At 57.0% G+C, this 57,671-nt stretch carries 47 protein-coding genes (1 of these 47 only partly in view); 19 read left to right on the plus strand and 28 right to left on the minus strand.

The window, feature by feature from the left end:
* The first annotated feature begins 20 nt into the window (after positions 1-20).
* A complete protein-coding gene (locus NB063_RS07850; RefSeq protein ID WP_250928208.1) occupies positions 21-1,172 on the plus strand; it encodes a sialidase family protein in 1,152 nt (383 codons plus the stop codon).
* Positions 1,173-1,314: 142 nt separating this feature from the next.
* On the opposite strand, the gene NB063_RS07855 is transcribed toward NB063_RS07850, so the two are convergent.
* The 3 genes from NB063_RS07855 to NB063_RS07865 all read right to left on the minus strand — a co-directional run bounded on the left by NB063_RS07855 (position 1,315) and on the right by NB063_RS07865 (position 4,902).
* The gene (locus NB063_RS07855) at positions 1,315-2,655 is read right to left on the minus strand and encodes a DUF11 domain-containing protein (RefSeq protein WP_250928209.1); all 1,341 of its coding nucleotides are present in this window, start codon (positions 2,653-2,655) and stop codon (positions 1,315-1,317) included.
* Positions 2,652-3,344: a hypothetical protein gene (locus NB063_RS07860; protein ID WP_250928210.1), complete on the minus strand. Its 693-nt coding sequence runs from the start codon at positions 3,342-3,344 to the stop codon at positions 2,652-2,654. Before NB063_RS07860 ends, NB063_RS07855 begins: the two co-directional genes overlap by 4 nt.
* Before the next feature lie 172 nt (positions 3,345-3,516).
* Positions 3,517-4,902, minus strand: coding sequence for a hypothetical protein (locus NB063_RS07865; protein WP_250928211.1), 1,386 nt, complete (start codon positions 4,900-4,902; stop codon positions 3,517-3,519).
* A gap of 250 nt (positions 4,903-5,152) precedes the next feature.
* Between NB063_RS07865 and NB063_RS07870 the strand changes: the two genes are divergently transcribed.
* Positions 5,153-6,361 (plus strand): hypothetical protein, encoded by a 1,209-nt coding sequence (locus tag NB063_RS07870; RefSeq protein ID WP_250928212.1) that lies wholly within the window; start codon positions 5,153-5,155, stop codon positions 6,359-6,361.
* Positions 6,358-7,437 carry a UbiA family prenyltransferase gene (locus NB063_RS07875; RefSeq protein WP_250928213.1) on the plus strand — a complete coding sequence of 360 codons (1,080 nt, stop codon included), beginning with the start codon at positions 6,358-6,360 and terminating at the stop codon, positions 7,435-7,437. Before NB063_RS07870 ends, NB063_RS07875 begins: the two co-directional genes overlap by 4 nt.
* Before the next feature lie 189 nt (positions 7,438-7,626).
* On the opposite strand, the gene NB063_RS07880 is transcribed toward NB063_RS07875, so the two are convergent.
* The 4 genes from NB063_RS07880 to rpmG all read right to left on the minus strand — a co-directional run bounded on the left by NB063_RS07880 (position 7,627) and on the right by rpmG (position 14,333).
* On the minus strand, positions 7,627-8,310 hold the full coding sequence (locus NB063_RS07880) for a PspA/IM30 family protein (RefSeq protein WP_250928214.1): 684 nt from the start codon (positions 8,308-8,310) through the stop codon (positions 7,627-7,629).
* Positions 8,311-8,354: 44 nt separating this feature from the next.
* Positions 8,355-12,002: a hypothetical protein gene (locus NB063_RS07885; protein ID WP_250928215.1), complete on the minus strand. Its 3,648-nt coding sequence runs from the start codon at positions 12,000-12,002 to the stop codon at positions 8,355-8,357.
* A gap of 258 nt (positions 12,003-12,260) precedes the next feature.
* Positions 12,261-14,027 (minus strand): single-stranded-DNA-specific exonuclease RecJ, encoded by a 1,767-nt coding sequence (gene recJ, locus NB063_RS07890; protein WP_250928216.1) that lies wholly within the window; start codon positions 14,025-14,027, stop codon positions 12,261-12,263.
* A gap of 141 nt (positions 14,028-14,168) precedes the next feature.
* Positions 14,169-14,333, minus strand: a complete 165-nt coding sequence (gene rpmG, locus NB063_RS07895; RefSeq protein WP_044255296.1) for a 50S ribosomal protein L33 — start codon at positions 14,331-14,333, stop codon at positions 14,169-14,171.
* Between the two features lie 453 nt (positions 14,334-14,786).
* Here rpmG and priA point away from each other — a divergent pair, with 453 nt between their 5' ends.
* Entirely contained in the window at positions 14,787-17,099 is a 2,313-nt protein-coding gene (gene priA / locus NB063_RS07900; RefSeq protein ID WP_250928269.1) for a replication restart helicase PriA, read from the plus strand.
* A gap of 138 nt (positions 17,100-17,237) precedes the next feature.
* On the plus strand, positions 17,238-18,554 hold the full coding sequence (locus NB063_RS07905; protein WP_250928217.1) for a PGAP1-like alpha/beta domain-containing protein: 1,317 nt from the start codon (positions 17,238-17,240) through the stop codon (positions 18,552-18,554).
* Positions 18,555-18,663: 109 nt separating this feature from the next.
* Here NB063_RS07905 and NB063_RS07910 read toward each other — a convergent pair whose 3' ends face one another.
* Entirely contained in the window at positions 18,664-18,903 is a 240-nt protein-coding gene (locus NB063_RS07910; protein WP_250928218.1) for a response regulator, read from the minus strand.
* A 239-nt stretch (positions 18,904-19,142) separates the two neighbouring features.
* Between NB063_RS07910 and NB063_RS07915 the strand changes: the two genes are divergently transcribed.
* From NB063_RS07915 to NB063_RS07945, 7 genes are all read left to right on the plus strand, one after another.
* Complete coding sequence (locus tag NB063_RS07915; RefSeq protein ID WP_261367260.1) at positions 19,143-19,628, plus strand: low molecular weight protein-tyrosine-phosphatase; 486 nt, start codon at positions 19,143-19,145, stop codon at positions 19,626-19,628.
* Between the two features lie 28 nt (positions 19,629-19,656).
* Positions 19,657-20,898 carry a glycosyl hydrolase family 98 gene (locus NB063_RS07920; RefSeq protein ID WP_250928220.1) on the plus strand — a complete coding sequence of 414 codons (1,242 nt, stop codon included), beginning with the start codon at positions 19,657-19,659 and terminating at the stop codon, positions 20,896-20,898.
* Positions 20,899-20,906: 8 nt separating this feature from the next.
* Positions 20,907-22,919 (plus strand): S1C family serine protease, encoded by a 2,013-nt coding sequence (locus tag NB063_RS07925; RefSeq protein WP_250928221.1) that lies wholly within the window; start codon positions 20,907-20,909, stop codon positions 22,917-22,919.
* Positions 22,900-23,955: a S1C family serine protease gene (locus NB063_RS07930; protein ID WP_250928222.1), complete on the plus strand. Its 1,056-nt coding sequence runs from the start codon at positions 22,900-22,902 to the stop codon at positions 23,953-23,955. Before NB063_RS07925 ends, NB063_RS07930 begins: the two co-directional genes overlap by 20 nt.
* Positions 23,952-25,982: a S1C family serine protease gene (locus NB063_RS07935; RefSeq protein ID WP_250928223.1), complete on the plus strand. Its 2,031-nt coding sequence runs from the start codon at positions 23,952-23,954 to the stop codon at positions 25,980-25,982. Before NB063_RS07930 ends, NB063_RS07935 begins: the two co-directional genes overlap by 4 nt.
* A gap of 122 nt (positions 25,983-26,104) precedes the next feature.
* Complete coding sequence (locus tag NB063_RS07940) at positions 26,105-27,109, plus strand: SPFH domain-containing protein (RefSeq protein ID WP_250928224.1); 1,005 nt, start codon at positions 26,105-26,107, stop codon at positions 27,107-27,109.
* 11 nt (positions 27,110-27,120) lie between these two features.
* A complete protein-coding gene (locus NB063_RS07945; protein ID WP_250928270.1) occupies positions 27,121-28,098 on the plus strand; it encodes an NAD(+)/NADH kinase in 978 nt (325 codons plus the stop codon).
* A gap of 13 nt (positions 28,099-28,111) precedes the next feature.
* Here the strand turns inward: NB063_RS07945 and NB063_RS07950 are convergent, their stop codons facing one another.
* The 9 genes from NB063_RS07950 to NB063_RS07990 form a co-directional block, all read right to left on the minus strand.
* Positions 28,112-29,650: a zinc ribbon domain-containing protein gene (locus NB063_RS07950; RefSeq protein WP_250928271.1), complete on the minus strand. Its 1,539-nt coding sequence runs from the start codon at positions 29,648-29,650 to the stop codon at positions 28,112-28,114.
* 14 nt (positions 29,651-29,664) lie between these two features.
* Positions 29,665-30,225 (minus strand): ribosome recycling factor, encoded by a 561-nt coding sequence (gene frr / locus NB063_RS07955; protein ID WP_250928225.1) that lies wholly within the window; start codon positions 30,223-30,225, stop codon positions 29,665-29,667.
* Between the two features lie 32 nt (positions 30,226-30,257).
* Entirely contained in the window at positions 30,258-31,010 is a 753-nt protein-coding gene (gene pyrH, locus NB063_RS07960; RefSeq protein WP_250928226.1) for a UMP kinase, read from the minus strand.
* 126 nt (positions 31,011-31,136) lie between these two features.
* The gene (locus NB063_RS07965) at positions 31,137-32,165 is read right to left on the minus strand and encodes a beta-ribofuranosylaminobenzene 5'-phosphate synthase (RefSeq protein WP_250928227.1); all 1,029 of its coding nucleotides are present in this window, start codon (positions 32,163-32,165) and stop codon (positions 31,137-31,139) included.
* Positions 32,162-32,767, minus strand: a complete 606-nt coding sequence (locus tag NB063_RS07970; protein ID WP_250928228.1) for a DUF447 domain-containing protein — start codon at positions 32,765-32,767, stop codon at positions 32,162-32,164. Before NB063_RS07970 ends, NB063_RS07965 begins: the two co-directional genes overlap by 4 nt.
* The gene (locus NB063_RS07975; protein ID WP_250928229.1) at positions 32,764-33,639 is read right to left on the minus strand and encodes an anthranilate synthase component II; all 876 of its coding nucleotides are present in this window, start codon (positions 33,637-33,639) and stop codon (positions 32,764-32,766) included. The genes NB063_RS07970 and NB063_RS07975 overlap by 4 nt, the downstream gene beginning before the upstream one ends.
* A 7-nt stretch (positions 33,640-33,646) precedes the next feature.
* The gene (locus NB063_RS07980; protein ID WP_250928230.1) at positions 33,647-34,138 is read right to left on the minus strand and encodes an ExbD/TolR family protein; all 492 of its coding nucleotides are present in this window, start codon (positions 34,136-34,138) and stop codon (positions 33,647-33,649) included.
* Positions 34,135-34,572 (minus strand): ExbD/TolR family protein, encoded by a 438-nt coding sequence (locus NB063_RS07985; protein WP_250928231.1) that lies wholly within the window; start codon positions 34,570-34,572, stop codon positions 34,135-34,137. The genes NB063_RS07980 and NB063_RS07985 overlap by 4 nt, the downstream gene beginning before the upstream one ends.
* Positions 34,573-34,574: 2 nt before the next feature.
* Positions 34,575-35,453: a MotA/TolQ/ExbB proton channel family protein gene (locus tag NB063_RS07990; protein ID WP_407652568.1), complete on the minus strand. Its 879-nt coding sequence runs from the start codon at positions 35,451-35,453 to the stop codon at positions 34,575-34,577.
* 214 nt (positions 35,454-35,667) lie between these two features.
* Here NB063_RS07990 and NB063_RS07995 point away from each other — a divergent pair, with 214 nt between their 5' ends.
* On the plus strand, positions 35,668-35,856 hold the full coding sequence (locus tag NB063_RS07995; RefSeq protein WP_250928232.1) for a hypothetical protein: 189 nt from the start codon (positions 35,668-35,670) through the stop codon (positions 35,854-35,856).
* Between the two features lie 129 nt (positions 35,857-35,985).
* Here NB063_RS07995 and NB063_RS08000 read toward each other — a convergent pair whose 3' ends face one another.
* From NB063_RS08000 to NB063_RS08035, 8 genes are all read right to left on the minus strand, one after another.
* The gene (locus NB063_RS08000; RefSeq protein ID WP_250928233.1) at positions 35,986-38,487 is read right to left on the minus strand and encodes a DUF5060 domain-containing protein; all 2,502 of its coding nucleotides are present in this window, start codon (positions 38,485-38,487) and stop codon (positions 35,986-35,988) included.
* A 71-nt stretch (positions 38,488-38,558) separates the two neighbouring features.
* A complete protein-coding gene (locus NB063_RS08005) occupies positions 38,559-39,677 on the minus strand; it encodes an isocitrate/isopropylmalate dehydrogenase family protein (RefSeq protein WP_250928234.1) in 1,119 nt (372 codons plus the stop codon).
* Between the two features lie 28 nt (positions 39,678-39,705).
* A complete protein-coding gene (locus NB063_RS08010; protein ID WP_250928235.1) occupies positions 39,706-39,993 on the minus strand; it encodes a putative quinol monooxygenase in 288 nt (95 codons plus the stop codon).
* Between the two features lie 109 nt (positions 39,994-40,102).
* On the minus strand, positions 40,103-40,723 hold the full coding sequence (gene otnC, locus NB063_RS08015; protein ID WP_250928236.1) for a 3-oxo-tetronate 4-phosphate decarboxylase: 621 nt from the start codon (positions 40,721-40,723) through the stop codon (positions 40,103-40,105).
* A complete protein-coding gene (gene otnK, locus NB063_RS08020) occupies positions 40,720-42,024 on the minus strand; it encodes a 3-oxo-tetronate kinase (protein ID WP_250928237.1) in 1,305 nt (434 codons plus the stop codon). Before otnK ends, otnC begins: the two co-directional genes overlap by 4 nt.
* Positions 42,025-42,044: 20 nt before the next feature.
* Positions 42,045-42,674, minus strand: coding sequence for a cyclase family protein (locus NB063_RS08025; protein WP_250928238.1), 630 nt, complete (start codon positions 42,672-42,674; stop codon positions 42,045-42,047).
* Positions 42,671-43,714 carry a Gfo/Idh/MocA family protein gene (locus tag NB063_RS08030; RefSeq protein WP_250928239.1) on the minus strand — a complete coding sequence of 348 codons (1,044 nt, stop codon included), beginning with the start codon at positions 43,712-43,714 and terminating at the stop codon, positions 42,671-42,673. Before NB063_RS08030 ends, NB063_RS08025 begins: the two co-directional genes overlap by 4 nt.
* Positions 43,711-45,225, minus strand: a complete 1,515-nt coding sequence (locus tag NB063_RS08035) for an MFS transporter (protein WP_250928240.1) — start codon at positions 45,223-45,225, stop codon at positions 43,711-43,713. Before NB063_RS08035 ends, NB063_RS08030 begins: the two co-directional genes overlap by 4 nt.
* 164 nt (positions 45,226-45,389) lie before the next feature.
* Between NB063_RS08035 and NB063_RS08040 the strand changes: the two genes are divergently transcribed.
* Entirely contained in the window at positions 45,390-46,322 is a 933-nt protein-coding gene (locus NB063_RS08040; RefSeq protein ID WP_250928241.1) for a LysR family transcriptional regulator, read from the plus strand.
* 6 nt (positions 46,323-46,328) lie between these two features.
* Here the strand turns inward: NB063_RS08040 and NB063_RS08045 are convergent, their stop codons facing one another.
* Entirely contained in the window at positions 46,329-49,868 is a 3,540-nt protein-coding gene (locus tag NB063_RS08045) for a mechanosensitive ion channel domain-containing protein (RefSeq protein WP_250928242.1), read from the minus strand.
* A 214-nt stretch (positions 49,869-50,082) separates the two neighbouring features.
* On the opposite strand from NB063_RS08045, the gene NB063_RS08050 reads away from it, so the two are divergent.
* The 3 genes from NB063_RS08050 (at position 50,083) to NB063_RS08060 (ending at position 52,437) form a co-directional block, all read left to right on the plus strand.
* Positions 50,083-51,369: a hypothetical protein gene (locus NB063_RS08050; RefSeq protein WP_250928243.1), complete on the plus strand. Its 1,287-nt coding sequence runs from the start codon at positions 50,083-50,085 to the stop codon at positions 51,367-51,369.
* A gap of 159 nt (positions 51,370-51,528) precedes the next feature.
* Positions 51,529-51,711: a YqaE/Pmp3 family membrane protein gene (locus NB063_RS08055; protein WP_250928244.1), complete on the plus strand. Its 183-nt coding sequence runs from the start codon at positions 51,529-51,531 to the stop codon at positions 51,709-51,711.
* Between the two features lie 27 nt (positions 51,712-51,738).
* Complete coding sequence (locus tag NB063_RS08060) at positions 51,739-52,437, plus strand: esterase/lipase family protein (RefSeq protein WP_250928245.1); 699 nt, start codon at positions 51,739-51,741, stop codon at positions 52,435-52,437.
* Here the strand turns inward: NB063_RS08060 and NB063_RS08065 are convergent.
* Positions 52,434-53,531 (minus strand): DUF4261 domain-containing protein, encoded by a 1,098-nt coding sequence (locus NB063_RS08065; RefSeq protein ID WP_250928246.1) that lies wholly within the window; start codon positions 53,529-53,531, stop codon positions 52,434-52,436. The genes NB063_RS08060 and NB063_RS08065 overlap by 4 nt on opposite strands.
* 604 nt (positions 53,532-54,135) lie before the next feature.
* On the opposite strand from NB063_RS08065, the gene NB063_RS08070 reads away from it, so the two are divergent.
* Together NB063_RS08070 and NB063_RS08075 are read left to right on the plus strand one after the other, a co-directional pair.
* On the plus strand, positions 54,136-54,768 hold the full coding sequence (locus NB063_RS08070) for a response regulator (protein ID WP_250928247.1): 633 nt from the start codon (positions 54,136-54,138) through the stop codon (positions 54,766-54,768).
* A gap of 272 nt (positions 54,769-55,040) precedes the next feature.
* The gene (locus tag NB063_RS08075) at positions 55,041-56,417 is read left to right on the plus strand and encodes a mandelate racemase/muconate lactonizing enzyme family protein (RefSeq protein ID WP_250928248.1); all 1,377 of its coding nucleotides are present in this window, start codon (positions 55,041-55,043) and stop codon (positions 56,415-56,417) included.
* A 13-nt stretch (positions 56,418-56,430) separates the two neighbouring features.
* On the opposite strand, the gene gltX is transcribed toward NB063_RS08075, so the two are convergent.
* On the minus strand, positions 56,431-57,671 hold the 3' portion of the coding sequence (gene gltX / locus NB063_RS08080) for a glutamate--tRNA ligase (protein ID WP_250928249.1). It continues 313 nt past the right edge of the window; 1,241 of the gene's 1,554 nt are visible here — the last part of the coding sequence; its start codon lies beyond the right edge, outside the window; its stop codon occupies positions 56,431-56,433.

A 57,671-nucleotide genomic window follows, 5' to 3' on the forward strand; every position in this document is an offset into this window, starting at 1 on the left:
TCCTTTTGCGTTCTAAAAACATGAAAACGAAATCACTCGTGTACGCGTCATTCGCTTGCGCTCTTTTGATCGCCTCGTCCGCAACGTTCGTGGCAGCCGACGGGCCGGACTTGCGGACGATTGATCTTTCAGGCGAAACGAATCGTCAAACCGTGATTGCTCGCGGAACACCGCAAATTTATCAAGGACACCCGACGACGCTCAAGCTCCCTGGTACCGACACGATCTTTTGTGTTTGGTGCATTAACCATGGCGGCGCGGCCGGACCGATGGCCAAGAGCGAGGATGGTGGGAAAACTTGGGTGCGGTTGGATGACAGGCTGCCACCCGGATTTTCAACGCATCAAAATTGCCCCAGCATTTACCGCATGATTGATCCGCAGGGCGTTGCCCGATTGTGGGTATTCTCCGCCGCGTTGGGGCATCGCGGCGGTCCCGGAATGCCTAGCATCATGAGTGAGGACGATGGAAACACTTGGAAGGAGATGCCGCCACTCGGTTTTCGATGCGTGATGACGTTCAGCAGCATCGTGCCCCTCAAAGAAGGTCGCTATCTCGGGCTCTATCACAAGGGTCCCGATGGAAAAGACAGGTCACCGTTGAACGTGTTGCAAACGATCACGTCGGACGGAGGACTGACGTGGTCGACGCCAAAGGTCGTCGCCGCGGCGGACGGAAAGAATCCTTGTGAACCCTTTGTGTTTCGTTCACCCGATGGATCCGAATTGTGCTGCCTGATGAGAGAAAACACACACCAAGGTCGGAGCCTCGTGATGTTTTCTCGCGATGAGGGTCAATCGTGGAGCACACCCAACGACACGCCTTGGGGACTCACCGGTGACCGACACATCGGTGTGCAAACACCCGATGGTCGTTGGGTAATCGCGTTTCGCGACCAAGCCCCAGGCAGCAAAACGAAAGGGCATTTCGTCGCGTGGGTCGGGACGTACGCAGACATCAAGAACGGAGATCCGGGGCAATGTCGTGTGAAGCTGTTGCACAGTCACGCGGGCAGTGATTGCGGGTACCCAGGTGTCGAGCAGTTGAGTGATGGCACGATCGTCGCAACCACCTACATCAAATACCGCCCAGGTGCAGACAAGCATTCGATCGTAAGCACCCGGTTCAAACTCTCCGAAATCGACCAGCTTCGCACGCAGCCCGCTCCCTAACAAACAAGCGAGGCCTCTAGCAAACAAGCAAGGCGTACCTGGTTCGTTCACCTCTGGAACAACCGCCGTGGAGTGAGCCGGATTTGCTCACACCGATAACTCCGGCGAAGCGTTCACTTCGCCGGGTTGGAGCAAGCGAGTCTTATCGCACGCGGCACTTGAATTCGATCGTGACGCTGTCACCGACCGCGAGTGTCTCTTTCAATCGCCAAATCAGTTGCGATGATGACGCGTCGTTGACTTTCGTCTCGAAGTCCGCGTCGATGCTCGCCGTTTGGCTGTCGGCAACGTACTCAAGCCTTGTGGTCAAGTTATCCGTCACCACGACACCTGAAACCGCCGAGTCGCCGACGTTTTGCAGTCGCAATGCGAACGTGATCGTGTCGCCGATCGCGGCGTGTTGTTTGTCCGCGATCTTGATCAGGTTAAGCCGACCGTCATCAGGGAACTCATAGACAACAAGTGCGTCCACTTTCTGATCACGCGTCAACACGGGCGGTGCAAGGTCCTGAATTTCAACCTCGACGCTTTCCTCCGTCAACCAAACATTGGCCGCGACAGCATGTTTCTCAAGCATCGCGATGAGGGACTCGTCGAGTTCAGAGATACTGAAATTCTGGATTCCTGCCAGCACGGTGAGCACATCGGACGCGAGATGAAGCTGCTGGACCCGTTCGATCCGAACACCACGATTGCGATCACGCATCGAGTCGATTCGACGGGTGAATTCGGCGTGGTCGACTTCGACCGAATCGCGAACGACCAACCCAGGCAAGTCGTAGTTCACGCCCTGCGGTCCGACCGGCCGGATCACTCCCGAGACACCAATCGCCCCGTCGCCTTGAAGGGCACCGGTAATACGGCGCACGTTGCCGAAGCGGGGTGAGTACACGCATACCCGATTCGACGCGGCAAATTCGATATCACCGCTCTCGGTCGTGTAATGGGTCACGGTGTCTTCGGTTTGCAAACCGATGATCCGATCGTCAATCGTCAGCGCCGCGTCGGGAGATTGATCTCCTCCGTCGCAGAGGAATTCTTGCGGGTCATAGATCCACGGTGGCGGCGTCATAGCCGGCATCGCGTAACCCTGAGGACGTTGATTGCACGTCGCACAGGATTGTCCGCCGCAGTCCCCCACGGCACACGGTCCATAGGAGCAGCCACAATCATCCGTCACGTAGTTGTCGTCACCGACGTGTACGGCCGATCGGCGGAATCCGACTTGGGCGATTTGGTTGATCGGCTGCGGCGGCGTGGGTGCAACTGTCGTCACAGGCCGAGCAGAGGCCGGAGCGGTGGCAGCGGTTTCGGGTACCGGCGGGGACACAGGCGCGACGGCATCGGCTTGCCCGCGTTGACCGTTCAATGGTAATCCGGCGCATCCGCTGGTAACGATAACCAGGCCCATGAGCATCCATGCGCAAACGGTTGGCACGCCCGCCATTCGGACGCGTTGCAAGTTCTCGGCGAGTGCAATCATGGATTTGGCTTGAAAATGGGAGCCCAGGAAGGGTGACCAAAGAAGAACTGAGCCTTCAACACTTCGGCTCGTGGTGGAGCCAACGATCCGACCCGCAGAATCGCAACGGTACGTCCACGCAAGTCGGCGACCTCCAACGGGTCTTGATATTCAGGGACATCAAAAGCAATCGGTCCGTTGGGACCTTCCGCCAACGGCACCGCAGTCTGAGGGTCTTCGAGGTAGATCACGCGTGTGACCAATCGCCCTTCGAGCGCGGCGAGGATGTCATCTTCGTCCAGATTGATCGGGATCGGATAAGTCGTCGCCAATCCCGGTGGTGGATAGGTTCGGTCGACCATCTCGATCGTCGGGTAAAGTTCGGCGCCCTCGGCTCGCGGAAGTCCGGTGACTCGAAAGCGGTAGACTTGGCCGATCATCAGGCCAGCCATCAGATCCGACTCGCCTTCTTCGAACGAACCGTACTGGGCGAGCGAAAACCGCACGCCCGGAGGCCCTTGAAATTTGACGGGTTGGTAATAGACCGGTGGCGGTTGTTGGTGCCCCATCGCTTGGCGAGTCGCTGCGATCGCACCTGCGGGCATGTCCCCGGTGAAGAGCGGGTGCCCTGCACGAGGAGAAAGATAGTCAGACGGGTCGGCGGCCATGGCGATACTCGACACGCAACCCGCGATCAAAAGCAGCAACATGGAGCTTCTTAACGGTGAGCTACTTAACATCGCCTGATCCTTTCCTATCTGACGGGACTCAACGGACATCCTGGTGAAAATGTCGCCGGATATGCATCCGGCGACACGTTTTCGCTAACGCAAGCGAAGCGGACTGAATCAGCCCGCTTCGCTCGGCTGTGATCAGCCTCGATTAATAGACCCGCTCGCTGCCGCGGTCGAAGCCTGGTCGGGCGTTAGGAACACCTGGGTGGATGTTCTGCTCAGTCACTCGGATGCGGCTTACCGGGTTCGGATAGCTCATGCCGGGTTGCTGACGGACGTCGATGCGTACGTCTTGAACCGGTTGTGGCATGTGCATATGAGTGCGGTTGCGGATCGTGTGACTCTGCAAACCAGCCGGTGCACCGAGTGGAATGTGTGGTGGTCCGGGCAATCCGATCGGCGTGCCGGTGTAAGGCATTCCGTACTGCGGAGCGTTCACACCAGCGATCATGCCGGGCAGGCTAGGTGGTGCTCCCACTTTGCCGGCACCCGGGCCGCTAGGTGTTCCACAACCATCGGTCATGGCAGGTGCGAATGGTGAAGGCAAGCCGGTGATCGGTGGTCCCATCATGCCGCCACCGACGAGGCCAGCCATTCCGGCTCCGGCCATCTCGATGTCTTTGTCACCAAGACGGATGATCGCAAGGATGCTACCGCGACGGTCGGCTTCGACGATCGGGTCGATACCTGGATCGAGGCGTGTGCTGACGAGTGTATCGATACCCGCGATTGCTGGGCCTTGGAACTCGGGATCTGGAAGATAGATGACTTTGGTGACGAAGTTACCCGTCAGGACTTGGTCAAAGTCTTCTTCGGTGAACTGCAACGGCACCGAGTTGTGAGCCAGGTAGGCCCCCGTTCGCGGGTTGGCGTATGCAAGTTCAACGGTCGGATAGAGTTCCACGCCGGGTCGGCTTGGGATGTTCGTCAATTTCAGACGATACAGACCGCCTTGTGGGAAGTTCTGCCGAGCAGGAACGACGAGCGGCTCGCTGTCGAACATGCCGGATCCGCTCACATCGTAGCGAACGTGCATCCCGTCAGGGCTGCCGAAGGTAACTTGTGCGGTACTGATCATGCCGGGCATGCCTGACATCATCATCACACCGCCTCCAGGCGGAATGACTTGACCGCCACCTGAGGCTTCGCCGTGACCGCCACAACCGCAATCGGCTGCGTTCGCGCTGCCAATCTTCTGACGGAAGCCCGCGGTTTGAGCTTGGACTTGGTCGTACCCGACTTGTGAAATCTCGGGATTGCTAGTTCCGGTGGCTAGGTCGCTGATTGACGTGCCACCGTTTGCGGTTGCACTGTCATCCATGGTAACACAACCGTTTGCTGCGCCAGCAGGCATGGAACCCATCGCTGGGCGGTATGGCGGCGGTCCGAGGACGCCGGGGCCAGGTCCACCGACGCCAGGTCCGGGCTGCATCATCCGCTGCTCCGGTGGCATGTTATGGCGAACCGGCACACACCCGGTGGCGATCATCGCCATGGTCGCCGTTAGCGCCAAATGAGTGACGATTCGTTTCATCTTTTCCCCCGTCATGGGTCGCTGCGTTTGAGTATCCGGGGAGATTCGCTAGGGAATCACGGGCCGAAAGTCAAACAGGTGGTAATCCGTCTGTCGACGAATCAGGATCGAATGGGATGGACTTCGACGGCCCGAGATCTTTACGATCCGCAAGCCGAAGACGCTCTGAATCCACAAACGGACCCATCGCTACGAGGTTGCATCGGCACGCCGGGCCTCGAATCTTTGATAAAATCGTCACAACCCGCACATGAAGATTGATCCGCACGACTGTATTTGTGCTCGTTGGAGCAGCACGCGGGCCGGCCGCAGACGCTCAATCGGCGTAAATCACGCACTTTTGCTGCCTTTTTGGGCAATGGTGATCGGCGGTTTGCTGTCGGCAGAAATCCCTCACTCATTCGCCCAATCCGCCCTCTCGACGTCGCAAACGCAACCGACCGCCGCGGTGATGACCGATCCCGCGCGTCGATTACTCGCCCGCGTGATCGAACAAATCGCCCTCGGCCCCGCCTTCGACGCCAAATTTCGCCAACGGGTCTGGGTCGGTGGCCGTGAAGTCATCGGCGTCGGTACCTACGAGCAGGCCGGTGACGGCAGCGGTTGGTTCAATATGCAAGTCGCCATGCACGACGGCGACGGCAAACACACCCTGCAACAAATCAGCGACGGGCGACTGGCCTGGACCCGCGAACAAATCGGTGACATCGTTAGACTACAGCGTGTCGACGTGGGCCGACTGGATCAATGGATACACGGCACTGGAAATCACGAGATCACCGCTCCGGTACATCGCGAAGAAACACCTCAGCCGCCGCAACTCGGTAGTCACCTCCCGCCGTCCGTACGCGTTGGAGGCTGGACAGAGATGCTCGAGTCGATCGCCGCTGACCATGATTTGGAAATCGTTTCCGGCCGGCTCGAAGATCGCGACGTCTGGATCGTCCGCGGCAGTTTGCGGGCCAATGTGCGAGAGACGCGTCTGGCCGAATTCGGTACGACAGCATGGCCTGAACTTTGTCCCACGCACGTCGTTGTGGCGATCGCCAAAACCCCGTCGCAAGAAACCGGATTCGGACAAGGCCTGCCGTTGCGGATCGAATTTTGGACCGATCCGATCGACGTCGCTACGAAACCGGGAGCTGCAAATTCGGATTCCCCTCCAATGCCGTCAGGCAGATCGAACGAACCGGTTGACAACCCATTGGCCGCGGATTCCCATGTCGCGGGTACGAGCCAGGATTCTTCCGCCGAAACCGGTGTCCCTGCGAAACGAACCGGTCGCTTAATCAGTTTGATCGAGCTCTATTCGATTCGTCCGATTTCATCACCTCCGATCGGACGGTTTCGGTTTGAGAACCAAGACATGGAAGTCAACTTCACCAACGACACCGATCGTTACCTGTCTCGTTATGGAATTCATATTACCGAGCGTCAAAGTCGAATGCTTCGCCGATGAACACAGCCAATTGGAAATCGTGGGCAACCTTAGTCCGTTTGCCTAACGTATTTACAGTCATCGCTGACGTTGCGGCGGCGTTCCTGTTGGTACTCGGAGGCAGCGGTTGGTACACGAACCGGCTCAATCTCGGTGCTTTCCCCGATCAGGGTCGCGGAGTCTGGCTTGCGCTCGCCGCGGCACTTGTCGCGGGTGTTTCGTTGTACTGGGCCGGGATGATTCTTAATGATGTCTTCGATCTGCCTCATGACGAAAAGAATCGCCGCAACGGCCCACTCGTCACCGGGTCGATCTCACTCCCCACCGCCAAGGCTGCTGGTTGGGGACTGCTTCTTTTTGGCATCCTTCCACCGCTAGCGATCGGGTTAGGGAGCGGCATCAGCATCGGTTGGTTGCCCGCCCTCGTCGCGATTGCGTTAGCGATCTGTATCGTTCTTTATGATGGACCGATGAAACGAACACCGGTCGCCCCGGTTCTCATGGGTGCGTGCCGGACCTTGAGTTTTCTGCTCGGCGCCGCCGCGTCGAGTGCCGCGATCGCCTCGGGAATTGGTACCGAGAAACTCGCGTCACAACAACTCGTCGCACTGGGGCAACCCTTGTTCCTGGGCATCACACCCGTGGTGCTAACATTTGCGATCGGGATGGGCACCTACATTGCTGGACTGACCACGTTCGGTCGTCGCGAATCGATTGGCGATCGCACGATTCATCTGCCGATCGGATTGGTCGCGATGACGATCGGCGCGATGCTGCTCGCCTGGGCTCCACGCGTGGCGGGCATCGGCTACGACGGCGAGGGCCCTTCTTGGATGACGGCGTGGCGAGTCGATCCCGTCGTGATCTTTCCCGCAGCCATTTTGCTGATGCTGGCCACGACGCTGCTACGTGCGCGTTCGGCGACGATGAATCCGTCTCCCGAACGCATTCAAGCGACCATCGGTTCCGGGCTCCTGGCGATCATTCCGATCGCCGCCGCGATTACGATGTTGGCCGTTGGCGCGAAGATCGCCGTTTTGATTTTCGCGTTGATGTTTCCATCCCGGTTGCTGGCACGCCATTTTCGCGTCACCTAGCCCCGATATTGCACGCGATTCGTAGGCCGTATCGCATAAACCATTGCCAAGCCGGAACTACGGTCGCAAATCGATTGATTTTGAAAATAACAGAATGTATTTCCAGCAAATCAGGTTTATGCGGATGCGACAGGTTTTTCGCGACCTCGGCCCGGCCTAGGCAATATCCGGGCTAGGCCGATCGGCATCTCAGGACGCGGGCGGATCAACACGTGCCTTCAGCGATTCGAGTTCACTATCGAGTTGCCGTGTCAGTTCGTCTTGCTCGAATTTTCGATGCAGTGCGTCGTCCTCGTCTTGTTCGCCGTCGAGTCGCTGCCAAGCTTCGCTGACCGCTTCCTCGCGATCGACTCGCTCAGACAACCGTTCGAACTGGGAAAACGCCGATTGACTGTCGACTCGGTCGATCACGGAGTTGATTTTGTTCGTAGATGTTGCCCGCGCGAGTCTCGCCGTCAGCAACGTCTTCTTCTGTTTCGCTTGCCGGATCTTGTCTTCAAGATTGCGGACGGCGTCTCGCAGCTTTTGCACTTCTGCTTGCTGCGTGGCATGTTCACCGGCGTATTGTTCAGCGCGTGACCTCGACGCGATTTGACGCTGCAGGGCTGCCTTGGCGGACGAATCGTCGCCCCGCCGAACGGCATCCTCAGCACGCTGGCCCCAACGTTCGACGTCTGCCTGTTCACGTTCGACGGTTTTACGCATCAGGATCTCGTCGGCAATCGCTTCAGCCACCGAGTGTTTCACCTTTGCCAATTCTTCCTGCATGTCCAAGATGAGCTGATGTAACATCCGCTCAGGATTCTCGACTTGTTCGCAGAGCGATGTGACGTTCGATCGCATGATCAAACTGAATTGTGAAAACCATTTCATAGCAAATACCCTTTAGGAGACATTGAAAACAAGAACTACAGCGTTTAACGCCACGTGGCCAATTCATCACTCATAATCCTGATGCGACTGAGCAGTCCTTCGCGGTGGTGCTCGCAAGTAGCCGCGATCGCGATCACCGACGCCCCCAACACCAACCCTGTCGCCCATAACATGCCCGGATGATCGATCGATGACCTGACGACCATCGCCACCAAATCGACGCACAAGAAGGCGGTTCCCACATGAATGAGTGCCCGCAACCGCAATCCGATTGCGATCAAAATCACGAGAACGGACAAAATCATCAGTGACAGCAGGTGAAACCAACTGCCGCCGAGAATCTCAAAACACGGCGAAACCAAAATCGTCAACGCACCGAGATAGCGAAGTGGATCGTGGGCGTGAACAGGAATGTCTTTGCGAAGGAGCTCGACCAATCCGATCACGGTAAGCCCCAATGGGATCAGATACGCCTGAGGATCGGTCATCAACCAAGATGCAAACAACGAACTCAATCCGATGTTCAGCATCACCGCCGATCCAATCACGTAGCTTCGTTGCTCGTACAGACGGCCATAGACAAACCACAACGTCGCGGCGGCGAACACGATCAACAATTCCAACGGTCCGTGTGCAGACCCCAACACACTCCAAAGCGTGACGACCAGGGGCAGGGAAAGCCCTGCGAGCCAACTGCCCCGAACCAGGATTCCGAGGCTCGGATGGTTTGTCCATCGTCGAGCAAGCACCATCAAGACACCTGCTGCAGAGACCGTGAGCAATCGCAACCATTGATGGGGGACAGGAATTTCATGGTGCCAATGAAACCAACTGATCGTCAGCACCACGATTGCGAAAACGCCAACCACGTGAGCTTCGTTTTGTCGTCGAACGGCAACAAAGCACTCGTAAAACGCCGCCACAATCAAAGAGCTGATTACCAAAGCTCTTTCCAGCAACGAGAACCCGTCCGACACCAGACACACGCCAAAGAACACCAACGCGACGCCTCGCAGCACCAAACTCCACCGCCTGATTTTCACAGCGTCGAGCACGTTGCCACTGATCTCAAACAAAACCAGGGCCACAACCGAGGCCGCCGTCATCCACGTGCATGCCGACGCGAGCAGCGGGTCGACGGGCAGTTGAAATACGAACCCTCGAAAACCACTGAGCATCGAAACGGACACGATAAACTGCACGCTCGCCAAGATCGCAAGATGCGTTCGGCGTGTTTCCCAGTCATCGACTCCATGTCGGTACACGAACAGCAAAGTCGACATGGCGACGGCTGATGCAACCAATATCATCGGCGAAAAATACACCATTCCGAGCGTTGCAATCGCGACCGGCCAGATCGAACACACTCCTAACAAGCGTGAGCCTGTCGTCGCAAAACGACGATGAACGACCATCAGCAATCCCGCAGAAGCAACGCCATACGCGAGCGGAAGATTGTCGTATGTAAGAAACGACGGCACCAATGTTCCCGCACCAACCCCCACCACGATCGGTGCGAAGAACATCGCAATCGAAGTCGTGATGTCATGTCGGAATAGAAAAACAGCGATCCCGCTGAGCACGACGACCAAGGCCCAGCCCGGCAACAAGACAGTGAGATCCAACATCGCCGTCGACCACAAAAGCAACGGCAGGTAAACAAAGCAGACCGACATTCCGAAGAAAAACAACGTGAGATCTGCCAGCGGTAACAACATCGCGGCCAATGGAGTCGGGCACTTGGCCTCGTCGCCCCAGCGCCCATAGGCAACAAATCGCGTGGGTGAGATCGGCACGCCCACCCTTTTCAATCCAAACAAGATTGATAGCGAGAGACAGCCACAAAGGATCGTCGAACCTGCAAGCAGATCCGGGCCATGGATGCTCAGCGAATCGACCTCCATCAACACCGCGACCAGCACCAGAAGCCAAGTCCAAGCTCCGATGGCATATTGACGAGACCTCAATGTCAGCACGCTCAACGATGCCAGCACCAGCATGAGAACGCTGTAATCGATTTGCCCTAGATTGGGAATTAGATGCCGCGAGACGTTCGCGAATTGCATCACAAGCCACAAGACACTAATCAGCAACGTGATGATTTCCCCGCACGTGCGAAACCAACGTACCGGTTCGCGTTGATCAAAACATCGACTGCTGAGCATCGCATCCAACCTTGGCACAACGCTCAACAACAGTCCCAGACCGGCCAACGAAGCAAGTGACCAACGCGAGTCGATTTGGGCATAGTCCATCGCCTCGATAAACGGGACCGCGACTGCAACCGTCATGATCAGGGTCCCCAACGCGGCGAGGATCAACCTGCGATCTCCAAACACGACGGATTGAAAGACAAAACCGATAACGCTGACGACGCCGACGAGGAACGCGGCTTTCAAATTGGTTACCGACAATGCGGCCAGCAACAGTGACAATCCCGTCACAAAATGCCTCAGCGGAACGGCAAACTCACTGCGATCACGCTGCTTGAAATATCGACTGAGAATTGCGAATGCCGCGAGTAACGGCGTGTATGTCAATCCGTAGAATGCAACCGGCAGTCGCTCTTCGTTAATCGCTGAAGCGGCCCCCGATTTGATCGTTTGGATCAGTTCACCAAAGAGCGTCGGACAGGATTGGTAAGCGATCGTGACAAGTACCAAACCTGCCCAAACGAACCCTGAATGACGCGTGTCACGAGCGATCACGAACAGCAGCACCGCGGCGACCAGCGTCGTCGGAACAACCGCCCGCGTCGCCGACCCCGAAAACGAAAAACCGGCGAATGAAAACAGCACACCGGTCGCTGTCAGCAGCAACCCTACCAACAGTGGAGCGACGATCGACCAAGGCAACGGATGCAACAAATCGCCCGTCCGTTTTCGAAAGACGTCCGCGATGGTTTGGGTCGTCATCAGGACGGTCGACGCCAGCATCACGCAACCGAACCCGATCCAGTGAACCGGAATCACCGCATGGGTTTTGGCGACGACCAACACGATGAAGAGCGATCCGAGTAACGCGATCGGCAAGAATCCGAAAATGCGAGGGTAACGGTTCTCTTCGGCAAGCCAAAAGACATGACGATTCACCTTCACCACACCAAACGTCATCACCAACCAGAACCCGGATGACAACAAGACTGCCAACCAAGTCGAGCCGATCTCAGGGAGAGCTCCTGCCAAGCAAAGCAGCACAAACGAGGCGACGAAGGTGTGTTGGCGGCCATGCAACCAATGCGAGAAAATACGATCGCACGCAAACAGCATGAACCCCGTCGCGGGGATCAACAGCAGTAGCGAAACCGCCGAGTCGGTTGCCGTTACAGAATCATCGAACAACCATGAGAGAGCAAGAAATCCGATCGGAATCAGTACCACCGTCAAGAACCGGAGAACCTGAGACGTTGCATCGAGTCGCAACCGACGACCACAGTACTCCGCCACCGCATACGTCCCCGCGGTGTAGGAAAGGATCGCGAAGTACTTGAGCGAAACCGGCCAAGTGTTCCATTGACGCGTGACGAGCATCAACGATGAGGCCGAAATAATGGCCGCACCGATGACCAACATCCACTTGATACTCGACTCCTGTAGAAAAGCGTCGAGAAACCTTTCGAGGAACGACCGTTGGTGCTGACAACTCGATCGATCCGGAGGCGTGCATTCGTCAAAGTGTGCGTCGGTAGCCATTTCCGCTGCCCTTGAGGTGCCAAGAGTTCATCAATCCTTCCACGACGGAAGTTTCATTGATTTCCTATTAACACGTTCGGTGCCGAAAACGGATGCCACGCCAAACTTCGCAACCTAAACGCCTACAGCGCAACACGTTACGAAAACGCGAATTCATCCTTACTGACGTGACCGCAGCTCAACGACTGCATCCCAATTGCAGTACTACCGCTGCAGGTTGCGGGTGAAGAAAGTAGCGACTGTCGCCACAAGGGATGCTTAAGACGGCACGGGTTCCGAGACAGTTTGCTCGCGCCAATCGACGAGGTGGATCTCGACGCTCTTGTACCCGCGGAACTCATTGATGACCGGGCGGTAGGCGATCTCGATCGGGCCGGCGCATTCGTTGAGCGGCTCACACCAATCAGCAGCCCCGAACGCGACCCCGCGAATGACCTTGCTGCCTTGTTTCAATCGCACCGACAGGTGGCGTTCACTGCTGCCCATCTTCTTAGCCGGTTCGGCGAGTTCGATGCCGCGTCCCATGAGCACCGGCCTTGGGTTCCCCGCTCCAAACGGAGCCATTGTTTCGATCTGACTCATGATATGGAGATTGAGTTGACCGAGTGGTGCCTCGGCATCGATTTGAATCGCGGGCTCGATCGATTGATCGGCCCATTGCTTGGCGACGGCTTCGCAGAAATCGCCCCGGAATGCTTCAATTTCAGATTCACGAATCGTCAAACCGCCCGCTGCCGGGTGGCCACCGAAGCGGACGAGGCGATTTTCGCAATCCTTCAACGCTTCAAACAAATTGACACCGGTTCCACCGACACGGCCTGATCCGACCGCGTCGCTTTTCCCCGTTTGGTCCATCGAAATGATGATCACCGGTTTGGCGTATTTTTCAGCCAGTCGTCCGGCGACGACTCCGATGACCCCCGCATGCCAGCCGACGCCGTTGAGCACGAGGGCCGGATCGTTTTCGCCATCGAACTCTTCTTTGATCTGTTTTTGAGCGGCGAGCTGCACGCTTCGCTGCAACGTGTCACGCGTCGCGTTGAGGCCATCAATGTACTCGGCCAACATCACCGCCCGCTCACCGGCATCGATCGTCATCAACTCAATCCCGAGTTGTGCCTGTCCAAGCCGGCCGGCGGCGTTGAGTCGTGGGGCCAGCGTAAACGAAACGCTCTCGGTATTCAGTTCGGAAACCTGGTCGAGCTTCGTCCGTTTCATCAGCTCGAGTAAGCCCGGCAAAGGGTCGGCTTTGAGAGCCTTCAAACCATGGTTGACCAACACACGGTTTTCGTCGACCAAGGGCACCACGTCGGCAATCGTGCCGATCGCTGCAAGGGCGAGGGACTGCATGAGCAGCCGTTTCATCGGCGGGGTGACTTTTTTCTGGCCGCACTTCGCTTGGCACAACGACCACGCTAATTTGAACGCCACGCCGGCGCCGCAAAGTTCGCCGAACGGGTAATTCGTTCCCGGCAGCCGGGGGTGAACGATCGCTTCGGCGTCGGGAAGCTCCTCACCGATTTGATGGTGGTCGGTGATGATCAGGGTGGCGTCGAGTTCGCGACAAAGTTTGGCACAGCCAACACTCGCGATCCCGCAATCGACCGAAACGATGAGTTTCTTGCCACGGGTGACGAGAGTGCGAATCGCGTCTTCGTTCAGCCCATAGCCTTCTTCGAGGCGATTGGGGACGTAATAGCTGACATCGGCCCCAAGCAAACGCAGCGTGTTGACCATGATCGCGGCGCCGGTCATGCCGTCGGCGTCATAGTCACCGTAGATGACCGTCGGGGTTTTGTCCTCGATCGCTCGGATCAGGATTTGGGTCGCCTTGGGGATCCCGGGCAGCGATTGCGGGTCGCGAAGATTCGTCAGTTTCGTCTCAAGAAACGCCGAAGCGTCATTGCTGGAATAAACACCACGGCTCACCAGCAACTGCGCCACGACCGGCGAGAGGCCGGAGGTACGAATCAGTTGCTCGACCAAGGGAGCGTCGTGGGGAGTGATTCGCCATTGTCGCTGCATCCTTGACGCCTTGTTGCTCATTCCAATAACCCGAGATCAAAAAAAATCCCTCGCTCACACCATCACGCGCAAAACCGTTTGGAATGCGTGCATTCCGGCTGCGAGAGCGAGGTGTCCGAGGGAAATGCAGCCTAAAAGGGCTTATTTCTTCTTTTCGAGGTGCCAGGTGTGCTTACGCACGTGGGGGTTGTACTTCTTCAGCCGCAGCTTTTCGCCACCCGGTTTGCGACGGAGGGTGTAGTTGTAGTGGCCGGTTTCTTCGCAGACGAGGAACACGGTCTCGGCTTTTTTCTTGCTTTTTGCCATCGAAATGCGGGCGTGGTTGAAATAGGAGGAGTGGAATGTGTCAAAAACGGCCCCGAAGTATGGTCGGAGACGGGGGTTTCTGGCAACCCATGAAATCCTGGGACTTTTTCCGACCCGGTTGACCAAACGCGTCGGCGGGGATGGCGATAGTGAATCCAGCGGTTTTAGCAGCATTCCCCTTCCACCGAAGGGCTCATTCCATTGAAGGGTTCAGCCATGTCGACGCTTGATTCACTGCCCATCCTCCCGGATGATCTTCGAGTAGAGCCGATCGTCATTTCCCCGGCTCCGTTGCTCACCTCCGGAACACCTGTGTCGCCGCCAATCCCCTCCCACGAACCCGAACAGCCTCGCAAGCCCGATGCGTCACGCAACCGATCGGAAGGATCACGCGATGATTCGGGGGCTCTGTGGCCGGATCCGCTCGGCGACGGCGAAGATGACGGTCCGGCAATGGACACGGGTCTCGGGCCAGCGGCCCAATCCGAACTCTTCGAAACCAATCCGCCCCCCTGGGAACTCGCCGTCGAGGACGATGTGACGCTGGCGTCGATCGTGTTCTCGCGTTCACCCCACGGCCCCTACGACTACCGCATTCCCGATTCGCTGCGTGAAGAACTGAAACCGGGCATGCGGGTGGGCGTGCCGCTGGGCCATCGCAAAAAGCCGACTCCGGGCTGGTGCGTGGCGGTGAAGGAGGGCAAGGCGGTGCATCGTAAACTCCGCGACGTCGCCGAATGCCTCGATGAATCTCCCCTCTGCGACGCTTCGCTCGTGCGATTGGTGATGTGGATGAGCCACTATTACCAGGTCCCCGCCGGACAGGTGTTTGACACCCTGATTCCGTCGAGCGTTCGCACCGCGGCCGGGACAAAACAAACGACCTACTTCACGCCTGCCAAAGGTCTCAGCGACGCGGAACTCGAAAAACTACCCGCCAAGCAACAAGTGGTCATGCGATTCTTGATCTCGCAAAACCGCCCGATGAGTTCGGCAGAGCTAGCCGTCGCGGCCAAATGCACCGCAGATCCGATCAAGCGTCTGAAGAAGAAAAACCTGATCGTCCCCGAAGTGCGCCGCGAAATGCATTCGGGGATCCGTATCCTGGCGCAGACCAACGATGGCGAAACCGAACGCACACACCACCTCACCGAGCAACAAACCGCTGCACTGGGGCGGATCACTGCGGCCGTCGATAGCGGACGGGGACGGACGTTGTTATTGCACGGTGTAACGGGGAGCGGCAAAACCGAAGTCTACATCCGCGCGATCGAGCACGTCGTCGCGCAGGCCGGATCGGCCATCGTGATGGTTCCCGAAATCAGCCTCACGCCACAAACCCGTGGGCGATTCGAGAGCCGATTCGAATCGGTTGCTGTCTTGCATTCACAGATGTCCCCCTCGGAACGTCACTTCCACTGGCAACGCATCCGTCGCGGCGAAGTGCAAGTCGTGATCGGGCCCCGCAGCGCCGTGTTTGCGCCGCTGCCGAATCTCGGTCTGATCGTTCTCGATGAAGAACACGACACCTCGTTCAAACAAGACACCCAGCCTCGCTACCACGCCCGCAAAGTGGCTCACGCGCGAGCGATGTCGCTCGGCATCCCGTTGCTGCTCGGATCCGCGACTCCGTCGATGGAAGCGTGGCATGCGACACAAAGCGGACACGCCGAATTGATTTCGATGCCCGATCGGGTCGCGGGCCGACCGATGCCGGATGTGCAACTCGTCGACCTGCGGGTGCGTGATGAGCGAGGCGGTGGCGGCGCGATCAGTCGCCCGCTGAAATTGGCTGTCGATGAAACACTGCGTGAAAAGGGACAGGCAATCTTATTGCTCAACCGTCGCGGGTTCGCGACCACGATCCAGTGTCCGGCATGTGGACACGTCGTTGCCTGCCCTGATTGCGACATGCCGCTGACTCATCACCGTGACGGCGGCAAAGCGATGTGCCACTACTGCGACTACACGATCGGTACTCCGCCGTGGTGCCCCGCATGTCGATTTGATGGGATTCGTTACGGCGGGCTGGGGACTCAGAAACTCGAAGTGGAAGCCAAAGCGAAGTTCCCCCACGCCAAGATCGCGCGGATGGATGGCGATACGATGAAACGCCCGGGCAGCCACCAACGCGTGTTATCCGAATTTCGCAGCGGGGAGATCGACATTTTGCTCGGCACGCAGATGATCGCCAAAGGCCTCGACTTTCCCAACGTGCTGCTCGTCGGCGTGATCAATGCCGATTCGGCATTGCATTTCCCTGACTTCCGGGCCGCCGAACGCACCTTTCAACTCGTCACCCAGGTCGCCGGCCGGACCGGTCGAGGCGACCGGGGTGGGCGCGTCATTGTACAAACCTTTACACCGGAGCACCCCGCGATCCAAGCGGCGTCACGGCACGACTATTTCAAATTCGTCGAAGAAGAAATGGTCAACCGGCGGAAGTTCAACTACCCGCCCCTGGGTAGTGTCGCGAGAATTATCATCCGCGGCCCCGTGGAGGAAAAAACCGAAGCGGTCGCCGATTCGATTCTTGCCCGGCTCGAATCGGCGAGAGACCTGCTCAATAGCGAAGTCCGAATCCTCGGACCTGCTCCTCCGCCGATCGTGCGACTGCGAGGAAAGTACCGGTTCCACCTACTGCTCCAAGCGACCGAAGCGGCCGTGGTCGGCGAGACGATTCGGCGTGCCCTTGCCGACTTCAAGACCGATCCCAAAGAAGAAATCGAGTTTTTGGTCGATATCGATCCGGTGAACTTGTTGTGAGCATCGGCTGGCGTCGGACGGGGATTTCTCGCTATCGGGTCGTTTGAGCGGAATCGAACCGGTAAGCTAAAGACTGCGTTCACGATTGTTTCCCATCGTGGCGCGGCATCCCTTTTCCTCACAACGACGCGACTAGCCATGAGACCCACGCCCCCTCACAGAATCGGCGGCTCGCCACTCTCTCGTCGAACCTTTGCCAAACTCAGCACGACACTGGCGATTTGCCTCGCCTTGGTTTTGCCTGCATTAACAGGCGATCGGGTTCTCGCCGACGACATTGTGCTGCAACCGAACGAATCGTCGATCGTGTGGGGAGACGAAGATGTCGACATGGTCCTCAAAGCGGATCCCGAAGGGAAAGTTCGCCTCCGCGATTTTCTCCGCTTGCTACGGACAGGGAAAGCCACATCGGACCAACAACCACTCGCCGCTTTGTTGCCCGATGTCGTTGTCGACCTGAACCGATTCTCATCCCGTGCCTTGATCGCAGGGGCCAATGCGGGACTTCGGGGCAATGGCACATTGATGATCGAAAAGGACAGCGACGGATCTCCGCTGCTGCGTCTGCGTTGCGATTTGAAATTCTTAAAGACCGAACGGCCTGAATTCGAACCAACACTCGAACTCGATGAAAAGACCGAGAACGACCAATCCATCGTGGTGCTTTTCTTCCATGGCTTTCATGGAAAAAGCGAATCGTTTCAAGCGATTCGCGGTCACTTCCGAGACACGGGACTGCGAACGGGATGCGTTCACTACGACGATCACGTCTCCGTCGCGACATCGGCAAAGAAGGTGGCCGCCTTGGTGGAGCAAAACTTCGCCGGTGATGCTTCCACGCGGCTGGCACTCGTCGGTCACTCGATGGGCGGATTGGTCGCCCGCGAATGGGTCGAAAATCCAGAACTGGCGAATCCACGTATCACTCATCTGATCACGGTTGGTTCGCCGCATGGTGGTTCCGAATGGGCGGAAGTCACACCCTTGCCCGATCTGGTCGTCAACGGCCAATTCACCCCGGATACCGTGCTCGGTGTGTTGACCAACCGCTCGACCACGCCCAGCGCAGAGGATTTACGTCCCAACTCGGCGTTTTTGCAAACACTCGCGTCGCGTCCGCGGCGAGACGGCGTGCGATACACGACGATCATCGGGACCGGCAGCCCAGTAGACGAAACGACACTCCAAGCGGTCCGAGCACGCTTGTTGGCCGAACAACAAAAAGCGAGAGGAGGCGTGCTGGAGGCAAGACTCTCCAAACTGGTCACTCAGTTCGACGCCGTTTGCACGGGGGAAGGTGACGGCGTGGTGTCCATCGAACAGGCCAAGATCCCAGGGGTGGACGACATCATCTATGTTGACTGTTCCCATTGGGAGTTCTTCGATTCACCGGAACCGGGAGCCGTGAATCCGGTTTGGGAGGCGGTCGCCAAGTGCATCGCCGCGACCGATTGAAAACGGGACGACTCGATCAAGTCGTCCCGGTAGAGCAAAAAGAAAGAGCAAAGAAGAGGGGAGGCAGAGCTAGCAGCGAATGCTCTCAACCCAAGGCGGCCAAACCGTGCTACGGGGTGACTTCCGAGTTTGCGCCCACCATGGAAGCTTCCTCTGCTCGGCGCAGAGCTTTTTCGACGCGATCGAGGAGGTCTTCGGTCGGCTCACGTCCAATACGAGATTGCTCATTCGCATTCGCAGTGAACTCGGCACCGCAATGTTGACAGGCGACCGTACAACCCAGCAGCGATGCTCGGATATCAATGCGTCTACCACAGGTAGGGCAAGACTGCGTGAATTTGATCGACATAACGAGATCTCTCCTTTCAACCGCTCACCGAAGCGGTAAATCCATTGGTTCAGGAAGATTCTAGCCCTTAGAAGCTACTTAATGCAACACTAATTACCCAAATTCACATTTCGTGATCGTCTCACACGTCGAAGGTTGGCCAAGGTGGCTGGCAAGTCGCGAGGTGACGTGGGATGATCGAGAAGCTCGAAAAGGCAGGGAGTAGGACATCCAAGTTATCACGATGGTTGGCGCATTTTATGAAAAAGGCAAGTGTTTTATTTGTATGTATGGGGAACATTTGCCGTTCCCCCGCTGCAGAGGCTGTGATGAAGTCAGTTGCGAAGGCCGCCCAACTGGACATTCGAATCGAATCCGCGGGAACGGAGGGATACCATGTCGGTGATCGTCCCGATTCGCGGATGATGAACGCCGCGGCCAAACGCGGTTTTTCCCTCGAATCTCGCGGTCGCCAGGTCACCGCAACCGATTTGGCCCGGGGTAGTTATGATCTAGTGGTGGCGATGGATCACGCCAATATGCGCCGATTAAGATCGATTGCCTCGACGGGAACCGACAATGTGAGGCTATTCTCCGACTTTCTCGACGAGGCGTGGCCCGAAGAGGTTCCCGATCCGTACTACGGCGGTGACGCAGGATTCGAACAAGTACTCGATATGCTCGAGGCGGGCTGTCCCCGCTTGCTCGAGTCGTTGACGAACAATCAAAAGGAAGACGATGCCTAGGCGATCGAGATACCACACCCCAAAAATAGTGAACAAAATAATCGTATTGTATGTAGCCACTTGGTTCATGGCACTCTTTACCGTCGCTAGTACCAACGAATTGCCAGCCCAAACGACGAGTGAAGTGAGCGTCACCACGTCTGACGGCAAAACCCTGACCGGCGATTTGGTCGCAATCGACGAGAGCGACCTCCACCTAAAAGAGGGGGTCAAGGTCGCAACTCTTCCGCTCGCGGATCTCTCGAGATTGCAATTCGACCGCTCCTCCTACCCGTCGCAGCCCATGCGTCTGCAACTCTCAGGGGGATCGCTGCTGAGCGTCACAGCGGTGACTTGGACGGATCAATCGGTCACGGTCACGCCGACTCGGCAATCACCGCTCACGTTCCCTGTCGAGCAGCTGCGGTGGATTCGTTTCCGGATGGGCAATCCGGCGACCGATCCGACGTGGTTGGGATGGATCGAGGAGAGCCGCCGCGGAGACCGCTTGGTCGTCCGTCGCAACGAAAAGGCCCTCGATTCGATCGACGGCACGGTGTTGGGGATCAGCCGAAAATCGGTGCGTTTCTCGATGCGAGGCAATGAAATCGAGGCGCCGCTGGAGAAACTCGAAGGGGTGATGCTGTCCAATCAGGGCGAAAGCGTTTCGCCGGCTGCGATTCAGTTGACGGACGCCTCTGGATCGGTGTGGGCCTGCGAATCACTGAGTTTGACACGCGGCGAGTCGGACTTGCGGGTCACACTCGCCGGCTCCATCGAACATCAGATCCCGGTTAGCCAGATCCGAGAGATTCGATTCGCCGGCGGGATCTTACCGTTAGCGGAAGCTGAAATCGCAACGTCCGGTTACGGCACCGAAACAACGACTTCGAATGCGTCCGCGGTTGCGATCGAGATGAAGAAATGGTTTTCGCCCGCCACTGAAGGCGGCTCGATCCAGATGCACGTCCCCGGTGAAATCACGTTTCGAATCCCCGATGGCTATCAAAAGCTGGTCGTCGCGGCCCGGCGAGACACCGACGTCAATCAGTTCATGGCGGTTCGTCTCCAAGTGCTACTTGACGATCGCGTTCAATGGTCGGGTGTCCTGCAAGATCGCGAATCACTCGGGCTCGAACTTCCCCTGGGCGATGCTGGACGACTTTCCCTAAAAGCGGCCCCCTTGCCCAAAGGCGACGATCCTAAGACATCGACGACGGAAACTCTTCCTGATTTGAGCGGGACGTTGGGTGGAACCGTCGAATGGTTCTCGGGACGACTTCTAAAATGAAATTCGACATGCATGTAGACCCAAAATTGCTGATCGTCTGTCTGTTTGCATACCTAGCTTGCTTCGGCGACAACATCGTCACCGCCGTCGCCGCGGAAAATGACGCGAGCGTCTCGGCTGGGTCAGCGGCAGCGAACAACACCGATGTGATTTGGCAAGTGGAACAGGAACGCATCGCAGCCATCGAACGGGCAATGCGTTCAACGGTTTGCGTTTTTGTCCCCGGAGGTGCTGGCGGCGGTTCTGGTGTACTGATCACCTCGGATGGTTATGCGTTGACGAATTTTCACGTCAGCAGCCCGGCCGGGACCTATATGCGATGCGGACTCAATGATGGAAACGTTTACGACGCGGTCATCGTCGGCATCGATCCTGTTGGCGACCTCGCACTCATCCAATTGCTAGGTCGTGACGATTTCCCGACCGCGGATTTTGTTCCCAGCCGCAGTGTGCAGGTGGGCGATGCCTGTTTCGCGATCGGCAATCCGTTTTTGTTAGCCACCAATCTGCAACCGACCGTAACGGCGGGCATCATCAGCGGGACGCAGCGGTATCAGTATCCCTCGGGAACGTTGTTGGAATACGGGAACTGTTTCCAAACCGACGCTTCGATTAACCCAGGAAACTCAGGGGGTCCACTCTACGATGCTCACGGGGATTTGATCGGCATCATCGGGCGGGCCTCGTTTGAAAAACGCGGTCGCGTCAACGTGGGCGTGGGCTATGCCATCTCCGGTGACCAGGCACAGAATTTCCTTGGGTCACTGCACAGCGGTCGGATCCTTGACCACGCCACTCTCGGTGCAACCGTTGGTACCGAAGACGATGGCAGCGTCCGGGTGACCAACATTTTGCAATCCAGTGACGCGTACCGACGCGGGTTGCGATATGGAGATGAAATACTCGAAATCGACAACCGCGTCGTGCAAACCGCAAACGATGTCCAAAACGTTCTGGCGACCTTTCCTGCCCAGTGGCGAGTGCCACTGACCTATCGCCAAGACGGACGCGTTGTTCACACGATCGTTCGTTTGGCGAGTGTTCACCGCGGCGACGAACTACTCGAAAAGATGAAGTCGGCATTGCCCCCGCCTCCGCCGGCACCGCAAAAACAGGAACCAGAAGTTCCAGATGAGGACGGGGGTCCGGATGAGAACGCGGGCCCCGATCAGAACGAGGGGGAAGACGATTCGAAAAAAGAGACCCCTGATGCCCCAGACAGCGAGGCCGAAAACCGCCCCAAGGATGCGTCCGGCGAGCCGATTCCATTGATCGCCGCAGAACGAATCGAAGAACGCAAAGGGTTCGCAAACTATTTCTACAACCAGAAACGGCAAACCGAGTTCATCGACCGGTTGCGGGAACAGTACTCGGATTTGCCGCCATCGGCGGAGGGTTGGAAGTTAACCGGGCGAGCGACGATCGCAAAAGACAAGGATGCGAAACTGTTTGAGATGATTGTTCGCGAAGACATTTGTGAGCTGACGATCGGCTCTCGGCGAGAGCGATTGGCGACCCCGGATGCCTACGTGCAAGCAATCGATTCCGGCGCCGCGGGCAGCATCATGGCGAGCATGCGATCGCTACAGCGGATGCTCAAAACGGGTCCGGAACGATTCGGCGACACTTACTACTGGGGCACCGCACCTTTGATGGGTCGCCCGCCTCTCAGGAACACGACGGTTGCGATCCACGGCGGTTTGGAATCGCGTTTCTACCAACATCCCGATCTCGGCCGTCTGGAGGTGATCGAGTCCTTTGCCGATCGCGATGGTGATCCGGCTGAGCTGTGGATCGATCCTCCGGCCTGGTTGCTCGAAACCGAAGCGATCAAGTTCACAGCGGTCCCCACCGAACGCGAGGATGACAATGCCGTTGCCAACGGCCCTCCAAGTGTTTTGCACTTGCGTTTTGGCATCGAACCGCTCGTCACACTGAATATCGAATCATGGACTGCAGCGGCGGCAGAAAGGTCCCCCCAACCTCAAGTGGAAAAAGTGGATGATGCGGTCAAGCAATAACCTAATCGCCGGCCTCGCATCGAGTCGTTCGCCGATCCTATTTGCGATCGCGATTCTGGGATTCGTCGCTCAAACGGCTCACGCTCAGCCTTCACTCGCGAGATCCAGTTCGCAGGTTCAGGACCGGGTCGTGAAAATCTATGGCGCCGGTGGCGTTGGTGGATTGGACGCGTACCAAAGCGGCTTCATCGTTTCACCTGCCGGCCACGTCGCCACAGCGTGGAGCAGCGTACTCGACGTCGATCCGATCGTCGTGCTATCTGATGGGAGACGATTCGAGAGCAAGATCGTAGGATTCGAACCTGCACTCGAACTCGCCGTGCTGAAACTTGACGCGGTCGATCTGCCTTACTTCGAAGTTCCCGCGGGATCGGCGGAGGCACCGGTTGCCCGCTGGGGCGATCCGATCCTGGCGGTTAGCAATCTGTTTAACATCGCAACCGGTAATGAACCGGCCAGCGTCTTGCAGGGCCGGATCGCAGCCCGCAGCAAGCTCGATGCCCGACGCGGTACGTTTCAAACCGCCTATCGCGGTGAAGTCTGGCTGCTGGATCTCGTAGCCAACAACCCCGGTGCAGCGGGTGGTGCTTTGGTCGATTTAGAGGGGCGGCTGGTCGGAATGCTCGGCAAAGAACTTCGCGACCGAAAAACAGGTGTTTGGTTGAACTACGCGATTCCTGCCGATGTGTTGCGTGGGCCGATCGGCGACATCATCGCGGGACGAAAAACGGTTTCGCCGGTCGATGACGACCCACTGCTCGCCCGCGACAAATCTCATAATTCAGACACCTTGGGAATGCGGCTGATTCCTGACGTCCTCGAAACCACGCCCGTGTACGTCGACTTCGTCAACTCCGATGGCCCGGCATCACGTGCCGATCTAAGACCAGATGATTTGGTGTTGCTGGTAAACGGCCGACGTGTCGCGCACCAGCGTGCCTTCCGTGAACAACTTCGTCGCATCGATCGCCGTGACAATGTGACATTGACGATCCAAAGAGAAAACGAAATCCTCGAATTGGTAATCCGCCCATGAGTCCTGTAACGGCGTTCCTGTTTCGTGCGTTTTTCGTATTGGTGGCATCATCCACGGTCGTTCATCAAGTTGGCGCCGAGGAACCGACATCGGCTTCGCTACGCTATCAACAAGCACTCGCTGAGCGTGTTCGCAGCGTTGCCGATGACGTCCTGCCATCGGTGGTCGGCATCGAAGTCATCGGCGTCTTGCAGTCCGATGGTGAAGTACGCCAGGACGCCCCGACATCGGGACTTGTAATCGACCGAGACGGTCATGTGTTGGCATCCTCGTGGGTGACACGTGGCCCGTCGGCGAGCATTATTGTTACGTTGGGAACCGGCGAACGTTTCCCTGCTCGCGTGGTTGCCGAAGACGAGCATCGCGAACTCACGCTATTGAAGATCGACCCAAAAGAGGCCGATTTACAACCGATCTCGATCGACAGCCTGGAGGGGAACGATGCCTCCAATCCTGCCCCCAAGGTCGGCGCCACGCTTCTCGCGCTGGCACGTTATGGCGAGGCGAGTGTGCCGATGATCAGCACCGGCGTCTTGTCCGCAGTCGATCGCCTTGACGGGACCGCGGTGCAGAGCGACGTGCGGATTTCGCCAGTTTTCTATGGTGGCCCGCTATTGGATCTGCGCGGTAACCTCGTCGGCGTATTGATTCCGGCCGTTGGTGAAAACGGAGCCGAAGACCCGACCGAATGGTATGACTCAGGAATCGCGTTTGCGGTTCCCGCCGATGTGATCGCGAAAAAGCTTGAGCGTTTGAAAGCGGGAGAGACCATCCGTTCGGGCTTGCTCGGGTTAGTCGTTGGTGGCGCCGATCCCTACGCCCCCGGCACCGAACTCGCAGCAGTTCGCAAACGCTCGCCCGCTGACAAAGCAGGATTGCTGGCCGGTGACAAGTTACTCAAAGTGGGAGGTCGCATCGTTCGACGCCGCCAAGAAGTGAAACTCGCGTTGGGTCGTTTCGACGCCGGTGAAGAAGTCACCATCGAATACGAACGCGACGGAGAGACTCGCACCACCACCGCGACTCTCGCCGAGGCAATCGAACCGCTCAAACCGCAATACCTCGGCATCACGTCCGACGGCACCCGCATTACTTCCGTGCTGCCAAAGTCGCCAGCCGACGGCATTTTGAAAGTCGGCGATGAGTTGAAGTCACTCGACGACACGCCGATCCAGGATGAGATCACCCTGAGACAGCGGATGTGGTCGGCCGATCCCCAAACACCGATCGCGTTGGAAATCCAGCGTGAGTCCGACGCGGATATTCGCAAAGAGATTGTACCTGCTCCGTGGGCAGGACCGATTGAGCGTTTGCACCTCGATGAAATGACAAAACAGCAAGCCGCTCAGTTCGTCGTCGAAGAGGAAACATGGACTTCCACAACACTGCGACTTCCTGACATCGTTAATGAAGCGTTGCTGTGGTCTCCGCCACTGGCTGTTGAAGCGGCGGGTGATGCGGACGCCGAACAAGTCACGGTTGCTCCCACCGCGTTGGCGATTTGCCTGATGCCGCCGTCGCAACGTGATTTGGCGGAGCAGTTGAAACAATGGAAAACCGTCGCTCGAGAAAACCGCGTCGCAATCTGTTTGGTCGCCAGTGACGATGAAGAGCGTTGGCAATTGTCTGAAATTGACGCGATCAGCAAGCTAACCGCCGCCGCACTGAAACGTTCAGGAGCGTCGCCCAGCGCGGTATCGGTGATCGGCCTGGGTGTCCTCGCGGGCCGAACGACCGATGAGGGTAAAGCGTCCGGACCCGGTGACTCAATGGCGCTGGCTGTTTCGCTCTCAACGGACAACGTCTATCACGGAGTCGCGATCCCCACCAACACCCAGCCGCCCGCTGTGCGTTTGCGGCGTGATGCACCGATGCGATTGCTGAGAGTGCTGGTAACGACGTCGCCAAACACCGAATTGCCATCCTGGACCGAAATCCTCGGTCGTCTCGGTTGTCCGGTGCAGACGGCAGATGAGATAGACCATGCAGGCCTTATGCGTTGGTGCCGCTCGCTGCTCGTCTATTAGCCGGCATGCTCGGCTTGGCCATCGTTCTCGATGATCGAGAAGCGGTGCGTCGACCTGAGTTCGATTACAATTGAAGACAGTCATGATTGCTGCCCTCATTTGAATCGAAGTGGTAACCGCGCATGTTAGGCATCCGATACCTGAAATCGACACCGACGACCTATCTGATGCGATTTCGCAACGGTCAGATTCGTCGCCAGGGTGCTGGCATATCGATGTTCTATTGGACGTTTAACTCGATCATCGTCCGCGTCAATTTGGCGAGTGAAGATTTGCCGTTTGTTTTCGAACAACAGACGTCCGATTTCCAAGTCGTAACGATCCAGGGCAACATGACTTACCGCGTCGCCAACCCGGAACAACTCGCATCCAAACTCGATTTCTCGATCGATGCACGCGGACGGTACCAATCGGATGATCCCGACTCGATCCGCGACCGGCTAATCCGAATGCTTCAAGTGGAAGCCTATGATTTTTCACGGCAACGCAATATCACAGAAATGTTAACCGCGGGACCGGAACTGACTCAGCGGCTGCAAACCTACGCTTCGCAATCGTCGATCCCAAACGACCTCGGTTTGGAGATAGAGTCGGTCGTGCTGCTGCAAATCAAACCCACCCCGGAAATGGAAACGGCGTTGCAGGCGGAAACACGCGAAGCGACGCTGCAGAAAGCGGATCAAGCCGTCCACGAGCGACGCAAGTTGGCGATTGCATCCGAGCAAGAAATCCGTGAACGCGAATTGCAAAACGAACGCATCACGCAAGAAAAACAACGCGAGGTGCGTGAAGCCCAACTCGCCGCTGACGTGGCGATCGAAATGGGCCGGGAAGAACTCGTTCGCCAACAAGCCGCCAACGAAAAAACGCTCGCGTCGGCGAGAGCCGAAACACTCCGACAAACTTTCGAAGCGATGGGCACGGTCAATTGGAAAACGATTGCGGCGAGTTCCGAGTCGACCGATGCCAAACAACTCATCGCGATGGCATTTGGCGAAATCGCCGAAAACGCACAGAAAATTGGGCGTTTGGACATTTCCCCCGACCTGCTGCGCGACCTGACACGCGGCGAATCGGATGCCCCCGGGAATTCGAAGAAGAGTTCCCGGCGTCGTGATTCGGAGTAGTTGCCGTGGGCATGAAACTCACTCCCAATATCGCGTTGGTGACGACGCCGACCCGGTTGGCAGGGCTGCTCGCAAAATTTGGCACGAAAGGATCGGCCCGGTTTCGGATGCAAACGGCACGTTCGACGTACCTGAGCGAAAATGTTTCGGCCGCCGCGGTGGTGCATGCCAACGCCGACTTCGATGAATACATCGACGAAGACCAACGGTATCTCTCGGCGGTCAAAACGATTCGCAACGAACTCGAAGGCCTCGGCTATCCCGTGGTCCTGGTTCCGCGAAACTACATCGCGAGCTTCTTTTTTCAGATGACCGAGGCGGTTGTGGTGGTCGGCCCTGACGGGTTAGTAGCCAACACGGCGAAGTATGCCGGTGACATTCCCATCATCGGTATCAACCCCATGCCGGATCGTTTCGATGGGGTGTTGTTGCCTTTCCAGATCGCCGAAGCACGCCGCGTGGTACACCGAACACTGGCCAAAAAAGCGACCGTCCGCCGCGTGACGCTGGGGGAAGTATCGCTATCAGACGGGCAATCGATGCTCGCCTTCAACGATTTTTTTGTTGGCCGGTCATCTCATGTTTCGTCGCGATACATCCTCTATTCGGGCACGAAAAGTGAAACGCATTCATCGAGCGGAGTGATCGTTTCGACCGGGGCGGGCTCAACCGGTTGGCTCAGCAGTGTCTACCACATGACCTGCGGTATCAGCCGAACGTTGGGTCTGGATCCCTCCTCGCCACCCCATTTACCCTGGGACACCAACGCGTTGCAGTGGGTCGTTCGCGAACCATTCCTCAGTCGCAGCAGCCAAGTGGAGATGGTGACGGGGCAGGTTCGTTCCGAGTTACCCCTGCGTCTGGAAAGTCTGATGCCAGAAGGCGGCGTGATTTTTTCCGACGGGATCGAATCAGACTTTTTGGATTTCAACAGCGGCACGATCGCGGAATTTCGAATCGCAAAAACGCAGTCAAAACTCGTGGTTTGACGCTACAACCGTTCTATCGTCGCTGGCGTTCTCGTTCGCGCTGTTTCTCAATGTCGTTCTCCATGGCTTCCGCGTTAACGGTGTGCCCGATTGCCAGGGCCAAGCGTCCGAGCATCGCGAAGTAGATAAACGTTGCGGCAACGGCGGTAAAGATCGCGACCACCGCGGCGGCCGGGGGTGCCATCAAACTGGCGGCGGCAAAGATTAAGAACGAGACGAAGAACACCACCGCGGAGGAAAAATAAAACCCGCCCCAAGCTTCTTCGCAGCGGGTCACACTCCGCCCGACATCCGGTGAAAAGGGGACAAAGGCGCTTTGCATGTCCAGCATCGACAGCAACACGAAGGGAAAGATTAGGAACGTGCTGATCATCGCCATGCACACCGTCGTCAGACTAACGCCAAAAGTCATCCATCCCAGAAACCAGCCAGGGCCGTATGCCAAACCCGCGGCGGCAAAGCAAAAGATCATCGGCGCAAACCATTCCATCGGTTCCAAGGTCACCGGCCATTCGGTGACGCTCTCCTCTTCATTGGCAACAGATTGCATGATCGCAAAACCGCAGGCCAACACGACGATCGCGAAAAAGCCGCCGGCGGCGAACAGCCCCACGACCAACATCGGCGAATCAATGGCGAGCGCGATAAACGCAATGACCGAAGCCAGCGTGGACAGAATGAGCCAGTGTGCCATCACGCCAATTTGCGTGAAGATCCCAAACACGGAAATCGCCCAATCGCGGATCCGAGGGACATCCAAATCGGGTTTTGGTTCGTCCTCTTCGACTTTCGACGCCGCCTCGAGCAATTCGGTCGCTGATTTACGAAACGGATCCGCTGGCCGGTCTTGATTCGATTTTGTCGACTCGGCGAACTGAAACGCCGGAGCCGCTTCCATGTCGATTTTCGCCTTTCGCGGAACCCGCGGAGGATCGGGAACCAATACCATGCTGTAGCAATCGCGACAGCGAACTTTCTTTCCCGCCTGAGCCGCGGTCACATTGGTCTGAGTCCCACAATTGTGGCAACGGATGCGGTAGTGCTGTTGATACTGGATTTCGTCGCCATCGGAATTGACACCCGCCGCCCGTTCATCAAACGACGCGGCGATGTCCTCACCGCTGGTATCCTGCGTGGCGTTTTCGTCCGGCCACACGTCCTGATCCGACGGAACGGCTTCAGGGGCAACCGGCCGCGGCTTGGCAGGCTCCAACGACAGCGAATCGACGTCCCACTCGTCATTCGCTGTCACGCCGCTCGCGGGCGGTGCAGACGTGCTCGCGGGTGCGGCTGGTTTCGCAGGAGCAGGCGGATTGGCGGACTGATCCAACGGTGGAGCGAGATTCAGCCAATCGTCGTCATCATCATCGCTCGCTGGGCGCGTCCCAGCTCCTGCCCCGGACTGACCTGCCTGACCACGGGCAGCGTTGCTGCTGTTGCCGCCTAATCCCGGTACGATGAATGGCTGGCCGCAGTACGGGCATTGCACACGACTGCCGCCTGCATCATCAGGGACTCCAACGGCAGTTTTGCACTGCGGGCACTGCACCATCTGCGGCACGTTAATTAAGCCTCCAAGACTTCAGCTTCGCGAGATTTCGCCGATTCGTTTACCGTGGCTTCGAATTTCTTGGTCAGTTCTTGGACCTGCTCTTTGCAACGATCACGATCGTCCTCGGTGAGCACGTTATCCTTTTCCGACTGATCGGCCGCTTTGTTGGCGTCACGGCGGATGTTTCGGATCGAAACCTTCGCTTCCTCGCTGAGTTCTTTAATGCGGTTGACCATCTTTTTACGAACTTCGGTCGACAAAGGCGGCACGTTGAGCCGGATAACGCGGCCATCGTTTTGAGGATTCAAACCGAGGTCGCCGGCAACGAGCGCCTTTTCGATCTCTTTGATTGTCCCCGCATCGTAAGGACGAATCAAGATTTGTTGTGGCTCGGGGGTACCGATTGAGGCGAGTTGTTTCAATGGCGTGAACGATCCGTACACTTCAACCTTGATCGAATCGACCAATCCAGGGTTTGCTCGTCCGGTGCGAATGCCTGCCAAGTTGTTCGACAAAACCGAGACGGCTTTTTCCATCCGTTCTTCGGCGTCCATGAGTATCTCGTCGCTGGTCATGTCAATTGTCTCCTGCTAGGTGGGGTTCCAGGTTAGTGAGTTTGTGAGTCTTTCGGATCACCGATCCAAGTTCCGACGGTTTCGCCACGGACGGCTCGCACGATATTTCCGTCCCGTTTGAAATTGAAGACCAAAATCGGCTTGCTATGTTCGCTGCACAGCGCGATCGCCGTGGCATCCATCACACGCAATTTTTTCGTGATCACGTCTTGGTATGACAGCTGGTCATACAGCACCGCGTGAGGATTGATCTCCGGGTCGTCGCTGTAGACGCCATCGACGCGGGTGGCCTTGAGAATCACGTCGGCGTCAATTTCGAGCGCCCGTTGTGCAGCCGCGGTGTCCGTCGTCACAAACGGACATCCGATCCCACCGGAGAGAATCACGACGCGACCTTTCTCCAGATGACGAATCGCGCGTCGGCGGATGAACTTCTCGGCAACTTTGTCGACCGGCAAGGCACTCATCACCCGTGTCGGCATCCCGATTGACTCGAGCGCATCTTGCAAGGCGAGCGAATTGATCACCGTCGCGAGCATCCCCATGTAGTGAGCGGTCGCTTCTCCCACGGTCGCGTTCGCCCCAGAAAACTGGGCACCACGCAAGATGTTTCCGCCGCCGTTGACGATCGCGATCTGGCAACCGGACTCGTGAGCGAGTTTGATTTGATTGGAAATCGTGGCCATCTCGGCGCCACTGATTCCACGTTTTCCGGACTCGGCCAAACTCTCGCCACTGAGTTTCAAAATCACGCGGCGGTATCGTAAATCAGCAGTTTCAGACACGTTGAGACATCTAGAACGGGGGCGAACGGGCAACCAATTTTAGGAAACAATAACGCTTGTCGGGCGACATTAGAACATGGGGCTCCACGGCAAGGCCGCAGTCGTTCTGTTTTTACCGTGTTTTTCCTAGCTCGAACCGCCGATGAAGGTTTCGAGCTGGCGACCGTCCGCTTTTGGGCGTGCGACGAGAACGTTGTATTGAGCCCCGCTCCAATCACAACGAAATTGCTCGGCAGACGCCTCGTCGGGATGCCACACGAACACCCCCGGCCCCCAACTGCTTTGGCCAACCCCATCGAACCCGGTTTCGATCAATCGCTCGATCAATCGAGTCGTCTCCTCACCGTTGTAGGCTCCGCCCTGCACATCGGAGAACAACTCGCCGCTGGATCGGTTGTACGCCGTTGTCGCCTCACAAAAGGACCGAAAGTCGCCATTCTCTATCGCCGGGACGAGTGCATCGGTCAAGAAACGAACCAACGACTGGCGGACATCATTCGGGACCGCCGAGAGAGCCGCAAATCGTGCCTGTTCCTGTTCCCCCGAAACCGACGCATCGGACGGTAGCGGCGTCGCGGGCAACAAGATGGCAACTCGCCACGCTTCGGGCAATACGAGCCGCAGATCCAATGCATTGAGTGAATCCGCATCCCGAGATGACTCTAAACCTTCGACGATGAATCCGCCCTCAAGATATCCGTGAGTCCCCACCGCAGAGCGCCGGCCCCGGTCAGCCGCGTGGAGCCACAGATCGCGATCGACGGTCAACACGTCCCCCGCGGAGCCATTCGCCCCCGAGGCGGTCGACACGCCGCGTGACGTGCGCAAGATTGCTTCCGAAATCGCCAGTGAAAGTTGCGTGCCACTGCCCAGTCCCGAGTGCGGCGGGGCGATGCTTTTTACCGAGACATGAACCGGCGGTAATGCGCCACTCGGGTGCGTTTGTTCGCCAATCCGCTGGGCGATCGCTGTTGCCCGTTGCAGATGGTCAACCGACGTTGCGACTTGTGAAAACTCGAAACAATCCGAAGGGCGAGCCTCCACAATCGTCTCGGGTTGATCGATCATCACGCCACATCCGCCAAACGGACTGGCAATGTCCAGCAACCCAAAATGCAATCGGGCCCCCGTGATAATGCGCACCGATTCATTCATGCCGAACTCTCGGCCATCGCGAGTAATCGTTTGTGGATATACGTGACCACAAGTTCAAACGCCGCATGCTCGTCTGGCCCGGCCGTCTTTTCAACCGGAACACGCAACCGGTGAATCGCTTCACGGATCTGTGCCGCGTCGATCAATCCGATTCGCGTCGCCAGAATCGCGGCTTCGATCACCGCGTGTTTCGCACGATTAAAACCAAAGAACGGTCGCACGCTTCCTTCGCCCACGCAGCGGGCGGTCAATTCGTGCCGTGGAGCTTCGCCGGCCCGATGGGTGACTTCGATTGCGAACCAGCGATGACAATCGATCAATCGGAAATACTCTTCCGAGACGTTTTCTGCTGGACACACCAACCCGACAGGATCGACATCACCAACCGCCGCCCGGGCGAGCAACAACACGTCATCGGTGACATGAATCACCGCCTTTCCCGACGCCAGCAGATTACGACAAGTCCGTGATCCTTCGTAGGGACGCAGCAAAAAAGTCGGCAGCGTTTCGCCTTCGCGGGGTTCCTGAACGACCGGCCCCATCGGTGCGATGTTCACGCGTCCGTCGGGACTCAGGGTGGTCACGATCGACTCGAGAATCATCTCCCGCCCTCGTTAGCGGGCGGCGACTGCGGCGACGAAGCGTCCGCAACCGGAGAACGCCGCGGACTCAGTTGACGTGACGCGGCGATCGACACGGTCGGAAACGGTGCCGTGCGGTAAGCAACCACCGCAGTCTCGGCCGATACCGTCTCACCGCCTCTTTCAACGTGACCGTAGTTGTCGAGTGAAACTTCCGGGAGCATCGTATCGGACATCCACACGACGGGTCGGCCCGATCCAAACGTCGCGCCACGAATACGACGAGCCCGCTCATGGTGTCGGTCGACCAGCGCAAAGAAATTCTTGATCAGGTCGTGACCATGCTCGGTCAATAACGACTCGGGGTGGAACTGCACACCATGCACGCAGCGGGCATGATCTGAGATCCCCATCACGACCGAATCAGGAGACATTGATCCTGCCGGATGAGTCGTTGTCCATGCGGTCAGCTCGAGCGATCCGGACAAGGTCGCCGCGTCAACACATAGCGAGTGATACCGACCGACGATCATCGGATTTGGTAGCCCAGCAAACACGCCGGTAGCATCATGATGAATTTGCGATGCGATCGCGTGGGCGGGTGGCGACCGCGTCACGACTCCACCATAAGCGGCCGCTATCGCTTGGTGCCCGAGACAAATGCCAAGAATCGGAATTTCACCCGCAAGCAACTTCACCACTTCGAGGCAACACCCCGCCTGCTCGGGCCGATGGGGTCCCGGCGACAGAATGATCGCCTCGGGTTGCATTTGATAACACTGGGCCGCGGTGATCGCATCGCTGCGGATCACCCGCGTTGCTTTGCCCGCCAGACGCAGATAACGGGCGACGTTGTGAACGAAGGAGTCGTAGTTGTCCAATAACAGGATCAAGATCGAGTTACCGTCGCGGTTTGGCGAATTTGATTCTCTCGATCAATTTAACCACCTGATCGCCATCTTTGTAACCACTGACTGCCGTAATGGCGCGAATCACATACTCGTATCGCAAATTGAAATCGGTATCGATTTCGACTTCAGGCCCCTCGCCAGCTTCCTCGGGCACGGGAGCGGATGAACCGATTTGCCCGATAATGGTGCCCCGAAGTTTGTCGAATGCCTCCGGCCCGTTACCCATTTGAATGTCATTGAGCTCCATGCCCGCCAGCGTTCCGTTGTCGTCGGCTCGCAATCGCAGCTTTAATGGCAATTCCGTCGGATCAATCGTGCTGTTGGAGGATCCAGCTAACGGCATCTTGACGCTGAAATCGCCCTCCATCTCGACGATCTTAAACGTCATGACGAAGAAAATCAGCAGCAGGAACACGATGTCAATCATGCTCGTCATGTTCAGCTCACTCTTCTCGCCCGTTGGCGGGTTACGAATTTTCATGAGCGATCCTCTTTCACACGCAATGCAAAGTTAACCAACTTCGAATCCTGACAGACCCGGACCACCTCCTGAATCTCACCCGCGGCACAATCTTTGTGTCCCCGGATCACGACATTGGCGTCCCCGGGAGACTTGCCTTCACCGCGGATCACCGCCAATTCGCGGTCGAGCCCGATGCGGAGCGTCTCGGCGGTGTAGTCATCACCGCCCAGGTACACCCGTCCATCCGCCGCGACGTGCAAGACGATTGGGAAAACGAGCGGAGCTTCAGGCGGCTTGACGAGTTTACTGTTTGGCAAAACGACATGATCGTTTGCCTCGGTTTGGGCAAAATTGATCAACACCATGAAGAACGCGATCAACTGAAACGTCATGTCAATCATCGGCGTCATGTCGCCTTCGGCCATGTCCACCGCTTTTCGTTTGACTCGCATGATTAGCGGCCTCCGGCCTTGGGCGAGGAGTCTTCGAATCGGCTCATCAGGTTTTCACTTTCCACACCGACTTCGAGCAACAATCTGGCAACCCGGTTACGCAAAATATTATAAGCCGCGATCGCCGGGATCGCGATAAACAGACCCACAAGCGTCGTGAACAACGCCGTCGAAATACCGGCAGCAAGATCAGATGGCTTCGGCGTCGAACCGCCGTTGGCGATCACATCGAACGACGCGATCATCCCCTGAACCGTTCCGAACAGGCCGATCATCGGGCTCAGGTTTCCGATCAATGCCATGTAGCTCAAGCGGTGCTCGAGCTTCATGCTTTCCTCTTCACCGACTTCTTGCATTCCCTCGAGAGCCTTGGGGTAGCCGCGAGAAATTTTCGACAGTCCTGCCGCGAGTACCTGACCGAGAACCGACTCGTCACTCTTGGCCAAATCGTACGCACCCTGGTTATCGTTCTCATCGAGCCGCTGGCCAAACTCCTCGATCAGATCCAGCGGGCACAATGTGTCTCGCCGGGCGGCAAGCATGTTCATCACGAATAACGAAACGAGCGTCACCGAGAGGGCCATGAACACGATCAGGTAAGGAATACCAAGCGATTTGATGAACCAACCGAGCAACGATTGATTCGGTTTGGCACCGCCTGCATCCCCCGCGTCGTCACCGGCATCACCCCCTGGAGCTGGAGCGTCAGCAACCGGCCCTGGATCCGGATCGCCGAATTCCGCCGCCGCGTCGTCTTGAGCAAACACCACACCGCTCATCAGAGGACCGCACAACACCATGCTAACGGCCAAGACCACCAACAAAGAACTCATGCTCCAACCGGGCAAAACGTCGCTTATCCGCTCGGACATATTTTTCATCGGGGGTACCTTTGGCTGAATTCGGTGGAAATAACCCCAGCTGTGATCAACGGACCGGGGTTCTTACGTCGTGATTATGGGAAAACGAGCCCGCGTTGGCTGCTCCACATCGATAGAATAATCAACCACGCCCGCGCTGGCATCACCCCGCAGGGGACATTCCGGATCGCGAAGCTCCCATCTGACCACCCGAATTTCCCCCAAGGCAAGCCGAATGGATGAACGAGAGGAGGAGGAATGGCAAGACGCCAACGACTGGGATGACGAGGACTACGACGATTTCCTACAACGCGAGTTCCCCCAAACGTCCGGTCGCCGCAGCAGTGGATTGCCCGCCATTTGGCGTTGGACAGCGTGGGTTGTCCTGGCAATGATCGTCATTTTCTGGGCATTGGCGGCGTGATGCGGCTCTGGCCTGTCACCGAACCTTCCCAAAAACACGTTCCGACCAAACCGCGGCCTGACCGGAGACAAGCCGGACGGGCGAGATAGAAAGTTCTTCCAGTCGCCCCAACCGTTTGATCCGCATCGCTCATTTCCGAATCACAACCAACCAATCCTCTTTCGGACTTTCGGGGGCGGTCCCCAGCGAAACACGCCCGCCACCCTGCACACTCGCGACGGAGCCGGTGGCCAAGTCGCCACCACTACGTGGGTTGAACCACCGCACGCTGTACGCACCCTTGGCACCAGTAAGATCCAAATCGGTCGTTCCGCCATCGGGCAAGTAAACCAAGTAGACCTCGTTGGGCTTCGCAAAACAGAACTTGGAAACGTCCCGCTTTGGATTTCCAACCAACTCGTCGACGTTGGTCATTTCCCAAAACGGGATTTGATGATCGTGAAAGAACCCGATCGCGATCCGGCAGTAGTCCCAGCTTTGATCACGACTCCGCCAATCTTCGCATAGGATGTCATTCTCAGCGAACTGGTAACCGAAGTAATATTCGCAACCTCCGCCACCGGCCATCAACGTGCCCCACAACGTCTGCTTGCGAACCTTGTGCTGCGTGTACGCATACTTTCCTGAATTGTCATGCCCATCAAAACCCTTGTAGCCAAGGTCAGGGCATTGGGCATGGGCGGCCGAGCCGGATTCGTCAAACGCAACCACCCATGGTTTGCCAGCGTCCGCGGACGCCTTCACCCATTTCCATGTCTGCGCGTGAGTGGTTTCCAGTCCACTGTTTTGCAGCGAAGCACCGGTCAACCCCGACTGGTTTCCGAGCAACGGTTTGTAAACACGATCCTGCTGATCGGGAAATGTGTGAATCACGATCGGGTGATCGTACGCGTCGAGCGAAGCGATCCAATCGATCATCGCTTTTTGCTGAGCCGTCGACTGCGTGTTCTCTTCGCCGATGTTCCAATTCAGCGCCAGGTTATGAGCGAACCTGGCGACCAATTCGCGGCAGTACAGCTTTCGCTGCGGTCCGAGATCGCCACCATCTAAACTAGTCGGAACGAATCCGTCCCCTTTGCCTTTCTTGTTGTCGTCGTTCTCGGTCTCCTGGGTCTTGAAGTGGAGATACATGCCACGCGCGGTGCCGTGATCGAACACGATAGCCCATTGATCGAGTTTGCTGCAGTCATAGTGCATCTTGTCATCGCGATGAATGAACGGCCAAACATTGTCGCCGTCACCTCCCGCGTTGTAGGTCAAAAACGAAAACGCGTTGCAGCCTTTACCCGATAGATAGTTGATCGCCCCGATTAAGCCTTTGCCTTTCCCGTCTGACCAAGTCGGATCGCCCGATTGCCAATCCTTCACGTGTGGCGACCAGGTCTTTAGAGGAGCCTTTTTGGGGTTATTGGCCAAAGTATTGTCGAAGTCGGTAAATGCCAATAACGTCTCCGGTGCATCCGCACCCACTTTCAAGAAGTAATCCTTCGAACCTTCAAACTGCAGATAGTGTTTGCCGACGTAGTTCAAACGACCGCGGGATCGCAAATCGCGGCCGCGTTTGTCGCTCGGTGCAACCTCAAACTCGCCGGATTTCCCATCGTAGGAAGGCATCGGGCTTGCCGAACCATCAGGATCGATCGCCGCGTCTTTGCCGCTCACCATCGACACCCGGTACTGCCACTTTCCGGGACGATCGGCTGCGAACAGGGCCCGCCAAACGTGACCTGATTCGGCATGAGAATCTGCCGCGTTACCGTCGGCGGCGAAGAACCCTGGAATCTCGTACTGAGTCCCATCACGATGCGTGAACGTGACCGTCATGCAGTAGTCAGTAAACGGGTTCGGCGAGTTGTCCTTTTCGTGTGCGTACGGTCCCTGCAGATCTAAAGTGATCTTGTGCCATGTTTTTAATTCACCGCTGATGGCGACGGTCCCATCACCGTCCACCCCGCGGGGCATTTGGAGCGGTTGATCGCTTACTGGAGTCGTCGTCGATCGTGCTTTGCCATTGCCGGGGACACTATTCGATGTTGCGAGCCTTTTCCCCTTGGCCTGTTCTCTCATCACGGGCGCGGCCGATTTGCGGGTCGATTCATCGGCGGGCGTGAAAACGACAGCACTCCATCGGGCGCGACTGAACTCGGTGCCGTCGTTAGAACCGATCACCGAACTGACTTGGATGATCGCACCTTCGGTAATGCGGACGTTTTCCCAGGTGTGATGGAACGCTTCGCCTTCCTCAAACATGGAATCACTCAGCGCATTCGTGACGCGGGTGAGTTTTTCGCCATCGATCGCGATCGAGTACGTGGACTTTCCATCATTCTCGCCAACCGTTTTTAAGGTGACATGATAGAGGCCGGTGGGGTAGGGAAAGGTACGCCCGACGTTCGCTTGTTGGCGTTGATCCGGGTTGATTGCCAACCATTTCCCACGATCGAGATAGAACCCTTCGTTCTCCCCCTCGGCAAACATTTTGGCAGGCATTTCGAGCGTCACGCTCGGTTCCACGGCGGCGTTGGTTTTCTCTGAAACCGCCGTCTGAGCGTGAGCCGATTCCCATGCCGGGACCAGCAGCAGCATGAAAAGAATCAATCGCAATGGAAGGAGCAAGGCGTCAAAGGTCATTTGGTTACTCATGAAAGTGGATGTGTGGGGATCATCGTTTATCTACCGACCGTCGCATTTGCATGAGACGTTCACGCCGTCGCGGCACAACCTGTGTCACAGCTGATCGCATCGGCAACCGCCGTGGCGACATCGCTCGTCGAAGAATTGCCGCCGATATCTCGCGTTCGCACTTTGCCGTCTTCCAAAACTTTCGCGACCGCCATTTCGAGTCGGATACCAGCACCAATGGCGATCGGGTCGTTGTGTTGATCGCCAAGCCAATCGAGCATCATCGATGCTGACAGCATCGTCGCCATCGGGTTGGCAACATTTTTTCCCGCCAATTGCGGAGCCGTTCCGTGTGACGGTTGGAACAAGCCGTGGTGTTCACCGATTTCGCCGGACGGTCCGAGGCCCAGCCCGCCGACCAAACCGGCACCCAAATCCGAGAGGATGTCACCGAATTGGTTTTCCATTACGAGAACATCAAAGTCCCACGGGTTCTGTACGAGGTACAAGCTCATCGCGTCGACATACACAGCGTCACTGCCTATCTCCGGGTGCGTTTTCGCAACGTCGAAGAACACTTCACGGAAGAACGCGAGCGAGCGAAAGACATTTGCCTTGTCGACACACGTCACCATCTTTTTGCCATCACTGGGACGACCGTTTCGACGCTGCGCCAATCGGAACGCAAACTCCGACACACGCGATGTGCCGCGCCGTGTCACGACAAGCGTGTCGGTTGCGACTTCGTTCCCCACCTTCGCTCCACCACCGAACGACGCAAACAACCCCTCGAGGTTCTCGCGAATGATGACGAAGTCAATTCCTGGCCCCGTATTGCGGAGCACGCAAGGGGCCCCCGGATACAACTTCACTGGACGCACGGCAGAGTGCACATCGAGTGCCCGGCGTAGACCGACCATCATCGTCGGCTGTACTTCCGTACCATCCGGATAACGAACGTCTGGCAACCCGATTGCGGACAACAACACGGCATCCGAATCGATGCAGTCGGCCAACACCTCGGCGGGCAACGTTTCACCGGTATCCCGGTACAATTCCGCACCCGCGCGGTGCGAAGTCATTTTCAAGTTCAATCCGGGTGTCTCGGCAATGATGCGATCCAATACCACGCGGGTCGCTTCCATGCATTCAGGGCCGATTCCGTCACCGGGCAACAATGCGATTTGATAGTCTTTCATTAGATTCAGCAGCTAAAAGTGGTGTGATTTATTCTTGGCAATACCAAGTCTGAACAGATTTACTGACGAGCATTGGCCCCACTGCCGCGTCAAATTGCTTGAAGTGATCCGTTTGTTTGTGCGCCGCAAATGCGGCAGCGTCATCGTACTTTTCGTACAAGAAACACAACTCCGGTTTGTCGGCGTCGTAGCAAACATCAAACTGTGCGCACGCGTCCTCTTTTTCGAGCGAGTTCTTAGCCTGGGCGCGCATGGCGACGCGAAACGCATCAAGGTGATCGGCGTGCACGACAAAGTTAACAGTGACAACAAACATCATCGGCCCTCCGAATGAACCATCGGGCCATTCCAACACGGCCGCTCATTAGCAGTATTAAGAACAAACATCGGCGTCTCTGGGATCACGTGAAAACGGTAGTCCAACATCATTTTGACAACTCTCTGACTTGCTCAGGCGTAAGGAATCGTGTCGCTTCGCCCCGCAACATCAAAAATAACTTTGCCGTCTCTTCGAGTTCCTCGGTGGCGTTAACCGCACTTTCCAAACTGGCTCCCGCGACCACTGGCCCATGGTTGGAGAGTAGGACGGCGTGCGAAATCTTTGCCGCTTGCTCGACGGCTCCCGCCAATTTCTCGTCACCAGGCGGGAAATAGGGCACCAGCGGCAACGTTCCGACCCGCATCACGTAATACGCGGTGATCGGCGGCAAAACGTTCTCCGCATCGATGTTGGCTAAACAGGAAACCGCCACCGAGTGCGTCGAATGCAGATGAACGATCGCCTGCTCGTTCGGCCGCGACTGATACATGCTGTGATGCAGGAACGCCTCTTTCGACGGTTTGTCGCCGCCAACCACATTGCCGACGTTGTCAATCTTGGTGATGCGATCCGGATCGAGCCGTCCCAAACAACTGTTGGTCGGCGTGATCAGCATTCCGTCAGGTAATCGCACGCTGATATTGCCCGAACTGCCCGCCGTGAGTCCCCGGTCAAACAACGACTGACCATGCATCGCGATTCGCTCGCGCAGTTCGCGTTCACTCATCTCAACATCTCCAATGCGGATTCGAAAAAGTTCGCATCACCAAAGTTGCCTGATTTTAGAGCCAGCGCCAGGGAACGTTCGCGGTCGAGCGATTCGGTCCAGGGAACTCCCGTGCAAATTTCTGGCCCGATCCGCAGCGTATCGATCCCGAGTTCCCGCACGATAGCCCCCGACGTTTCGCCGCCCGCGAGTACCAATCGTGTGAACCCGAGATCCTTCACCAGCCGAACGGTGAGCGCCGAGAGAAAATTTTCGATCGCTAAAGCAACTTCCATCGCCCCGAAACGTTCTTGTGTTTCGGTGATCTGTTCAGGCGATGCTCCCGACGCAATCAATACCGGTTGCCCCGGATCGGATTCGCTTGCCCACTTCACGATTTTGTTCTGTTCGACATTCGGATCGTCCATCACTCCGGAAACATCGATCCGATACAGCGGGCATTTGCCGTCCATGTAGCGAATCTGCCCCGCGGTGGCTCTCGAGCAACTCCCGGCAACGATCAAACTGCGTCCATCGACCTTTGGTACTTCCGGCGCAAAAACTTGGGAATGCAATAATCCACACTCGCGATAAGCGTCGGGTAAAAATCTCGCGAGACCCGACCCACCGGTGACAAGTGGAAGCGACGCACAGGATGAAGCCAGCATTGTGAGTTGCTCGTCGCTCGTCGTATCGGTCACCACCATCGAAACGTCGTCCTCTTTGAGTTGCGACAACCTTTGTGCAACGGCGGCCGCCCCCGACTCAATCACTGCGGACGACACCAGGCCAACGCGACGGGATGTTTGCTTACCCAAAAAACGTACAAGGTTCGCATCCGTCATCGGATTGAGCGGATGATTTTGCATCCCAGATTCGTTGAGCAATTGGTCGCCCACGAATAAATGACCTTGGTAAACGGTGCGACCGGCGGCGGGAAACGCGGGGCAAAAAACCGTTTGTGTAACACCGAGCGAATCCATCAGGGCTTCGGCGACCGGCCCGATGTTCCCTTCTTCCGTCGAATCAAACGTCGAACAATATTTGAAATAGAAATGCGAGATTCGCAATGCCTGCAGCGACTTGAGTGCATCAAGCGATTGGGAGATCGCGTCTTGCTTCGGAATCGACCGCGTCTTGAGGGCCACCACAATCGCGTCGACTTCGAAAGCATTCGCCAACACTCGCGCATCAGGGACACCGAGCACCTGCACGACGCGCATGCCGCCCCGGACCAAGTTATTGGCCAAGTCGGTCGCCCCGGTCACATCGTCGGCGATGCACCCCAGCACGGCGGTTCGATTCGGTTGAGTCTCTGTCATTTGCTCTTCTTCGTTTGCCCTCATCGCTCGATCGCGATCGCACGCACCGGAGAACCGTCGCCACCGCTAATTTTCATCGGCAGGGCAATGAATTCGACCCGCGACTGGGTGAGCTGATCCAAATGGGCGAGTCCTTCGACGATCAAAACATTGCCACGAAACAGCGTTTGATGAACGTCGGTGAGTTCGCGAGCATTGTTGACGTCGGCTACCGAAGGCGGCTCGACTCCGATCATCGCCACACGACGATCTACCAACCACGTCGCTAAATCGAGCGAGATCCGTGGCAACTCATTGCGATACTCGGGCGAACCGTAACGCTTGTGCCAATCCGTTCGAAACAACAACCGATCCCCCGGCGAGATCGATTCCGCCAACTCACCAAGATCCGCAACCTCGATCAGTTGCTTGGGCGTTGCAGGAGCGAGATTGACCACAATCGCTTCGCCAACACATACCGACAAACCCTGTTGGTCTAACGTCGCACCGTCACCGAGAAAATGCCGCGGCGCATCCATGTGCGTTCCGCAGTGAGAATAAAGGTTCAGCGTCGTCGCGTTCCAACCTTCAACCTCAAGTCGTTTGGCGACAGAGATATCAACGCCCGGCATGTCGTTGTTGACCGGGAGGCTTAGATCAATGACCTTCATCGCTGCCCTCCGGCGAGTCCCCGGACAGGTAGTTTCGATTGCGACGATTCATAGATCGCATCAACGACGGCCAACGATTTCAGATATTCACGACCGCTCGTTTCCATCGGTGTATCACCTGTCAGACTATCGATGAAGTGCCGCTGCGTTGCGAAAACACAGTCGCCGGCGAATCCACGACGGTGACAGGGATATTCGATATCACGCTCCGGTTCACCCAACGGTTGCAGCGTGAGACGACCGTTCCCGTAGAGTCTCAGCGAGCCCCTGCTGCCATCAATCACGGCTTCGCCAAACGTAAACCGGGCATCGGCCGAAGTCGGTTCGTTGTAACGGTTCCCCTGCCAGAGACCACTGGCCCCTGACTCAAACTCGAACATCACCGTCCCCGCGTCCTCACCCACAATCTCGGAATTGTATCGCGCCAACGTTGCGTAGACGCCGTCGATTTCACCGCCCACGTAGCGAAACGTATCGACGAAATGGACACCGGTCTCAAAGATCAGCAACCGCGGCATCTCGCGAAAATAGGGCTGTCTGGCCAAGTACGCATCGACCTGCCAACCGTCACCCATGCGGCAAGAAAACGCTATCGAATGCAACCGGTCACCGATCGCATCGCTTTCGATTTGGCGACGAATCTCACGGTACCAAGGCTGAAACCGAAAGTTCTCGTGCACCATCAACGGCACCGACGCGTCTTCCGCAACCCGCACGATTTCCTTGGCCTCGTCGATATCGGGTGCGAGTGCCTTTTGACAAATGATCGCGATTCCACGCTTCGCCGCTTCCTTCACCAATGCGAGATGCGAATCAGGACGGGTGATGATATCGACAAAGTCAGGCGACTCACGATCGAGCATCTCGCCTACGTCAGAATAGGACTTTGCGATTTGGTACTGACTCGATGCGTTCTGTGCGGCGTCAGCGTTGACATCACATACCGCCGACAATTCCACCTCAGGAATTCGCGACCACGCATCGAAATGAAATTGGCTGAAATAGCCCGCACCGATGGCGACCCCTTTGAGTTTTTTCATGCCAACGACTCCAAGCCGCCTCGAACTCCACCCACATTCTCAGCACGCCATGGATTGCCCTCTGCCTCACGAAGCGTGACACGGGCGTGTCCGGTACGATCCCCATCGTGACGCGCCTCCCGGTTCGGTTCATAAACGAATTTGGTGTAGAGCAGGGCAGCCATCACCAACAAGAACATCGCCAAGAACAACGCCAGCCGGACCTTCAATGCCGATGACGAAATCTCTTTCAACTCACGCTGCGGGTTCATAAACACCCACGCAACGAGAGCCAACACATTCATCACGGCCGCGAACAGAAAGAACGAATTCGCCGTTCCGGTCGTTTCGGCGATTCCGGGAATCGTCACGTTCGCAACAAAAAACGGAAACGCTACCGCGCTCACCGCGGCGCCCATATTGCCAATCATGTTCATGGCCGCGGAGACCGCACCGGATCGCGAACCGCCGATGTCCATGCAAAACGCCCAACTCGGACTGAGCGTCATCTCGACCCCAAATGTCCCGAGGGTGAAGTAGAAAATGAACGCCCACACACTGGTCGATTCGGTGACTTGGGTACACAACAACAGTCCGATGGAGCCGAATGCAAAGCCGATCATTGCAGGCAAACGACGCGATAAAACGGGCCTGTCCATTTGGTGAAGTTTCGTCACCGCATAACCGGAAACCCACAACGCAACCGCACCACACAATAACGGCAACGAAGCCAAGTATGCGTACTCGGCGCCATACGTTTCCACCAGATACGGCTGAAGCCACGTGATACTGATAAAGAACGTGATGTTACTCGCCGCGTACTGAAACATCGCCAGCAACACGTTCAACGATGTCACCACTTGAACGTAGGGAACCTTCGATTCCGTCGCGGCTTCCGCAGCGATACCGCGGCGGATCAATTCCACCTCCGCCTCATTGACCTTGGAATGCTGCGCCGGATCATCACGGTACCACCACCACCAAACACCGCCCCATAACAATCCGACTGCTGCGTTGGCCACGAAGGTCAACCGCCAACCGATCGCCGCGATCAACATCGGCATCAGAACGAGAGACAACGCCGCTCCGATTCGGGCGCCTGAATGGAAGATCCCTTGCCCAAGGCCACGTTCCTTCGCGGGCAACCAACTGTACATCGCCCGCGTCGCGCCGGGATACGCTCCGGCTTCACCGACGCCAAACAAAAACCGCACGACCAACAGACTTATCGCCGTGTAAACCGCACCACTGAGTGCAGTGAACACGCTCCAAATGACCACCACGATCGTCAGCCCAAGCCGCGGACCGACACGGTCACTGAACCAACCGGCCGGAATCTGAAAGAGCGCATAGCCGATGGCAAAAATGCCAAAGACATACCCCATCATTTGGTCGTCGAGGCCGGAGATCTCATCCTGCATCGGCCCCTTCGCCGCAGAGATGCAAACACGGTCCATGTACGTGTTGACCGTGTGCAAAAACACAAGGAAAACAAGCCAGAATCGTTGGGTGGTGGGGGCAACAGGATTCATGAAGATCCAAAAGAAGGAATGGCGGCAGAGCTATCATCATGCTACTCTTTAAGGGGCTTGGAACTCCCAAAATGCATTGATGATGATCAGCTTCGGCGATGATTGTACTGGCTCGTTCGCTAGGTACAATTAAATATTCATTAACAATCATTTGGTATTCCAAAATGAATGAGAGCGTCGATCCAGCCCTCCGATCGTCCGCGATTAACATCGCGCACCTGCACACGTTTCGACACGTCATGCAGCAAGGCGGCTATGCGGCAGCGGCCCGAGTCACCGACCTATCGGTGCCTTCGATTTGGCAACACATTCATGCCCTTGAGAAACTCTACGACGTCGAACTCTTCCACCGTGTCGGCAGACAAGTTCGCCCCACCGCCGCGGCCAATCAGCTCTACGAAGAAGTCGACAGCATCCTCGTTCAACTCGAATCGACGTTCGAGCGAATGAGCAGCGAACCGAGCAAGCAAACGATCCGGCTCGTTACGGGAGTCCGAATGATGATCGAAGACCTTGCCGAACCGCTCGCGATGTTCCACGAACAGCATCTCAATCGGCTCGCGATCCGGCAGGGCAACGAACGACGCGCTCTCGAGATGTTGCTCGCTGACGAAGCCGACCTCGCCTTGACGCTCGAACCCGGCCTTCACCAAGGCTCGTCAGGAATCCATTACGAACCCGCGTACACGGTCGAGTTCCTCGCCGTCTGCAGCAAGTCACACCCGTATGCGAAATCTCGCTCCAACGGACTACGTGAACTATCAAAGCATCCGTTGGTGGTGACCGCAGCAGGGACGCACGGACGCGATGCGCTGGAACAGGCGTTTCATCGTGAAGGATTGGTAGCCAACATCCATATCGAAACCGATAACAGCGCCTTCACGATCGCGTGCGTCGCATCAGGTTTTGGCGTCGGTATCCTCGCCGGTCGGCAACAGGGAGACATGTGTCGCTCGCTCGCAACGCGCTCACTCAGCAAACAGCTCGGAAAACGAAAAATCGTTTTCATGTGGCGCAAAGGACGCTTGCTCACTGAACCGATGCTGCAATTGATCGAAGCGATCAAACAGATTGAAACATCAGGCCAGCTCGCCTGAAAACTCCTAGCTTTCACCTTGACGAGATCCATCGCTTGATTGCGATCGAATGAGTGCCTGCGACAGTTCTTTTGGCAACGTCCGCAGATGCAAATCTCGTTGTGGGAATGCGATTTCAATCCCCGCCGCGTTGAACTCTTTGTTGATCATCGTGTGCAACTCGTGAATCGTTGCGAGTCGATTATCGAGATCAGCCAAATAACATCGCAGCACCAGATTGAGTGTCGAATCGCCAAAGCCTTCGAACGTCACATTGGGCGCCGGATCAGATGAAATCCGACTATGCTCGGCACAAATTTTCTTCAGCAGGTCGCATGCCTGATCGGTATCACTTCCATACGCGACGCCGACGTTAACGACCACTCGATTCGTCGTGTCCGTCAATGTCCAGTTCACCAGACGGCCGGTGATCAGATCTTTGTTGGGAATGATCAGTTCCTGTCGATCCCAATTCGTAATCGTGGTCGCTCGCATTCGAATCCGGGCCACGACACCGGTCGTATCCCCCAGCGTCACGATATCGCCAACACGAATCGGTTGCTCGAACAAGAGGATCAAGCCGCTGACGAAGTTCGCAAAGATCTCCTGCAAACCGAACCCGAGCCCGACACCGAGAGCGGCCACCAACCACTGGATGTTATCCCAGCGCAACCCGAGCGTTTTGGCACTCATGGATAGTCCGAGGAACATCAACGCGTAGGTTCCCAACGTGGTGATCGCGTAACGAACCGGCTTTTCCAACGGCAGTCGCTCCAGCAGCACGCCTTCAATCAACCCCGGCAGGTTTCGCACCGATGCCCATGTCAGCACCACGATCGGAATCGTTTTGACCAAATCGGCGAGCGTGACGTAGACGATTTCGCCTTTCTCATCGACGCTCTGCCACAACCGGATCGCTTCGAGATACCCAACGGCTGGTAAGACCGGCGACCAAATCCATGCGACTCCGATGAGGGTCGTGATCGCCAAAAACGTGCTGACCAATCGACTCGTCTGGGCGCTGATCTCAGATGCCTCCATGCTCGCGGGTGCCTCGACTTCTACCCCCACGGTGCCAAGCCGTTCGGCCTGCTCAAGACGTTCGCGATGCACCGCCCAAGCGAGCCGCCGACGCTGAGTCAACAACCACCGCCGCGTCGTACCGCCAATGAAGAACGCGACAATGCAAAGCCAAAACGTGTAATAGAACTGCTCGATCAAAACCTCAGCCGCGCTGCCGTATCCCATGATTGAGATGATCGCAAAGATGATCGGCAACCAAACGATGGGAAGAAACCAGATGTGTCGTAAACGAGCCAACCAGCCGTCGGGATTGTCACGAATCGCAACCGAAAAAATTCCCTTCTTCGGCTCGAGTGTCCGCCACAACACAATGCTGAGCAGCACCATGCCCGAGATAAACATCAGACGACTGAGGGCCTGCGTGAGTTGATACCGCCCGAGCTCAGATGTGGTCACGTAAACGATCATCACCGGCAGACCGATATCGATCAAAATCCGCAGCCACCGGCGGAGTCCACGAATGGAATCTTCATCGGTATTGAAATGGGCGATGGCGAGACCGTGCGGACGCAGACATTGACGAAGCAGCTCGATCGGAAATGCCGCCATCGCCGCCAAGTGCAATGCGCGAACGACCGCTCGAACAAGAGGCTCTTGACCGCTCGACGCATCAAACGCATCGCCGATGATCCACAACAACACGACCAGGGGCAATGTCAACGCAAGTGACAACAGCGACGTCGCGTACGTCGGTTGAAGCGACAGAGTTTGACGACTCGCGGCGCGTTTTCCGTGCTCTATAATCCGCCGTCTCAATCGCGTGCCGAACCACATGATCGTCGCCAGGGCGACGATCAAGACGACGACCAAATCAGGACGCTTCCACAACCCTTCTCCCAACCGCAGCGCCAGCAATTTGAGGTGACGCGGGTGCATGATCCACCGGAACGATTGCCACGCCAACGGAATATCGAGCACGCGAAACACCGCTTCATTGCGAATCCAAACGATGTGTGAATCGATCTCGGAATCAAGCCTCGAGACGGTCTTTCGCAACTCTTCTAATTCCTGCCGACGATCGACCAGCTTTGTCAAATGAGTTTCGAGATCGCCGATGAACTTACCGAGCAGTTCAACTTCGGTGGTCGGCAGATTGCTGGAACTGCGACTGTTCCCCATGATCACCCGTTCGGAAAACACCTCCATCGGAAGTTCACCGGCAACGGAGTCATCCACGCCTTGCAGGGTCAGCTCAAGTTGACGTTGGAGATCGCGCCGCTTTTCGATCGTGCGATCGATCGTTGTGATTTCGTTGCTGATCCGGTTGATCGAGGGCAGCCGATTCTTCATCAACTGCAGCTCTAAACCGACACTGCTCGACAATCGCTCTCCGGTGCGATTGGATTCCGCAATCAACGCTTGGGTATCGGTAAGCCGTTTGGACCAATTGTCGGTTTCGATCTTTTCCTTGGCCAACATCCGCTCGGCTTGATCAGTCTCACCGATGATCTCAACCCAGACATCCTTGAGCTTCAGAATCTGAGACGACTCCGCATCGCCGCCGGCATCCTCGATTTCTTTTTGGTACTCAGTCAAATCTTGCTTGATCTGGCTTTGCCGACGCATCTGCAGCGTCGTCGCCCAGTCGTTGTAGACCAACTCCGCTTGCCGAACATTTCGCTTTGCGGCGGCGCTTTGCAGTGGCAAGAGGTCGGTCTGCGCCTCGAGCAGCATCTGCTCTCGCAACAAAGCCTCAAGACGCTGCTTGGCGGCCGATAATTGTGCGGCAAGCAGCGACTGGCGAACGTGCTTGAGCCTGCCTTCGGGATCATCGGAGAGTTCACCAACGGAGGCCGCTTCGATGGTTTCGATATCACGACGCTGAGCGGTTATCTCAGCGGGCAATTTTTCCAATCGCGTTTTTCGCTGAGCGATGGCTTCGTCAACCTTCTGCGCACGCTCCCGCGCGGCGGTTAATTCTGTGTTAGCGAGCACGAGACGCTGCTTGACGTCCTCGACCGACAAAAACCGATCGTGGGCGTCTTCAGAGACCTGCAGCGGAAGCTCGGCTTCCCGTTTCGCGGCCGCTTTGTCAGCCTCAATTTGAGCGAGAGATTTTTCGAAACCTGCGACCGCGTCCGAGGCGGCGCGATGCGACGCAAAAACCTTGGCGAGTTCCTGCAACGAAGCCAGGATCCGATCCCGCAACATCGGATCGATCGATTCATCGGCCGTGACGCGAGCGATCTCGCTAGCGACAACTTCCGCATTGGTCAGCGGCGTCGGCTCGAGAGACGTCACCGTCTCGCCCGGAAGCGGTTCCACACCCGTCGTCGCCGTATCGCCAGTCTGCAACGGCATCGCAAATGCGAGATGATGCAGCGGTGGTGACGTGTTCCCACGTGATCCATCAGCTAACGAAACGTCGTCCGCTGATGCCGACGAGCAGAGCATGCACAGCATGAGGCCCACGGCGAGCAGGCCGATCGGCTGACTCGGGGACGAGGCGGGGTGTTTTCGGAAAAGTTCAAGAATTCGCAACATAAGGTGTAGTCTGTAAAAACAAGGAGTCAGGCCGAAAGGGCAAAAGTCCCAAAGCGGTTTCACGGCTTCTCTTGACGGGACCACGCCCGTTTTGTTAGCGGATGCACGTATGGGCCAACCTTCCTGCGATTTCCGAACCGATGCGAATACAAACGCGCTCCATACCGTGCGAGGTTGGGGCGGCGCGCCCTGCCATCGTGAACAAAAAAACGACTTGCCGTCAAAAATCGGCCTCCTTCTGTACAGCGGATTGCTGTTAACGCTGTACCTACTCGGCAATCACGAGGCCGTTGCCCAATCGCCGCTGCCGGGTTCACCGTCGAACCAAACTCAATACGTCCTACTCAACAACGATCGAGTGCTTTCGGGAACCGTTTGGGCGCGAGGACAGTCGGTGATCGTACGACGTGGTAACGAAGCTGAACTGACCCTGCAAGCACGTCAAGTTGTTGCGGTTGCTGACGACCTACCAGCCCTCTTTGAGGCGAGAATCCGATCACTGCGGCGGAGGACACTACCGTCGGTCGATGACCTCATCGGTGATTTGCGTTGGTGCATCGACCAAGGACTGCCCAACGAGGCAACCGGCCTCTTAATGAAGATTTACGCGGTCTCGCCAAATCATCCCGTCGCGTTGCAACTCGAATCACGACTGCGTCGCATGGCGGTGGCACAATCGACGCCGAATGCATCTCCGGAAAACGAGATCAACGAAACCGTCGACGACTTCGCATCCGAAGGCGTGTCCCCGGCCAGTCATATGGTCGAACGCCAGCCGTTGGAACCCGCCCTTTCAACTCCGGCACTGCCAATCAATCCCACCACCGCCCCCGCATCGCTGCATTATTTCACTGCGAAAGTGCAGCCGATCTTGATCTCACGCTGCGCGCGGTGCCATCACGACGAAGCACCTGTTGCCACCAACTGGAACCTGGTGTTGCCACCCAGCGGAGCCCTGCGTGTCACGCAGCGAGGTTCCATTGCCAACCTCGAAGCGACGCTGGCCTACTGCGACCCTCGAAATCCGTTTTCGAGCACACTGATCGAAAAGGCGACGCTCGATCACCACCAACCCACCGGCACGGAACCGTCGCCCAACGAGAAACCACAACCGCCCATCGCTGAACATGAACTCGCATTGGTTCGAACGTTGGGCGATTGGATCAGTTCGCTGCCTCCCCAAAAGTCGCGTCTGTCCGGCCCCGCGACAACAACCACTGACATCGAGGCTGTCGAAGAAGGGCCACTCAGCCCGATCCGACCGTCCGAGGTAGCCGCATTCTTATCCAGCCCGCCAGCCCCCGAAATGAGCGATCCGTCGCTCCAACCGGAGCCCCCACTGGATGAATTCACACCTTTCCCCGAACCACAACATCGGTCGGTGACCGATCCCGGATTGTCGCGTCCGGTGCGTCTACCAATCGTCGAAAACCCCGATGATGTGCGGCATTTCAACCGAGAAACTCGGCTCCGTCGCCAGCTCGGACTCGGCAGTCGATAACAGCGGAATTCCCATGTTTTCTGCGTTTCAGAAGTTCATCCGCGAGGAGTATCGCTCGGTTTCGCCCCTGGCACGCAGGTTGCAACGTGAGTTTTGTTTAGGTTTCGTGCTTCGCACCCTCGTGCCCAGCATTTTGTTCCCCAACGAAGACTCACGATCATGGATTTCATCCGCTTGCTACTGGCTTTTGTGCTACCTCCGGCATCCGTGTACATTCAGTTCGGGCTTAACAAGTATTTTTGGATCAATTGCTTGTTGACGCTGCTCGGTTTTGTCCCCGGCGTGCTACACGCGATTTACATCATGTCGTCGCGTCGCCCCGGTCTCGCTCGCCTTTCGTAAATTGAATTCTTGGCCGCTAACCAACCAATGCACTCAGGATCCGAAACGGCCGTTCAATCATCAGAACATTTACCAACAGGTGATGACAACGGATCGTGCCCGCGTATCGACCGAGTGTTGTTGATCCCTGGGCTGATGGAACCACGAACGGCGATGTTGCCGCTGAAGTATCGGTTGCGTCGATATCGAAACGACGTCGAGATCTGGCGCGATCGCTATATGTTTCGTAACGTCGAAAAAAGCGTGTCGCGACTAGCCGACATGATCTCCGACGACTCGAGCGATCAATGTTTCGGTATCGTCACACACAGTTTCGGTGATTGGATTGCGAGACAGGCGATCGCGAGCGTGAAAGATCACCGCGTCGGCGCATTGGTGTCACTCGCGCCGGTGATGGGCTGCGGACACATTCCGAAACTCATGCACCTGCTCGGAGGCGATTTGATTCCCGAGATCGCAATCATCTCCGACCGAGAACAGGCACAGGCCGCGCTCGACTGCGACGCCAAACTGAAACGAATGGTCATTTGGGCTCAAATCGACTTTGGCGTTCACCGCGTCGACTTGTCAGGCCTACCCGATATCGATGTTCGCCTCGCCGCAGCCACACATCTCTCCGTGGTGATGCAGCCCAACGTCCACACGATCATCGAGAAGTTTCTGTTCGGAGATGAACAGCCGTCGATAAACCGATGGACAAACGCAAAACGACAAACGGCGAATTAGAAGGGCACTGAACCGGGTGGATCATCCCCGTCGTCGAGATCGTCCAGGTGATCTTCGAACGTACTGCCACGTACTTCGTGATCATCCAGAAAGCTTTCTTCGTCGTCGTCATCGTCGAGCAATTCATCGAGCTCGTCGTCCATCTCCTCGTCGCCGGGATCGAGCAAGTGCTCGGGCGGTTCGTGCGGGTCTTCGGGGAACCATCGAATCGTCGGCCGCGGCGGATCTGATAGAGATGTGCCACACTCGATCGCCGACCAACTAATGTCGCCAGGCCCGTCGGCTGTATCCCCCGTGCAAACGTCTTCGTCCCCGGCAAGCAGATACAGCGTGGCGTGGCGAAGGAAATTTTCGATGTCGCCGGGCTGGTAAATGTCCCGCCGACAAACGGCTTCCATGTCCGGCAGATCAAACTGGCCGTTGCCAACCGTGTCCATCACAACCCAGCCGTCCTCTTCGGCAAAAATCCTCACGTTTGTCCACATATCCAGCGGCGGCAGTTCATAGCACCACGCATGGTTGAGCCCCTGACGCAGCAAGGTGGCGTCCCGCAGGATTTCGCCGCCGGGGTTGAAGTAGCACAACGCATGCGGTGATTCCAGCAAAGCGGTGACGGCCCGGGTCAGCGTTTGAAGTTCGGCGATGGCGTCGTAATCCTCCGGCACCATCGGGAGATCTTCGTCATCGTCCTCATCCGAGCCGAGCACATAACTGATCAGAAGGCGGACGTGGGCTGTGTGCTGGGACACGATATCGGGCGCCCCGTCCCAACCCCACGACTGTGAAGTTGCCCGGTCCAAACCGCCGGGAAAGGCTAGAGGTCCGAATTGTCCAAGTGACCACGCGACGAACCGTTCAGGGGATTCGTCGGGATCGCCCATATCGTCGGGCCAAGGGGAACTGGTGGGCGTGACCAACAAATGCCCCCCCACCTCCGGCCGAAACGCGTAAACGAGGGTCTCGGGGGCATCCTCGTCGTCGGCCTCCTGGCGTGCGACCAATTCGAACGATTTCAGACGCTCTTGGATTTCCTCCAGCGGAAGTGGCTGCTTCAACAGCACACACATCCCCTGGGTGAACAATCCTTTAGCCATCAAGTCACTCCTGTCCGGTTGGTTTTGCCGGCGATTTTCTCCGTACTGCCGGGGGCGCCGAACCGATCGGTTTTCTGTCACGCCATTTTTTTTCTCGCTCTCGCAGACCTCAATCTAAGGCAGAGTGGGTATTAAAGCGACCGTTTGACCGTCATTTTGCAACGGTTGCAACAAAAATAACGAAGGCAAGTTGGGAAATTGGAGTGATCATTCCGCCCGGGAGGGACGAACAAAATCACAGCTGGGCTGTATAAATTAGAGTTGACTAGTTCCTACTACTTAACAGAGGGCCACCCGTGGGCCGCCCCTCGACTTATCAACAGAATTCTCATCTGGGGGGTATTCGGTAGAAAAACATTAAGACTGCTAACATTGAGCGTCATTTTCCGTAATAATCCATTACGGTTGCCACTACTGGTTGCCGCTTTTCTACCTTATAGAGGTAGGGCTATTTCCTACCTTTTGGAGGTAGGTGATTAGGAGTCCCCCCGATTTTCAGGTACCACACGTTTTTTCGTTGGAACCGAATGAGTCGAGCCACCGTCTACTTGCCGAATACCTCTTCTTCTCGCAACGTCACCCCCCTACAGTTTGGAAAGTTCCAATGTCAAAACGACTCCTTATCGTCGATGATCACGCCGTGTCACGGTTGGGTACTCGTGCCGCCCTTGCTAATACCGACATCGAAGTGATCGGCGAAGCGACCAAAGCCGCCGAAGCCCTTGAGTTCATCAGCAATGATGTCCCCGATGCGATCCTCCTCGACATCCGGATGGATGGCGGCGATGGACTTAACACACTCGGTCGTGTCAAACTCGACCATCCTGATCTCCCCGTTCTGCTGTTCTCGGGATACGACAATCCGACCTACGTCGCCCGCGCAGTTGCCTTGGGAGCGTCCGGATACGTTCTTAAGACCGCCCCCGTCGAACGACTGATCGAAGCACTCAATCTGTGCTTCGCTGGCGAGCAATCGTGGACCCGCGAAGAACTTCGTCGCGTCACCGGCGCCCTGGCGACTCCGCGGATGAACCAAGACATCGACGTGCCCTTGACTCAGCGTGAAAGCGAAGTCTTGCGTCAGATGGCTCTCGGTTTGACCAACAAAGAAATCGCCAAGATGCTCGGCATCAGCTACGAAACGGTCAAAGAGCACGTCCAGCACATTTTGCGTAAACTCGGCGTTTCCGATCGCACCCAAGCTGCTGTTTGGGCCGTCCGCAAGAACCTCGTGTAAGACACGTACTCGAAGAGGTCGGGTTGTCATCGCCTCTGCCACGACAACCCGGTAGCTTTGCCGTTGGCAAACTCATTCAAACGACGACGCGGGTGCCCCCCGCTAGTTTTCAGAACCAAGAAGCGTTTGTGCGTCTGTTCTGAAACAGAACTTATCGACGATTGCGAATACCTCTCGCCCGGACCTTTCGCGTCCGAACGGGAGGTTTTTTAATTGCATCTCGACGTTTGCAGCCCTACCTCAAATTTCTAACGTTCCAATAGCCGATCAGCATGGATCTCCTTCCCCGCACCGCGTTGACCGAGTTTACCCTGCGCCTCGAAGAAGAGGCGTACCGATACCGAACACCCATGAAGTTCGGAGGACGCGTTGTGACGGACGTAACCGTGGTGAACGTTCACTGCGACACGACCCTGGCCGATGGGCGTCGCGGATGTGGTCTCGGCAGCATGACGATGGGCGTCGCGTGGGCGTGGCCGGATCCGGAGATCCAGGACGCGACCAAGCTCAGCATCATTGTGAAGCTCGCTCGCCGGATCGCCGCCGCGTTTGAATCGTCAGGCGAAACCGGACACCCGATCGAAATCTGCGTCCGATTAGCGGCAACACGCAAGCGGATCGCAACCGAAGTCGCCGAGCAATACGGTCTCACGCAACCAATTCCTGAACTCGCCGTCTTACTCGCCGGATCGCCGATCGAAGCGGCACTATTCGACGCCCACGGCAAGGCAGCCGGGGCGAGCAGCTACGCCTTGCTCACCAGCGAACATCTTCCATCGGATCTCGGCGAACTCCTGCACGACGAAGCCTATCGAGGCCTCACTCTCGATCAGTTCATCTCGCCACGTCCAAGCGACACGCTGCCGCTGTATCACCTCGTCGGTGCTCTCGACCCGCTGACGCCGGCAGACGTCGAAGCCCCAGTCAACGACGGATTGCCTGAGACACTCGGCGATTGGATCCAGCGCAACGAGTTAACTCACTTGAAAATCAAACTCAACGGCGACGATCCGAACTGGGACCTCGAACGCATCATCAAGATCCACGACGTTGCCAACCAAACACTGCACCGGGGAAGTTCCACGGGCAAGCCCTATTGGTACTCACTGGATTTCAACGAGCGTTGCCCCAACGAAGAATACGTCCTGCAATTGCTCACCGATTTACAAACGCGATGCCCCGAAGGTTATGACCGCGTTGAGTACATCGAGCAGCCGACCGCACGCGATCTCACTCGCCCCGACGCCGTAACGATGCACCGCGTGGCCGAACGAAAGCCGGTTGTGATCGACGAGTCGTTGACCGACTTGGCGAGCCTGCGTTTGGCGGTTTCGCAGGGTTACACGGGGATTGCTTTAAAAGCGTGCAAAGGACACTCCGAAGCACTCCTGCTCGGTGCGGTCGCCCGGCACGAAGGGCTGTTTCTCTGCGTCCAAGACCTCACGTGCGTGGGCGCGTCGCTACTGCACTCGGCGTCCCTCTCCGCTCACATTCCGGGCGTGGCCGCCGTCGAGAGCAACGGACGACAATACTGCCCCGAAGGAAACTCCTCGTGGATGAATCGGTATCAACCGATGTTTGAAATCCGCGGCGGCGAAGTCCCCACCAACCTGCTCGCCGGCGACGGGCTCGGATACGAACTCCCGTAATCGGAGTCTGCGGTTAAGACGCCTTTGCCAGCGTCTGGTCGATTCGCGCCAGCGTCCGTTCTTTGCCGACCACTTCCAGCGTTTCGAACATGCCGAAACCGCCTGCGGCACCCGTGGTCGCGACACGAAGAGCGTGGATGATGTCACCCAAACCGATCGACTCTTGCTCACAAAATGTGTTCAGGGTTTGCTCAACCGACGCGGCCGAAAAGTCCTCGCATGTCGCAAGATGCTCTCGCAATTTGCTGAGCAATTCGACGGCGTTGCCCGGTTTGACGATCCGTTTCTGATACGCCTTGTCGTTGATTTCATAATCGTCGACAAAGCAATAATCGAAATCGATGATGTCGCCCGCCATCCTCAACCGGTCACCGACGGCGGCGACCACGCTCGCCAATCGCTTCTCTGAACTCGCGTCGCCCGGCTCCACCCAACCCGCGGCGACCGCGAACGGTTTGACTCGCTCGGTACGCTGCTCATCGGACAACGCGGCGAACGCGTCCGCTTGGAACGACGTCAACTTCGCGGGATCGAAGGAAGCCGGCGCTTTGTTGACCCGCGCAAGCGTAAACAGCTCGATCATCTCATCGCGGGTGAATTTCTCACGCTCACCATCGAGCGACCATCCAAGCAACATCAGGTAGTTCAGCAGGGCGTCAGGCAGAAAGCCGATCTCGCGATAAAAGTCCACCAGCACCGGATTGAAGGTGTCGTCATCGGTGGTCAACTTGCACCGCTCCGCGATTGCCTTCCCGCGAGTCATCAGGTTCGCGAAATCGCGATTTTTGAGGTACTTGTCCAGCTTTCGCTTGCTGAGCTTGGCCGTACCTCCGGGTTCGGCGACATACGGCAGGTGGGCATAGGTCGGCAACGGATACCCGAGCGACTCAGCGATGAATGCCTGACGTGGCGTGTTAGGCAAATGCTCCGCCGCACGAACGACATGGGTGATCCCAAACGCATGATCATCCACGACGCTGGCGAGGTGATACAACGGACTGCCATCGGCCCGCGCAATCACGTGGTCTTGCTCGGACGCCCATTCGACTACCACTTTGCCTCGGATCAAGTCTTCAATGACACATTGGCCCTCGCGTGGCATCTTCAATCGGACAACGCCCTCGCGGCCTTCGGCTTCGTACTTTTGAACCGTCGCCTCGTCTTCGGCCATCCATCGACGATCGTAAACAAACGCCTGACCACTTTCACGAGCGGACTCGCGGAGAGTTTGGAGCTCCTCGGGCTTCGCAAAAT

Source organism: Aporhodopirellula aestuarii, from assembly GCF_023701485.1.
Classification (GTDB): domain Bacteria; phylum Planctomycetota; class Planctomycetia; order Pirellulales; family Pirellulaceae; genus Rhodopirellula; species Rhodopirellula aestuarii.

Bases quoted from the DNA above. Each gene is read 5' to 3' on its own strand.
- NB063_RS07945 (WP_250928270.1), top strand. From the start codon at position 27,121: ATGAAACTCACTCCCAATATCGCGTTGGTGACGACGCCGACCCGGTTG.
- recJ (WP_250928216.1), bottom strand. From the start codon at position 14,027: ATGCAGCGACAATGGCGAATCACTCCCCACGACGCTCCCTTGGTCGAG.
- NB063_RS08065 (WP_250928246.1), bottom strand. From the start codon at position 53,531: ATGGCTAAAGGATTGTTCACCCAGGGGATGTGTGTGCTGTTGAAGCAG.
- NB063_RS08040 (WP_250928241.1), top strand. From the start codon at position 45,390: ATGAATGAGAGCGTCGATCCAGCCCTCCGATCGTCCGCGATTAACATC.
- rpmG (WP_044255296.1), bottom strand. From the start codon at position 14,333: ATGGCAAAAAGCAAGAAAAAAGCCGAGACCGTGTTCCTCGTCTGCGAA.
- NB063_RS08070 (WP_250928247.1), top strand. From the start codon at position 54,136: ATGTCAAAACGACTCCTTATCGTCGATGATCACGCCGTGTCACGGTTG.
- NB063_RS07865 (WP_250928211.1), bottom strand. From the start codon at position 4,902: ATGAAACGAATCGTCACTCATTTGGCGCTAACGGCGACCATGGCGATG.
- frr (WP_250928225.1), bottom strand. From the start codon at position 30,225: ATGACCAGCGACGAGATACTCATGGACGCCGAAGAACGGATGGAAAAA.
- NB063_RS07870 (WP_250928212.1), top strand. From the start codon at position 5,153: ATGAAGATTGATCCGCACGACTGTATTTGTGCTCGTTGGAGCAGCACG.
- NB063_RS07855 (WP_250928209.1), bottom strand. From the start codon at position 2,655: ATGATTGCACTCGCCGAGAACTTGCAACGCGTCCGAATGGCGGGCGTG.
- NB063_RS08025 (WP_250928238.1), bottom strand. From the start codon at position 42,674: ATGAAGGTCATTGATCTAAGCCTCCCGGTCAACAACGACATGCCGGGC.
- NB063_RS08055 (WP_250928244.1), top strand. From the start codon at position 51,529: ATGGATTTCATCCGCTTGCTACTGGCTTTTGTGCTACCTCCGGCATCC.
- NB063_RS08000 (WP_250928233.1), bottom strand. From the start codon at position 38,487: ATGACCTTTGACGCCTTGCTCCTTCCATTGCGATTGATTCTTTTCATG.
- NB063_RS07985 (WP_250928231.1), bottom strand. From the start codon at position 34,572: ATGCGAGTCAAACGAAAAGCGGTGGACATGGCCGAAGGCGACATGACG.
- otnK (WP_250928237.1), bottom strand. From the start codon at position 42,024: ATGACAGAGACTCAACCGAATCGAACCGCCGTGCTGGGGTGCATCGCC.
- NB063_RS07995 (WP_250928232.1), top strand. From the start codon at position 35,668: ATGGATGAACGAGAGGAGGAGGAATGGCAAGACGCCAACGACTGGGAT.
- NB063_RS07905 (WP_250928217.1), top strand. From the start codon at position 17,238: ATGAGACCCACGCCCCCTCACAGAATCGGCGGCTCGCCACTCTCTCGT.
- priA (WP_250928269.1), top strand. From the start codon at position 14,787: ATGGACACGGGTCTCGGGCCAGCGGCCCAATCCGAACTCTTCGAAACC.
- NB063_RS07860 (WP_250928210.1), bottom strand. From the start codon at position 3,344: ATGTTGCTGCTTTTGATCGCGGGTTGCGTGTCGAGTATCGCCATGGCC.
- NB063_RS07930 (WP_250928222.1), top strand. From the start codon at position 22,900: ATGATGCGGTCAAGCAATAACCTAATCGCCGGCCTCGCATCGAGTCGT.
- NB063_RS08075 (WP_250928248.1), top strand. From the start codon at position 55,041: ATGGATCTCCTTCCCCGCACCGCGTTGACCGAGTTTACCCTGCGCCTC.
- NB063_RS07880 (WP_250928214.1), bottom strand. From the start codon at position 8,310: ATGAAATGGTTTTCACAATTCAGTTTGATCATGCGATCGAACGTCACA.
- NB063_RS07925 (WP_250928221.1), top strand. From the start codon at position 20,907: ATGCATGTAGACCCAAAATTGCTGATCGTCTGTCTGTTTGCATACCTA.
- NB063_RS07980 (WP_250928230.1), bottom strand. From the start codon at position 34,138: ATGAAAATTCGTAACCCGCCAACGGGCGAGAAGAGTGAGCTGAACATG.
- NB063_RS08030 (WP_250928239.1), bottom strand. From the start codon at position 43,714: ATGAAAAAACTCAAAGGGGTCGCCATCGGTGCGGGCTATTTCAGCCAA.
- NB063_RS08060 (WP_250928245.1), top strand. From the start codon at position 51,739: ATGCACTCAGGATCCGAAACGGCCGTTCAATCATCAGAACATTTACCA.
- NB063_RS08010 (WP_250928235.1), bottom strand. From the start codon at position 39,993: ATGTTTGTTGTCACTGTTAACTTTGTCGTGCACGCCGATCACCTTGAT.
- NB063_RS08045 (WP_250928242.1), bottom strand. From the start codon at position 49,868: ATGTTGCGAATTCTTGAACTTTTCCGAAAACACCCCGCCTCGTCCCCG.
- NB063_RS07970 (WP_250928228.1), bottom strand. From the start codon at position 32,767: ATGATTCTCGAGTCGATCGTGACCACCCTGAGTCCCGACGGACGCGTG.
- NB063_RS07950 (WP_250928271.1), bottom strand. From the start codon at position 29,650: ATGGTGCAGTGCCCGCAGTGCAAAACTGCCGTTGGAGTCCCTGATGAT.
- NB063_RS07965 (WP_250928227.1), bottom strand. From the start codon at position 32,165: ATGAATGAATCGGTGCGCATTATCACGGGGGCCCGATTGCATTTTGGG.
- NB063_RS08035 (WP_250928240.1), bottom strand. From the start codon at position 45,225: ATGAATCCTGTTGCCCCCACCACCCAACGATTCTGGCTTGTTTTCCTT.
- NB063_RS07990 (WP_407652568.1), bottom strand. From the start codon at position 35,453: ATGAAAAATATGTCCGAGCGGATAAGCGACGTTTTGCCCGGTTGGAGC.
- NB063_RS07850 (WP_250928208.1), top strand. From the start codon at position 21: ATGAAAACGAAATCACTCGTGTACGCGTCATTCGCTTGCGCTCTTTTG.
- NB063_RS07885 (WP_250928215.1), bottom strand. From the start codon at position 12,002: ATGGCTACCGACGCACACTTTGACGAATGCACGCCTCCGGATCGATCG.
- otnC (WP_250928236.1), bottom strand. From the start codon at position 40,723: ATGAGTGAACGCGAACTGCGCGAGCGAATCGCGATGCATGGTCAGTCG.
- NB063_RS07875 (WP_250928213.1), top strand. From the start codon at position 6,358: ATGAACACAGCCAATTGGAAATCGTGGGCAACCTTAGTCCGTTTGCCT.
- NB063_RS07915 (WP_261367260.1), top strand. From the start codon at position 19,143: ATGAAAAAGGCAAGTGTTTTATTTGTATGTATGGGGAACATTTGCCGT.
- NB063_RS07940 (WP_250928224.1), top strand. From the start codon at position 26,105: ATGTTAGGCATCCGATACCTGAAATCGACACCGACGACCTATCTGATG.
- NB063_RS07935 (WP_250928223.1), top strand. From the start codon at position 23,952: ATGAGTCCTGTAACGGCGTTCCTGTTTCGTGCGTTTTTCGTATTGGTG.
- NB063_RS08005 (WP_250928234.1), bottom strand. From the start codon at position 39,677: ATGAAAGACTATCAAATCGCATTGTTGCCCGGTGACGGAATCGGCCCT.
- NB063_RS07910 (WP_250928218.1), bottom strand. From the start codon at position 18,903: ATGTCGATCAAATTCACGCAGTCTTGCCCTACCTGTGGTAGACGCATT.